Raw genomic sequence first — 57,671 nt, forward strand, 5'->3', positions numbered from 1 at the left:
AACGATTGTTCTTACAGGATGCTATTTTTTTATACAAAAAATCACAACTATGCTTTTACAGAAAACAATGCATGTTTGGGGCGTAATTAGGCTTGGGGTACTAATTTGCGTTACCTTTTGTTTACCCCTTTTTGCCAGGGCGCAGAGAAATACGGTTTCCGGAACTGTGTTAGATGAGCAGGCCCAACCCATTTCAGGAGCTTCTGTTATTGTAAAAGGCTCTTCGGTGGGAACAAACACTAACGAAGAAGGGAAGTTTACCATTACTTTAGCCCCAAACGGCATACTAGTAATATCCTCGGTAGGTTACGAAAGCCGGGAGCAAAATGTAGGAAGCCTACCCGAGATCACGGTTGTATTAAAATCAACAACAGGTGCGATGGATGAAGTGGTAGTAGTAGGGTACGGCACACAAAGGAAGGTGAACCTTACAGGTTCTGTATCTTCTATAGGCGCCGAAAAAATCGCCAACCGGCCGGTAATGAACCTTTCTTCTACGTTGGCCGGGGCTGCGCCCGGTGTGCGTGTAACACAGGGGCGTGGAAATCCTGGAGATGAAAATGTATCTATACAGGTACGCGGAACCGGATCTTTTAACAATAGCGCTCCTTTAGTATTAGTAGACGGGGTGGTTGCAGATATGGTTCCGGTGAACTCGGATGATGTGGAAAGTATTTCTATTTTGAAAGACGCTGCTTCTGCCGCTATTTATGGTTCCAGGGCGGCCAATGGTGTAATTTTGGTTACTACTAAAAAAGGAAAAAGGAACCAGTCTCCACGGGTTACTTTCAGTGCATTGTATGCCAACGAAAAAGCGATGACGGATCTGAAGTTTATGTCCAATACTGCAGACTGGATGGAGTTGCACAATATTGCAAAGACTAATGCTATCGGCGCCGCGGCCACGGATTATTTACAAACGACGATAGATGAATGGCGTGCTGCAAATGCCAACCCCAACGGAACATATACGAACCCGGTTACAGGACAGACCATTCCTAACTGGCTGGCGTATCCAAATACAGATTGGGCCCAGATTATTTTTCAACCCGACATTTATCAACGGTATGGTGTATCTGTTTCGGGAGGAAGCAAGAATTCAAATTATTTGATGTCGCTGGGCTACCAGAATAACCCCGGCACATTACCTAATACCGGTATGCAGCGCTTTAATTTAAGAGCGAACCTCGAAACAAAAATAGCCGATATCATTACTTTTGGCACACAAACCTATGCTACCAAAGAATATAAAAAGCCTGGTAGCACCGATATGACTTATTTGCTCCAGGCCTTTCCGGGAATGACTCCTGAATACAATGGTCTGTTAGGATCCAGTGAAGACCCGAATACTACATCGCAAAACAATATCCTGCAATCGTTGATTTCCAGGGGAGGATTGAACGAGTTTACCCGCATCAATACCACCTGGTACGCCAATGCCGATTTATGGAAAGGGATTGTGGCCGAGGCCCGGTTTAACTATAGTGAATATATGCGGCAAGATGAAAATTATTCTAAAAATTTTCCTTTGTATAGTTTCCGTGAAAGTTTTGAAACGCCAAAGGAGGGCGTTGGTAACTTAGATCAGGCAACCAGCTCACGTTACTCATACACATCTAACAGCTATACCGCCAACCTTTTGTTACGTTATAACCGCAGTTTTGGCAGGCACGATGTAGGCGGTTTATTGGGATATGAGCAGTACCATGCTCAAACCAGTGGCTTTCGCCTTACAGTAAGAGGGCTTCTTGACTGGAGTGTTACAGATATTAATTCTGGAAGTACAGTGGATAATTTTGGTTCTGATGATAATAAAAGAGATGCTGCAAAAAGTGAGTATGCGATGTTGTCATATTTTGGCCGTGTGAATTATGCGTTTGACCGTAAATACCTGTTTGAAGCCAATTTCCGTTCAGATGCGTCATCTAAATTTGCACCGGGTCACCGCAGCGGGCTTTTCCCCTCATTTTCAGCAGGATGGGTGGTAAGCAATGAACCTTTCTTTGCAGGAGCAAAAGATGTAGTGAATTATTTAAAATTAAGAGGATCTTATGGTACACTGGGCAATACGGTAAGCGGCAATTACGACTGGCAAACCCTGTACCAGAAAGTAAATAACGTATTTAACGAGCAGGTAGCTAACGGTGTAATACAGCAAACCATCCAGAACCTGAGCCTGTCGTGGGAAAAACTAACCACTTATAACCTGGGTCTCGAAGCTAAATTTTTAAAAAACCGCCTGAGCACGGAGGTAGATCTTTATTATCGCCATACATCGGATATCCTTGCCGATGCGATCATATACCGTACAATGGGTAATATCAGCGCACCGAAGGAGAACAAAGCTTCCCTGGCCAATAAAGGCATTGAGCTTACACTGGGCTGGAACGACCGTGTGGGGGATTTCAGGTACAGCATCAGTGGTAACGTTAGTTACAATAAAAACGAGGTTACTAAATTTAAAGGAACCTTAAATTATGCACAGGACGCCGCTACGCCTGACATCTGGAAAAACCCAACCTGGCGCTATACCAACTTGGCAGATGTGTCTACAGGTGGCGATACACGCAGGGTAGAGGGCCACATGATCGATGAATGGTTCCTGCGCAGGCCCTATGCCGGAACCGGAACATACACCAATTCAGACGGCTCTGTAAATCCGAATGGTGGCCCTAAAGACGGTATGATACGCACCAAAGCCGATCTCGAATGGGTAAAATCTATGATTGCGGCAGGATACACTTTTGGTAATGGAGCAGGAAATACTGTAGGTTTCGGAGCTGCCAACATTTGGTATGGACAGATGATTATGGCCGATATAAACGGTGATGGAAAATATGGCAACGATGATGACCGGGACTTTCTTGGCAAATCTGCCACGCCCAAATTTGTATTCGGTTTAAATATGACTGCAGCCTGGAAGGGCGTTGACCTTAGCATGCTTTGGTCCGGACGTGCGGGTTCTTATCATTATATCAATGAACGTGGAGCAAACGGATCTATCCTGGCAAATACCAGGGATGCGGTTCCGGCCGACGCCTGGACTAAATATTATTTTTATAATGCCGTAAAAGCAAATACCGACTATGCCAACTATGACCCGGCAACCGACCCGACCGCAAATGTAAACGCGAAATTTCCACGATTGTTGTCTGCAAGTTCAATTATGCCGTCTAATACCTTTTACCTCTATAATTCATCTTACCTGAAGCTGAAATCTTTACAGGTGGGCTATACCATTCCTCAAAAATGGGTAAGCAGAGCCAGGATAAGCGATCTGCGTGTTTTTTTCTCCGGGGAAAACCTGCTTACGATCCAAAATAAAAATTTCGAGGGTGTAGATCCCGAACTGGGCAGCTCTATAATTGTGTATCCTATAGCGAGAATGTACTCTGCCGGAATTACACTTTCATTTTAAAATTTTTACAGATTTATTGGAAACATAACAGCATGTGGTTATCAGCTATGTTTCATCAGAACCTTAAAACAATAAAATTAAACACATGAAAAGGATAATATATTTCTTAACAATAGCTTGTGTTGCAGGTATGTTTACGGCATGTAATAAGCTATTGGAAACGACGCCTAACAATAAAATATCTTCAGGCACCATGTGGACAACAGAAAGCCTGGTAGATCAGGGAGTAATAGGCGTTTATTATTCATTGCAAAGGCCGGTACGCAGCAACGGTATTGTAGGAGAAGGAGACGTGAATATGGGTTATTATGGCTTTGAGGCTTTTGGTATGAGTGGCCAGGGAGAGTACGCACTGGAGAACCTCTTCTCCAGTAATGTTAATCCAAATAATGCCACTTTTAACTTCATGTGGAAATGGTTTTACGATGGTATTCACCGGGCCAATGATGCTATTGCACATATTCCTAACGCCCCGATGAAAGAAGAGAAGAAAGCGCGGCTGGTAGCAGAATGTAAGGCTTTGCGCGGTTTTTTCTATATGCGTTTAAACGAATTGTTTGGCCGGGAAGGATTGGGAGTACCAGTCTATACAGAACCCATAGATCCTTCTGAAGCTACTAAAGGACAAAGTCCAGAAGCCGATGTGTGGGCACTGGTTATACAGGACCTTACGGATGCCATTAATGAGCCCAACCTGCCCAATAATCAAATACAGGGCCAAGGCCGGATGAGCAAAGGAGCTGCATACGCTTTAAGAGGGCGGGCTTATTTCCTCACTAAAAAATATGATCTGGCTGTCGCCGACTTTGCCAAAGTGGGAGAAATGGGCTACAAGCTTTTTTCTAATTACAGACAATTGTTTAAAGTGGCCAACGAGCGCTGCGAGGAAATGATCATGAGTGTGCAATATATTGAAGAACCCGATGGATACGGGTCCCGGTTACAAAAATATTGTGCTGCATGGAGCCAGGGAGCTAAAGATGGCGCCGGCTGCTGGACGGACTTACAGGTTACTCCAGCGATAGTAAACCTGTACGAAGTAATCGTTGACAATAACACGGTGAAACCATTTAACTGGACCGATTTCTTTCCGCAATGGAATACCATCAGCGCAGCCACTACAGCCAACCGGAAAGTCTTTTTTATCCGCGATCAGAAAATAAACGGAACAGATATACATTCTACCGTAACCTCACTTATTAATGGTGAATTGAATAAATTAGAGGCTTCTGTCAGAGCGCTGTATTTGCCCGAAGGAAATGAAGCCCGGCTGAAAGCCGCTTATGCCAGCAGGGACCCGCGCTTAGCGTATAATGTAGTTACACCATATTCCGATTATAAGGGCGTAAACAGTACCAGGACAGCAGATGCTACGTACACATTCCGGTTCCCTGCCAATAAATATTATGCAGATCAGGCATCTGCAGAGCCTAATTTGAGGACCGGTTTGCCCGCTACTTATTATACTTCCGGCACCTGTAACGCGCAGGCAGAATTTAAATACATCCACCGCAAATTTGTAGGCGAGGGTTTGGAGTATGCGCGCAGGCAAAACAACCCGGTGGATGAGCCAATTATTCGTTACGCTGATGTGTTATTGATGTGGGCCGAGGCATTAGTTGAAATGAATGACCTCGCCGGGGCTATGGCCAAGGTAAAACAGGTAAGGGACCGTGTGGGCATACCCACCATGGCATCGTCGTTTGCCAGTCAAACGGCTGCGCGTAATTATGTGCGCGATGAACGCCGGCGCGAGTTTGTAAATGAAGGGGTGAATTTTTTTGATGAAATGCGCTGGAAAACTTTAAAAGAAACAAAATTCAGTGAGAAAGTAGCACAGCACGCCTGGGGCGGCACCGAAAATACAGGGGGCACTACTTATGAATGGATAGGTGACTATTATTATACATGGCCGGTTCCAAAAGCAGAAATAGAATTAAACCGTAACCTGACGCCTACTCCCGGCTGGGTTTATTAAATGATTTTCAGGGGTAATCCGGATATCTTTCATCATTTTTAGAGGGAGGAATGCAACAATTACCAACAAAACGGTTAGTTTAGGCACTACCTCCCTCTATATAAACCCTGGCAATCCGTATTTTTTTAGGATATCAACATTTTGTTTATGAAAAGAATAATGTTATTGTTTTTGTTTTTCTGCACCTGTTTTTCGTTTTGTAAGAAACCGGTATGGAAAACAAATCCAGGGAACAGCATATATAGTAAATCCAATACCTACTATATAGATCCTGACGGGAACGACAATAATACAGGTCTCAGCGCTGCGGATGCATGGAGATCACTATCCAAAGTAAATTCCTTAACATTTTTCCCTGGCGACAGTATCCTGTTAAAAAGCGGAGGAGTATGGAATGAGACCCTGCAGCCCAAAGGTTCAGGAAAAGAAGGGGCGCTTATCGTTATTGATAAATATGGCGAAGAACGCAAACCTGTAATTAATGGCGGAGGAAAAACAAATGGATCAAGCACATTGCTTTTAAATAAAGTTTCTTACTGGCAGGTAAACAACCTGGAAATAACCAATACGGTTCCGGAGGGCATTAGCTATGCAGTTACCGGTATCAGGGTGAATGGCGGAGGACTCACGGATACTTTTTGTACAAATATTACTATTAAAAACTGTTACGTACATCATGTAAATGCCGCAACAGCTAAGCAAACCAATTACGTTAAGGGAACGGGGGGTATTATTGTCAGTGGCAAGCTAAGCGATGTATTGATTCAAAGCTGCCATATTGCCAACTGTTCGGTGGAAGGATTGCGCACCACAGGATTTTCGGATATGACTAACCGGTCGAAAAATATTGTATTTGATAATAATTGGATTGAAAATATTTACGGGGATGGTATTGTTATGGCCCAGGTAAGCGGGGGCGCCAAAATTACAAATAATACGGTGTATAACGCATGTATGACCAATGACATCAACTTTGCCGGGATATGGACAGTAGCAAGCACAAACACGCTTATTTCCCGTAATGAAGTATATGGAATGAAAGGCGGTGGCCCCAACGACGGCATGGCATTTGACGCTGATGGATGGGATGACCTTTCTGCTACCGAAGGCGATATTTTTGAGTATAATTATTCGCACGATAACAACGGCGGCTTTTTCCTGTTTATGTCTAAAGCCAACAATATTACCGTAAGGTATAATGTAAGTGTAAACGATGTGGGTGTTGCAGGCCGTAAGAAATTGTTCCTTATTCAAAACAGCACCAACAAAGATCGCTACGTGTATAATAATGTATTTTATATAAAGAACCCCGTAGAGATGCTGTTTTGGGAAGGGTCGGGCGCTGAGTTTTCCAATAACATATTTTATACAACAGCTGCTATAAATAAACTCGCTGATATTACGCCCGACAGCAGGGCGCGTTTTTATAATAATTGCTTCTATCCTGCAGCAACGTTTACAGCCCTCGATTGGGGCACATCGCTGCGTAACAATAATTTTTACAATAATCCTTTATTTGAAAACCCTGCACCGGGTTTGGGCCTTAAGGCAGCCTATGGATATAGGATAGGCGAAGCTTCTCCCTGTCGCAATGCCGGTATTTTTATTCGGAACAATGGAGGGAAAGACTTTTCAGGAAATAGCCTTCCTGCCGGGAATCCTGATGTAGGTGCTTTTCAGTATGCTGTTATATCGCAGGCGGGCAGTTCATTGGCAAAAGCCCAGAAACGCGAATAATGATTTGCATTGTTAAGGATTAGATGTATTATTGTTCGAATAAACTAACATCAAGTTTGTATATTTAAAAATGTATAGAAAAGACTTTTTTACCGCTATATTTTTTGCTGTAGCGTTGGTTTCCTGCACAACGGCCCAAAAAGCGGCAAGCCCGGCAGCCGGCGATTTCGTAAAAGAAAACTTTATTCATGCAACCACCATGCTAAATGGCATGTTGAAAACCGCCAATAAAAAATTTGCTGCCAAAAACGGCGCTTTTCCGCGAACTACTAATAAAAACGGAAAACTGGTTACCACTTCTATGTATGACTGGACACCCGGCTTTTTTCCCGGAAGCCTTTGGTATGTGTATGAGTATTTTAAAGAGGAATCGTTAAAAGCCGAGGCAGAGAAATGGACAGAAAAGCTGGAACCATTGCAAACCTTTACCGAACATCATGACCTGGGCTTTATGATGTACTGCAGCTATGGCAATGCATACCGGCTGGCCAATAAGCCGGAGTATAAAAATATCCTCATTAATTCGGCCAAAGCATTAAGCACCCGCTTTAATGCAACCACCGGTTGTATAAAGTCCTGGAATGTTTTTAAATCCTGGCATGGCAATGCCACCTATGATTTCCCGGTAATTATAGATAATATGATGAACCTCGAAATGTTGTTTTTTGCATCAAAGGTCTCGGGCGATGATTCATTCAGGCAAATTGCCATTAAGCATGCCGAAACTACTATGAAAAATCATTTCCGGCCCGATTACAGCTCTTATCATGTAGTTTGTTATGACAGCAATACGGGCAAAGTAATAGCTCGTGAAACAGCACAGGGGTATGCCGATAATTCTACCTGGAGCCGCGGGCAGGCATGGGCTGTTTACGGTTATACGATGGTGTACCGAGAAACCCAAGATCCCCGTTTCCTGGCATTTGCATCGGGCCTGGCCGATTATTTTATCGATAATAAAAACCTGCCGGCAGATGCGGTTCCTTACTGGGATTTCAACGCAAATGAAGCCGGGTATACGCCTGGTATAAAGTCGAATGCAAATAATATTACAATAAAATACCGGGATGCTTCTGCCGCTGCAATCACAGCGTCTGCCCTGCTGGAACTGAGCACGTATATAAAAGGGAAAGCTGCTGAAAAATATAAAAAAGCTGCCGTTAAAATGCTGCATTCGCTGGGCGCTGATGCATACAGGGCACAGGCCGGAACCAACGGGAATTTTATTTTGAAGCACTCTGTAGGTAGTATTCCGCATGATACGGAAATAGATGTTCCGCTGGTGTATGCCGATTATTATTTTTTAGAGGCTTTATTGCGATATGAAAAATTGGAGAAAGGGCAATCCCTGTTTTAATTTTCAAGAAGCCTGTAAACACATTTATGAAACCAGGTTGATCTTATTTTTAACCGGTCTGAGCAATGTTTAGCAAGCGGGCCTGCAGATATATTAAGAAAGATACGTAAGATTATATTAGACAAAAACTTCAGGGGAGGATGCCTCACGAAGTGATACCACAAATGCATGAATAAAATTATGGGTAGCGCCCTATTTAAGCGCCGAAGATGCCTATCTGTGAATTGGTGGCATTAAAAGGAAACGTAACAACCTGCAGCGAAGATTAAGTTTATGTGCCGAACTCCCTTCTGCGAGCAGGGGATCGTTCCCTTTAAGAATTTAAATAAGCGCGTTATAAAAAAGAACAAAAAATGACACATTTTATGAAATTATTTTTTATTGCATTCGTCTTCCAGTTTTTATACCTGCCTGATACTACTGCTCAAAAAAATAAGCCGGTGCTGACGCAAACAGGTGCACAGGACCGTGCGTATTGGGTAAAAGCATTGCATAAAATAGCATGGCCGGTAGTAAATAATCTTGCCAGCGGAACCCTTAAAAAGAACATGCCGCTGGAGAAAGGACCTGGTTATGGCCTGGCGCTTGAAAAAGTTACTTATTTAGAAGCCGTAGGTCGCTGCTTTGCAGGTATAGCGCCCTGGCTGGAGCTGCCCGACGATAATACAGAAGAAGGAAAGCTGCGGAAGCAATATAAAGCGCTTGCTGTTAAAGGGCTTACCAACGCGGTTGACCCACAGAGCGAAGACCGTTTAAACTTCAGGGAAGTAGGGCAGCCCATTGTAGATGCGGCTTACCTGGCGCAGGCTTTTATGCGCGCACCTAAAGCGTTATGGGAGCCATTGGATGAAACCACCAGACAACGGTTTATTACAGCATTTAAATCGCTGCGGGACAGGACAGGAGCCTATAATAACTGGCTGCTGTTTGCTGCTATGTGCGAAGGTTTTATCCGTTTGCAGGGAGAAGAGTTTGACCCGGTAAGAATTGATTACGCGCTGAATAAAATGCGTGAATGGTATGTGGGCGATAGCTGGTATAAAGACGGCGACCTGTTCAGCATGGATTACTACAACTCTTATGTAATACACCCTATGCTGGTAGACCTGCTGGGCTCGCTCAAAGTAAAGCCCAAAACAAGATACAACCAGAAAGGGTATAGTGTAAACGAAGCGTATAGCGAGGCTCTGAGAAGAATGGTGCGTTATTCGGAATATTTGGAGCGTATCATTGCGCCTGATGGTACTTATCCTGCCTATGGCCGCTCCGTTACTTATCGCACGGCTGCATTCCAGGCTTTGGCGCAAACCGCGTTAATGCACCAGTTGCCGGAATGGGTAACACCATCGCAGGTACGTTGTGCTTTAACCAAAGTGTTTTACAATATGTATGAGGGTAACCAGAACTTCGATACAAATGGCTGGCTGGTGCTGGGCTTTAACGGCCACCAGCCCATGATCGCGGATGTGTACACCTCTACCGGAAGCCTGTACATGGCAACGCTTGGTTTTCTCCCGTTAGGCCTGCCGGCTAATGATCAATTCTGGGCAGATCCTCCGGCAGACTGGACCAGCAAAAAAGCATGGAGCGGGCAGCCGGTGAAGAAGGATTATAAAGTCGAATACTAAACGATCCTGGTAATAAAAAAACCGGAAAGATAAGTTCCGGCTTTTTTATTGCTTTTAATAGCCCGCTGTGAAGCGCTGCTTCAGGTGGCTGTTTTGTTCCAGTTCATCGGCAATAACTACTGCTAAATCTTCAACAGAAAGCCGGCTCCTGTTTTGTTCATCAAAAACAGGATGATCAGAAGCTGTTCTGTACTTGCCGGTTCTTGTACCTGGCGAGGCGGGGCTCATTTCTATAGCCGGGCTGAAAAAGGTCCAGTCTAAAGTGTCGTTTTGCTTGAGCTCATTTAAGTAATCTCTTGCGGCTGTTGCTCCCTGCTTAAATGCAGCAGGGAACTCAGGACTGTCTACCAACTGGGTTCCATCAGGAAGTAACAGACTACCGGCACCGCCAACTACAATAAGCCGTTTAACTCCAGAAGCCTCAACTGCCTTTTCTATATTACGCGAACCCGATAAAAAATCTTCATAAAGATCCGGGTTGGCCCAGCCTGCATTAAAGGCACTTACTACGGCATCGGACCCTTGTAGCACATTCGTTAATTCTTTAACATCGTTTACGTTCGCATTTGCAGTTGTGACGTTATTCCCGGGGGTAATTGATGAGGTATTTCTTGCAATAGCAAGAACCTGGTGGCCCCTTCCGGCCAACTCTTTCACTATGTGTGAGCCAACAAAACCAGAGGCTCCGATTACAGCAACTTTCATACTATATGTTTTAATTGTAATAAAAAAGGTTACATTTTAAGAGAAAAAAATTATTTTAACTGTTTGCTAAACTGTTGCAGGTTCTGCTGCCCCAGGTAATTATAAACGAGCGTATCCGTTTGCGCATATAATTTTTCAAGATGTTTATTAATTACTTTACCTATGCTGCATTGTGGATTAGGGTGATTTTTTTTTCCTAAAAGCTCACTGTTTTTAACAGCCGCATAAATGTCTGATATAAAAATGTCCTCCCCCTTTTTTGCAAGCTTCACTCCTCCTTCTTTCCCAAGCCGGCTTTCGATCATACCCGCATTTTTTAAAATTCCGATCTCTTTACGAACAATAGCAGGATTGATATTGATGCTTCCGGCGATCCAGTCAGAAGTTAACCATTGTTCCCTGTATTTTTCCAGTAAAACCATAATATGTATCGCCGTAGCAAACCTTGTATTATTCATGCCTCTGCAAAGATAAAGAGAAAAATTTAATTGTAACAAAATTTATTACAATTCAATATTGAATTGTATATTTCACTTATATACACCTTTTTATTCATTCTAAAAAAATCCGGTTCGGCCAGAGTAATATTCCGCCGTTACCCAGTGATAGAAGCTGATTTTATACCCACGTGCTTATTGCTGAAATATCCGCAGAAATGCTTCTATAACGTTGCTTCTGGCTTTTCTTTTCTTGTTTCTTCGCTCCAGCTGCCAACAGTATGGATACCCCACTGGTTCTCATCAGCAAATGAATAATCTGCTTTATACTTTTCTGGTATTTCTCCCGTTAAAAAATCGCCGTATTTTACAGAGGGAAAAATCTCTTCAAAAGTAAACATAGAGGTAAGCGATACGCGCCGGTATACGTGAGAGCGTGTAATTCCGTCCATTCCATTCAGCCCGGCGGCTCCCATCAGCTCTACAAAAGTTTTTACAGTATTTTTATGATAATTGGCTACGCGATGCATTTTATCTGCTACTACCAATCCCTTTGTCAGCTTCGGATCTTGCGTTGCCACCCCGGTTGGACAACGGTTGGTATTACAGATCAATGCCTGTATGCAGCCTACGGCCAACATCATGGCCCGGGCACAGTTACAGGCATCTGCGCCTAATGCAGCGGCACGTGCAATATGAAAACCGGTGGTGATTTTTCCCGAAGCGATGATCTTTATATGATGCCGGATGTTTAATCCGCTCAATACATCATCCACAAATGCCAGCCCGTCTAAAAGCGGTGCGCCAACATAATTGGAAAACTCCTGCGGTGCGGCGCCTGTTCCGCCTTCGCCACCATCTACGGTAATAAAGTCGGGATAGGTATCGTGGCTGATCATAGCTTTGCAAATAGCGATGAACTCGCTTTTATGACCGATGCATAATTTAAAACCCACAGGCTTGCCACCAGAAAGATCTCTTAATTGTTTGATGAATTGCACCAGTTCTTTGGGGGAGTTAAAAGCTGTATGGTAAGGCGGCGACTCGATCGTTGTTCCCGGCATAATATGCCTGATCCTTGCAATTTCAGGCGTATTTTTAGCTGCTGGCAAAATACCGCCGTGGCCGGGCTTTGCACCCTGCGAGATTTTTATCTCGATCATTTTTACAGTAGGCAGCTGCGCTTTTTGGGCAAATAACCCGGGAGAAAAATTCCCGTGTTCATCCCTGCAGCCAAAGTAACCGGTGCCGATCTGCCAGATGAGGTCGCCACCCTGCTTTAAGTGGAAATCGCTTAGGCCGCCCTCTCCTGTATTATGTGCAAAGCTGCCCAGCCTGGCGCCGCCGTTCATGGCTTCCACAGCGTTAGAGCTTAAGGAGCCATAGCTCATGGCCGATATATTCAAAATGCTGCCATTATAAGGTTGCTTACAGTCTTTATTGCCGAAGATAACGCGTGGATCATGGTCCAGGGTGTTGAAGCTTTTAGGGGCAATAGAATGACAGATCCATTCGTACCCAGGCGCATAAACGTCCAGTTGTGTGCCAAAGGGCATGGTATCATTATCCTGTTTGGCGCGCTGGTATACCGTAGAGCGGTCGATCCTGTTCAGCGGTCGCCCATCAATATCCGATTCAATAAAGTATTGATAGATTTTCGGGCGCAGCTCTTCCATTACATAACGCAGCCGGCCAAACACGGGATAAATACGGCGGATGCTGTGCCGCGTTTGAACCATATCATAATATCCCAGGCAGGAAACAACCAAAACACCTGCAAAAAGCACATACCAGTTAATGCTGAAATAATATCCCAGCAAAAAAGTAATAACCAGCGCCAGCAGGGATACAACCAGGAACGTTCTTCTCATAACAAGGCAATTTATTCAACGAAAGTAGCCATTAAAAACCTTTTGGGAAAACCAGGGTATAGCAGGAAAATAAAAAAGAACAGTCCTTTTTACCAGGCTGTTCTCCTTAAAAACTATTACGCGGATGTAATAAGTTTACTTCAAATACCGGCGTAATTTCCAGGCGTTCGTTTCATGCTTACGCATGAGCCCGGTGAGCATATCTGCTGTACCGGTATCTTCATATTTATCTTCACAATCATCAATTCCTTCACGCAAAGATTTAATACAGGTTTCATGGTCCTTAAGCAGGTTGCTGATCATTGCCTGTTGGTTCGGTATAGTGCTGTCTTCTTTAAGCGAAGCGGATTTAATAAATTCTGCCATGGTGCCAGGTACTGCCTCTCCCAGTTTACTTATACGTTCAGCTACCTCATCAATGCTTTTGGCTAATTCTTCGTATTGTGCTTCGAACAGCAAGTGCAGCTCCATAAAGCTGGGGCCCGACACGTTCCAGTGGTATTTTCTTGTTTTAATATAAAGTACGTGCTGGTTTGCCAGCACATCAGACAGGAGTTTTGAAACTCCTTTCAGGTTTTTGGCGTCAATGCCGATATTAACTTTTGCCATAGATATAATTTTTAAATGCTACAGGCAAAATCTTTACCAAAATATGTTAATAAAGGAATGTAGATGAATTTTTTAGGAGATAAAGCACTGTGTGTTGTGCGCGCGGTGGAGGCAACAAGCCATTATAAAAAGCGAAGACGGACGGATAGCAGGTATGCAGTGAAGACATAGTAGAATTGCGGCAAAATGACAGTGTTTAAATATGACGGATATCTTTTTTAAAACGCTTGAGTACAAAAGAGAGCAGGACAGCAATGATTACGACAAATGCGAAATAAAATTTCAACCTAAATCTTAGCGGATAATACAGTTCCTCAATATAAACACTGAACGTTCTCGCCTGGTATATCAATTGGATATTCTCAGCAATATCCAGCAAAACGGTGCCTACATATGATCCGATTAAAATAACAATTAATGCGTATTTTAAACCCCCCTTTTTTCGATTCATATATCTCATATAAATAGAGATAGCGGATAACAAAGAATAGCCTAATAACCCATAAAAGCCAACCATAAACAAGTAATCAATTTTGTAATAATTAATGAGCTGATGAATAGCTTCGGGGTTAGCAGCATGCAAAAGCGACAAAAATGCAGCATTGGAGCTAAAGTTTTGCAGAGGAACTACTTTTGAACTTTTGAATGGAATCGAATGCAGTATACAACCAGACTTCAATGTCATCAGTAGGTATGAAATGATGGTAATGATAACCATTAGCCAGAAAAATATTTTTCCTGTTATACGATCTTTTTGCATACAGCGTATTATTTATTTTTTAGATCTGAATAAACCCGTGCTCTTTCCTTTTTATAAATATCCCAGTTAAAGTTTTCCAGGAATGCTATTGCAGCCCTTACGCCCTGAGTGAAGAGCGCCCGTTTATTTTTTTCATTCATGTTAAAATCCAGCCAGTTTGCATTCGTTTCATAAGTATTGATATCAGCAATGCTGTATTTTTCATAAAAATTATTTTTTGTAAGAAATTCCCTGTCGTAATATGTTTTCATCGTATTGACTATTTTTCCTGCATAATCTAAAAAAGTTCTTATTTCCTGCCTGGGGTTATGCTTTACGTCATTTATCCTTATGCCTAAAACGGGGAGCCTCGGAACTTCTATTTTATCATTGTGAAAGATGCTGATGGGAAAATTTGATATGGAGCCTCCATCGATAAAAATAGCTTTATCCGGGATAAGCGCTATATCTACAAAAATTTCCTTCCAGCTATTTATTATAACCTCTTTTTCCTTAGGAACTGTTACAATAAGAGGTTCAAAAAAAAGAGGAATTGCCATAGACGCCCTTACGAATTCTGCGGGATTTACTTCATTTGGCTTTTCCCAAAAAAGACCGGCCTGTTTTGGCAATTCAACTTTTCGTTCGGAAGCTATATCAGTTGTAACAAATGTATAGTCGGCCCGAAGATCTTTAAATGGCTGCCGGCTACCATTCAGGTTTTGGTTCCTTAGTTTAAATTGATAGGTTTCGCCATTCACTTCAGCCTTTCCGCTTTGGGGGTCAATGCTAAACCCTGCGATGCAGTCAAGCTTCGCTTTTGAATTATTATCACCAATGTTTTGTTTGAGAAATTTAGTAAACTCATTTCCGGGATTAATGCCATACCGCGCTTTTTTAAATCGGTAAAACAAAAAAACAATTATAGCCGTAAACAACAGGAAAGCGCCAAGAAATATCCAGTATAATATGCGCGCTATAAAAGAATAATTAATAACAACAGGAAAGTAAAACAGCAACAACAGGATGATGATCACATACGCTATTATAGTGCTTTTAAACCAGCCGTCTTTTGAAATAACGCTGCTGATCATTCCTTTGGCGATCCAATGCCCGTCTACAAATGAAAACATATCCATTTTGCTCACTATATTGAATAGTTGTGGTGTTACTGCCCTGTTTTTATTTTTCCCTAAAGCGGCCATAAACAGCGTATTGATCGCCCCTGCGCTGGTACCTGCCAGCTTTAGAAACCGGATACCCATATATTCCAAAACGAAGCAAAACCCAACCAGGGAAATGCCTAATGTGCCACCCCCCTCCTGTACAAGCTGCACATACTGCAATTCTTTTCCGCTTTCATCCACAACATAAAGGTCGGAGTATTGCTTTTCCTTTTCTCTGTGCTTTTCTAATCTTTCAATTAGCGATACTCCATCACTATCTTTTTTCAGGTAGCTGAATATATTTTCAAACTCATTCATTGCGATATGTTTTATAAAATATTATAATTTGCCGGGTCCATCCTTTTTCTTAAGCCATACTTCAAGCTGGCCCAACGGAGCTTTTAACGGAATAAAAAGGATTTTTATATCTTCATTTTTAAAAGTGCTGTTGCTCTCAATCGTTGATTTCAATGCTTCTGCCAGGATTTTATCAGAGACATTGAAATACCGTATTTGTGATGTATTGAGCACCAGATCTTTTTTTTCTATTCCTGGTGCTACCCAGCTATTGCCCTGTAAGTGTGTTTTCAAATCTTCTGCATCGCTTTTACGCTCCTGGTTATATTGTATATATACTCTTCCCGTTTGATAGGAATTGTCCGTTGATGTATTTACAATAACAGAATCTTTTGTTGGTGTAACAACAATTTCAAATCTTCTTTGTAGAGATTGTATGCTTGCAAGCAGGTTATCTCTTTCATATTCCTCTAAATCTGTGAGGTTGTCTCTAAGCAGCCCTTTGTTAAAAAAAGACCCTTTGTAGCGTATAATCAGTTTTTTTAAAGAATCCTTTTCGGCCTTTAACTGTTCGTTCTTTAAATGATAATACTGAATCCATCCTTTTCTTGATGCTTCACTTTCTGTAACACAGGAAAAGTATTTTGCCAGCTCTACCTGCTGGGCGGTATTGTCCTGGCGGGCAATGAGGTCTTTTACATATTTATCATAAAAGCCCATCTGGTTAATGGCCGTTTCCTTTTCCTTAAAATGATTGTCGCTGATAAGGTTGGAGAGGGGTATAATGCAAGTGCCTACAATGAGGCCAATTACGCCATACCAGCCGCCCATACCTGGTTTTGTACTTTCCATAATCTAATAGTGTTTGTTAGGAATTGTAACTGTAAGAATTTTTAATGTATTAATGATCCTGAGAAATTGGTGATTTTTACACGGATGGAATTTTTTGAAAGTTGCCGGATAGAGAATAATAGGGATTCTATACAAAAACGTATTCTATTGTTTGCAAATAATAATTTGCATTTTCTACTAATACGGCTTCCCGCTCTCTTCTATCCCGTAATCCTTTTACATCTGGCCACAAACGCTTCATTTCCCTAACTTCCCCGGCTATTTTGGACAGGTTTTTCTGAATCACCCATTTCTGTATGTTTTTCATCTCGGTTCTTCTTTCTCCAGCCACGGAAGCGCCTCTATTGTAAACTATTGACAACAGTGCACCCTGGGCATCTGGCGGCAGCTTTTCAATTCCCGGGTATATCCGTGCCGCACTTTTTGCATATTGAGGCATTGATTTAGTATAAAAAACCGTGAGGGCTGCTTCAAGTGGTACCTCAACCATTTTAATTTCCGGGGTTAGTGCTGCCTCAGCATTTCTGCCTTTAAGTCCCACTACAGCTTTCAGCTTTTTAATTTCAGCATCATTAATAAATTCCTGCCAGTCTGATAAAAAAACGGCTTCATTTACATATCCCAAATCGTAACCTATTCCTATTGTAATACCGCTTTCGTTTTTAGGCCAAACAGGATATTTGTATTTCAATTGATAGGCCGCCCTTGACGATACTTCACTTTCGATAATTATTTCGAGCGATCTTTTCGAAACAATCATATTGGCTCCTTTGGGCAAAGGCGGTAATTCATTATTTAAAAGGCTTTCAATGCGGGTAGTTGTATTTACTCCGAATATTCCATCGATGTCCTTTCCTGCAAAGCCCAGTTTTTTTTGAATCTCTTCTTTTTGCCTGCTGCCGTTGTATGTAGACACAGGAAGGTTGAGCACTTCCCGAATGGCATTGATAGTATTTAAATCATATACCCCGGTTTGATTGGTCCGAAGTATTGCCTGTATTTTTTTAATTCTTATTACCAGGGGATTCATTGTATTGTGCTTTAAATAGTTTATATGTACATGAACGTGCTATAACCTGCCACATCGCTGCTTACAAAATATTTGCAGACCAGCGGTATTGCCCGGCGGCAGTTTTGGGCGAAGCCAATCTTTTTAAACAAAAAGGCAGGCTATCTGTATTATAGCAAGCAGTGTGTGTATTGCAAAACTGCTGTTGATCTTTTACCGGCTTGGTCTGTGCGGAAATCCAGATGGAGGCGGGTAATGATATGACCGGCTCCGTGGTAGAAATGGCTGTTTTAAGGTTGCGCTTTTTCATATTTAAAGCCGTTTATTGCTTTAAAGGTAAAAATTTTTTCCTTTCACGAAGTTTGCACCAAAAGGCGCCTTATTCCCTTTATAACTGAGCTTTATTTCTTTTTTAGTTTCGGTATCTGTTTTTGCTTCAACAGCAACGCCTTCAGTATCAAAAGATACCCCAAGATCAACGCCCGCCTCTTTCTCAAGATAGATTTCAACACTTTCTGCGTAAAATAATGATTGAGCCAGATAATTAAATTTGATATTCTTTCTGTATGCTTTTGATTTTTTCTGTGCAAATTCAGATAACTTCCGTATGATTTCAATACCGGGACTATCAATATTAGTTATGCGCGATTTTGCTACCCGGTTAACTTTTATTGAAAGTTCCTTTGCATTTTTAATATTACCATTAAACCCGATATTGAATAAAGAAGGAATTTTAAAGCCAAGATCAATCACCTGGTCTTTGCTGAACTCAAAATCGGGAACAGAGGCTTCATATTTATGCATGGATAATAATTGTTCTTTAATTTCGGCTACTCTTTCCGAAGGGAAAATGTAACCTATTAAGTTTTTTCCGGTGGTTCTCCAATTTCGGCCATTCCAGTCGTAAATTTCACATAATAGTGTGTCTGTGGCGGAGTGGGGAAGCAAGTCAATATCCCACGTTTTAAAAACTTCGTTGGCGTAGGGCCTTCTGTTAACGATTGAGGTTCCTAATTCGAGGGCTAATAGCGCTGTCAATTCCTGATTTGTTGCCATAAGTTTAATTGTTTATTATCACAAAAGTGCATTTGACATTGAAAAAGATCAAGCGTATTAAAGCGGTAGCCCGCCCCCGTTTTTTAACGGTAATACTCTTTATCCCGCCTTCTTTACCTCCACAACAAACTGCCCCCCTGGTGCTATTACCTCTACGTATCTGTAGCCTGTAGCCGTTTTGGTAAAGGCCAAGGTGCAGACGGTGTCGTTAGGGTTGCAGTTATCAAAATTGATGGTAAAGCCATTGGTATTGCGCACCACTTTACCGGTCATTTTAATGTAAGCGGTGCCGCCGCAATCCCCGGTTTTACATTTTGACAGCATTATTACATCATTACCATGTATGGTAAAGTTCAGTATGCCGCTGTTGTTGTATTGTGGTAACTCACTATCTGTGTTACTGAATGTGCCGATATAGTTTTCCACCGCAACACTAGAGGTTACTTTAAAAACCACGGCCGTTACATCATGGCCGGGTATGGTTACAGCTACCTGCGGCACAGAGCCGTCGGCATTTACATCCATTACTACTTTTACCCCGTCTTTCTGTAAAGTATATCCGGTTACTTTTGTTCCCGGCTGTAGTGCAATCGCTGAGCTAAGCTGGTAAGTCGCATCATCAAAAACAATTGTGACGGTAGCGCCGGTCGATTTTAGCTCAATAGTGATATATCCGCTGGATCCCACCAGCACACCACTGTAGGAACCCAGGCTGTTTTTATCGTACCTTGCGGAACTGTTATCCTCTTTAGAGCAGCCTGCAATGCTTATGATAGCTAACAGCAGTAAAAGTTGTTTAATTGTATTCATTGTGCTTTATTTTAAAAGTTCAGTAAGCCTTGTTTTCCGTATTTTACCCGTGCTGCGAAGTCAACGTGCAACACAGTCGGAAGTCCGAATGTTATTTATTGTTTATCCTGCATAGAAGTATTGACTGCTAAAATCTGCTATTGCAATAGTATGCCCAGCCAGGCATAACCTTTACGAAATGGGGAAACAGTTTTTTGGCCATCAACCGGTGTAAATGGAATCAGTGAAAATAACAACAGGAATGCAAGTCTCATATATTGGCTTTTATCTATAATTCGGTGGCATTTGTATGAGCACAAAATTATTTTCTCCACCCACATTAAAAAATACCTATAGATAGGTATTTTTTAGGGTATTTATACCCATCCCTCGCCTATTGCTTTTTTTATAAGTTCCAGTGGGGTTTTAACTTTGGCTTTGGCCAATATATTTTTCCGGTGCGTATGCAGCGTATGGATGCTGACACAGAGTTCATCTGCAAGCACCTTACTCGTTTTACCCTCTACAACCCCTTTGAGCACCTCCCGTTCGCGGTGGGTAAATAAATCAAACGATTTTGAAAAATGAGTGTCCTTTATGTTATAATACGATGGCTCCCCGTCAAGACCAATAAGTGAAAAACAAGGAATGCCTTCAGGTTTTATATGAGTTATATCTGTATCAATAGATAATGTACGGTAATAGTTTTTTTTGTCATAATCCACCTGCACTGCCTGGTGCAACATTCTTACATAATTGCCATCTTTTTTCCTTATCCTGAAATCATACTGAACCTTATAAAAAGCAACTTTTTCAAAAGGCAATGATTTGAAAAACTCCACGATTTTGTATTCAAAATTTAATACATACGGTTTATCATCAGGATGTACCCTATCCATCAGGAATTTCATTGTCACTTCTTCCGGTTCATATCCTAACACCTGCCGTATTTTTTCACTTACCACATCAAATTCCGATATGTACATACTGAACACATAATGGTAATAATCTCCCGCGTGGAAAATGCTTAACAATCGCTTATACAGCTCTATTTGGCGCTGCAGCTTTTCTACATCGGGAGCGGTTTCTTTATTTACAACTGTTTTCCAGAATTTTTTAGCAGTTAAGAAAAAATCATTGCTCGCTCTCATCTTTGAATTGGATTTTAAGATTCAGGAATATCCCACTGTGTTTAAAAAACATATATAATCCGATCAATTTTTTCCTGTAGCCTTACTAATGGTTTCCGGTTTATTTGAAAAACCATGATCATTAATTTTATCTTTATTCCCCGCTTACGGTTGTTGTTGCAAAACGGCAGTTTTATATGTTGGGCAAAACCGATCGTTCTATGAAGAATACTTATTTCGGTTTTTCAAGGTGTCTTTTTATTTCAGGTATAAATTTACCTTTTAGTGGTTGTTCCCTGGTCTGTCTGCATAAGACATGCCTTTGTTTTACATTACCAAAAATGCGATTTGATTAAGAATAAAAAAAGGGTTATTTAACCCTTTTTTTAACCAAACAGCCACCTATGAGCGATATCAAAATGCTATTATCTTACCTGCTTTTTATTTAAAAATTATGACCAGAATCCGATCTATCCATCTTTGTGTTAGCTATTATCCCTCAGCCCCCCGCTCCGGCCGCATTTGCGGGAAGAACAGTACATCCTGTATAGAAGGAGAATTGGTCAGCATCATAACCAACCGGTCGATGCCAAAGCCAATGCCCGAGGTTGGCGGCATACCATATTCCAGGGCGCGCAGGAAATCATAGTCAATATACATGGCTTCTTCATCGCCACGTTCCAGCAGCTTTGCCTGCTCCTCAAAACGTTCCCGTTGTTCTATAGGGTCGTTCAGCTCGCTGTAAGCATTGGCAATTTCTTTACCATTCACCATCAGCTCAAAGCGTTCTACCAGCCCGGGTTTGCTTCGGTGTTTTTTGGTAAGCGGACTCATTTCTACGGGGTAATCAATAATAAAGGTGGGCTGTATGTAGTGATGCTCACACTTTTCACCGAAAATCTCATCAATCAGCTTGCCCTTGCCCATGGTTTTATCTACATGAATACCCAGTTTTCCGCACACTTCTTTTAATCCTTCTTCGCCCATTTCACTTACATCAAAACCTGTATGCTCTTTTATTGCATCATAAATGGATACTCTTGCATATGGCGCCTTAAACGAAATAGTTTTGTCGCCAATGATTGCATCAGTAGTGCCATTTACATCCAAAGCGGCTTTTTCCAATAGCTGCTCTGTGGTTTCCATCATCCAGAAATAATCTTTATATGCTACGTAAAATTCGAGTACGGTAAACTCTGGGTTGTGCGTGCGATCCATTCCTTCATTCCTAAAGTTGCGGCTAAACTCATATACCCAGTCAAACCCGCCAACGATCAGACGTTTCAGGTACAGCTCATTGGCAATACGCAGGTAAAATGGCACATCCAACGCATTATGATGCGTAACAAACGGTCTTGCTGCAGCACCGCCGGGGATGGCCTGCAGCACCGGAGTATCCACTTCCAAAGCACCACGTTCATTTAAAAACTCACGTACAGAGTTGATGAGTTTGGTGCGTTTAATAAAAGTTGTTCTTACGGCAGGATTAACCACCAGGTCGGCATACCGCTGGCGGTACCTGAACTCAGGATCGGTTACTTCATCAAACACATTTCCCTCTTCATCCCGCTTTACTACAGGTAAAGGTTTTAATGATTTGGAAAGCAGTGTAAGGGATTGCGTATGCAAAGAGGTTTCTCCTGTTTTGGTAACAAACACATAACCGCCGGCCCCAATGAAATCACCAAGGTCTAAGCCATGTTTCACCAACACGTCCCATTCACTTTTATCTTCACCGGGATAAAGTTCATCCCGCTTTACATATAACTGAAAAATACCCTGTTTGTCCTGGATCTTTATAAAGAAAACCTTGCCTTTATCATTAATGCTCATAATACGACCGGCTATATTGACATGGTTAAACCGGTCTTTTGCTTCTTCAGAAAAATCAGCTTTAATATCTGCCGAATAGTGGGTTACAGGAAACAATGCGGCAGGATAGGGATCAATACCCGCGTCCCGCAGTTTTTGTAATTTTTCTCTTCTGATAATTTCCTGTTCCGATAAATGTTGCACGCTCATAAAATCTAAAAAGTTCAAAATGTTTTAATCTTCTTTGGAGAGTTGCAAAGATAGTTTCTATTTGAGAATTGATCACTATCAGATTGGGATGTGGTATATGGGTGTTTTCAACGGCCTTTTGAGTTCACAGGCCAGCTTCTTTAAAACAGGGGATTACCATTATAGTGCGCTTACTGTAAAAACCACTCTGCTGTTGTAGCTTGCGGCAGGTATGGTTACCGAAACTCCTGATACTCTCAGCTGTATGGGAATATTGCTGAAAGATGCAAGAGCAAGAACTGCTTTAATCCTGTAAAGTTCTATATCTGCTAGGGTAAGTGGCAGATAAGAGAGGCCGCCTGAAATCTCGCATAATGCACAAATTGTTGATCCGCTGCCTGTTCTTTTTACAGACAGGATTAAATCATTATGCCAGGTTGGATTTGCTTCGTAATGCACGGATACCTTTCCGTTGCCTAGTAATAAGGGTATTGTGGTGTTTAATAATATCTGATTAGCAGCACTTTCATAAGTACCGTTATAATTGCTGCCCGCTTCTGTAATAGCGGGGAGGCTCACGGTCCAGTCAAAACCGTTTACCGTTAAGGTCTGTGCCGGCAGCGCACTTCGTAACAATATAAAGAATGCTACATACACGGTCTTTCTGTTTAATTTAAAGCGGTTCACGGTTTGTTTTTTAGTTTGAAAGTATAGTGCAGGTAACCACTACCTGTGTGTTATTGTGTACAGATAAATCAGCGTAATTATTGGGAGTTACGGTAATAGTAAGGCGATGGCCGTTGCCTGTTCCGCTTCCTGTGTAGGCACCGCCGATTCCGCTGATAATAGTCACCGGGGACGTTGTAAGTGTCACTTGTGCTGCTGGAGTTCCTAAAGCGCCGGCTCCGGAGCTGGAAGCCGCAGCCAGCAATTTAATATCAATTCCCGGAACGGTTTGGTTTATTGACGCGGTAATACTCCGGCTGTTTCCTCCTGGGCTAATTGCAGAGGTATAATTGATCCATTTCGTTTGATTCAAGGGTGGGTTTGTAAGCGGCCTTCCTGCTTCCGTGGGAGCGGAAAAGCTCATGTTTATCGTTCCACTAGGTTCTATGTCCAGTAATGCAACCGTTGGCAGGGTGAGGGAAACATTTTTGCTTCCTCCGGTCTGGGCATTTATTGTTCCAGTAAAAATCAGGAAGCCTGCTAACAGCGTATAGCGCATTACTTTCATCTGTTATTTTTTTGATGATATGTTACTTTTATGCTTTCGTGTTGATATTTTATTTCAGCCTGTTGTTTTACTACATCGATATTGATAATTTTTGTTTCTCCTGGTTCTAATGTAAAACGGAATGTTTCTGTTGGTATTTTATAATTTTTGTCTAACCCGTTCCGGTATATTTTTATTGTCCAGGAACCAGGGCGTAAATAAGTAAAATCAAAGAATTCAGACAAAGGACAAATTTTACGATACACCTGCTGGTTATCGGAAGCTTCTATAATGATGCTGTTATTTTTCTTTTTTACAGGTGCGGTATTATTCTTTTTTCCTGTTTCGGCAAGCTTTATAAAACCCTTTATCGTGGCGGCTGTTGTTAATCCGAAATTAAAAGTATTTTCTTTGCCGGTAAGATGTAATGTTGCCGGCAAGGAAATATTCGGAATATCACTGATATCGGTTGTAGACCGGTCTATTTCCAGGATATGATCTCCGGGCACCACGTTTTTAAAAATATAATTGCCCAACCTGTCAGTAACAGTTAACTGATTGCCGAGCATTAACCGGACTCCTTCTGTTTTTTTTACTCCCTGATTACTGATATTACCGTAAAGACTGGTATATGTTGCCGTTTTTTGAACCGGTACATTTAATCTTAAGGTATAGCGAAGCGAGAGAATGAAATCTTTCTTTCCGGTTTCGCCCCGTGCCAGGGTATAACGACCCGATAAATCGATTTCGTGACGGCCTAAGATTTGTTGATGAAAAAGAGCTTCAAAAAGATTGCGGTCGTTATAATATTCTTCAGGCTGGTAATTGTTTTGATAAAATAAGCTCAGGGATGTTTTATCCGACAACCGGCTGAATAACCTGGCGCCGTAATAAATTCGTTTTTGATTTTTGAGCAGATAGCGGGAAGTTTGTGTAAGGCTGGCATACACGTTAAAGGAGGTGCTGAATTTTTCAAAACTCACATTAGCTGTATAGTAGTTAGAATTGCCTGTAAACCGGGTTAAAAAATTTGTGGTTTTACCAAACTGGTGCTCAATGTTTAAATGAAAGATGGATACTTTTTGGTTGATGCTTATTCTTACAAAATCTTCTTTATAATCAAACTGTTTCGGCTCTAACCGGTCCTGGTATTTTTGCAAACCACCCAAAAGAGCTACAGTGCCGGTTTTTACGTATTTGTAGTTAGCGCCATACTGTATGTACTCGCGGTACGGTGCGGATAACGTTAAGGTATCTCTTTGAATATTTTTGGCGTCCTGTATATAATTAGCCATGAGGTCTGTTTTTTTAGAAACGCTGAAACGGAGGCTACCGTTCAGCATATTCGTGTTGTTAAAATATCCGGCAAAGCCCGGGCTTGTTTTAATATAACTCACATTGGCGTCCAGGTTTTTTAAATAAGCCTGCGATTGCAGCATATAACCGGCTCCCCTGTATTTTGCAGTTTGGCTATAGGAGATTTCTGTTAAAAGACGGATGTTTTTAAGCGGGTGAAAGGTTGCCTTTAAATAGGGTAAATGTGCTCTTCCTGTTATATCAACGGGGTTCAAATTATAGTGTGTGATATTTTTCTCTGGTATTTTGTATAAATATCCGGCTGTAATTTCATTTCCTTTATTCAGCAGAAGAGTGGAAAAAATATTGAACTCCTCTTTAATATCTCTAAAAAACCTGGGGCGGCTATAAAAGCCTCCCAGCATTGTTTTTTTGAATTTATACCGGACTTCGGCACCCCGGCCATACCGTGCAAACTCTGTAAGAAACGAAGAGGAAAAGGTTTTGTCGCCTAAATGAATAAAGAGGTGTTGAGTTTTGTAATCAACAAAATATTCTTCGTATTGTGTAAAAGCATTGAGCTGTACCGGGTTAGGAGATACTGCCCGAAATGTAAGCCAGTCCTTATTTTGTTGACCTAAACTGCCGCTCCCATATATTTCGCCCTGAAACCCGCCGTTATAAGTTCCCCTGTTTTGCATACCAACGTAAGAAACAGAGACAGAAACGGGAAACCGGTAGTAAATATCGTTTTCTAAAGGCTTTGCAGAAATAATATGGGTGGCGGAATAAGCCTGCCATTTTTTATGTGGTTCGCTTATTGAATACGCAGACAAAGTGAGATTAAACATCTCGTTCTTTCCCAGGTTGGGGTCTGTATTTTTTGTTACAGTAATAATTTTTGATGCCCCTGGCTGCAGTGTAATCGAATCTTCTGTATCAGTAATGTTGCTGTTACTCTCGAGGATTAAATGCTCGGTAGTGTTGCCATTGTTTTTTAATTGGAAAGAACTGCTTATTGGTTTTCCCGCCCGCACATATTCGGGTGATTCAATGGCGGTAAGTGCTATTTTTTTTAACCGGGCTACTGCAATATCTGAAGATTTTGTAAAGCTGGATCCTTCGTCTTTATCTGTAATGTGCAGCGCGATTTTATAACTGCCCTGTAAAGTTTCCGGAGCAATTCGTATAGGAACAATATATAATGCGGTGTCTCTGGCAGCAATGTTAAGCTGATTCTGTTTAATAACCGGCGTGATGGTTGAGACTGAAGTGCTGGCAACTATATCATACAACTTGTTGTAGGGGCTGTTATTTTCTATTTTGAAAGAGATAAGCGAGATGCTTCCCGGTAATAGCTGCTCTTTTTCATCGTTTAACTTATCAGAAGGAGATTGAGAAAAAACAAGCACCGGGAAAAGCATGAAAAAAAATAATGAATAACAATCAGTCATGTTTTATTTCCAGTTCCACATTGAGAGCGAAAGCATTTTCGTTTTCGTCAACAGCTATCATAGCTGCTGTATACCGGCCTGGCGGAACAGCGCTGATGTCTATAAAAAAAGATTTTGAATTATTGGGTAACAGTCCCATTGGCTGGCTTGAATAAGAGCCGTTTTTTTGACCGCTTTTATGGTCATACATTTCCAGATGTACTGTAGGCTTACAAAAGACCAGGCCATTATTGGCAATACCAATTTTTAAAATTTTCTTATTCGCCTCTTTTTCTATTGTAATATTTTCAAACTTAAGACTTGGTTGTACCTCTTCAGTATTGTAATCGGTAATGATTTGAATAGCGTATCTCACCACAGTTGATATATTTAAGCCCGGCTTATCATTTGCGGGCTTTATTTCTTCTGCCGGTTCAACAATAATTACACTCCAGTAACTGCCAGGCAATGTGATTTTTTCAGGCTTTTTTATTTCATATAATATTTCTGTTTTTTCTTTGGCTTTTAAAGTAAGGAGGTTGGTGTTTAATTGAATCCAGTCGGCATTGCTTTTTTCATTAGTACGTGCCTCGCTATAATGAATTATACCGGTTGATTGATAGCTCAGATCCTGTAAATACAGCTTTACACTTTGTGGAGTGCCGGCTGTATTTTCTAAAGTGATTTGGCCTTTATATGTCTGACCGTCCTTTATTTGATAAATGTGGGTGAGGCCGTTGTGAATAATGATACTGGCCTGTGAAAAACCATAATACAAAATAAAGGCTGCGAAAAACAGAATACGTATTATCATAGAGCAAGCAGTTGAGGGCGAACAATAAGAAATAAGAAGAATCCTGTAAAACCAGGATTCTTCTTATTCAGAATTTATAGAGAAAACTAATTATCAGAAATAGTGTAGGTAACGGTAGCTGTGGCAGAGGTTGCTTCCAGATCTGCATATGAAGCCGTAGACCCGCTGCCAAAAGCCACATCATAAGTAAGGTTATGGCCATTATTGGCGCCATCGCCTGTATACGCGCTTCCTATACCAGAAATAATTGCCTGATCAGAAAGGGATAAGGTCAGTTGTGCAGATGGAGTACCAAACGTGCCATCACCTGCGGCGGCGGCCGCCGCCGCAGTAACTTTGATATCCACTCCCGGAACCAGCGCGGTTAGTTTTACAGTAATATTACGGGTTGGGTCTCCGGATGATTTAATAGAAGAGTAATTTAGCCATAGTGTACTGTTTGCAGAAGGAGCAGTTAATGGCAATCCCGCTTCAGTCGGAGCGGTAAAGTTCATTGTGATATTTTTACTTGCACCAGGCTCAATATCAACTAACGCCACCTCCGGAATGGTAATTCCTATAGTGTGATTGTCGGTCTGTGTGTCTTGTGCTTGAATAAAAACGGGCATAGCAATACCTAAAGCTAGCAATGTAAAAGCTGGGTGTGTCATAACATAGAGGGTTTTAGTTCTTTAAAGATAAGAAAATGTGACGATTGTACAACAAAAATCTTATAAAAAACTGAATAAAGACTTTTTGATGATAAGCTGAAAAATAGCTACAGGCTATTATAATATTTATTAGGCAGGAATGGCCCGTTGAGTTGGTATGTTTTAAGAAAAAGCATCGAGAAAAAACGATGTTGATGGCTCAATTGGCCAGATCATTATTATTAATGCCTCGTTTATTTCTCTTGATATCTTCTTTTAATTTTCCGAATTTATAATTAACGCTGAAGCCAACCCTCCTGAAATATTCCTGGCTGTTATTGATCTCTGTAAAATTATAAGAACTGATTTCTGTGCGGCTGTTCCGGTATTTTGTAAACGGGTTGTTGATATAGGCGGATAAGGAGAGTTTCTTGTTTAATAAATTTTTGCTCAGGCTAAAGTTAGAGGAAACGTAGCCATTAACAGTTCCTATCTGGGCCGGGGCAAGGTTTTTACCATTTACATATACGGAGGCGCCTGCTAACCAGTCATTATTAAAAGCATAAGTGTTAGAAACAGAAGCCCTGAAAAGTATTCTTTGGGTTTCTTCGATATAATTATCAGTAACGGTCTGTATCCAGAAATTCGCCACATTACCATTAATGATCGTTCTTAATGCCTTGGTAACGGCGAGGTTGAAATTCGCGTTCAATATCAGCGCGTCAACTTTTCCTGAATTTTCATAAGTGGTATAAGTAATTTTTGAAGCAGTATCATATCTCGAATTTTTAAGGTCCATGTTATTGGTAAAAGCGTAAGTGAGCCCGATATTCACCGATTGTTTTTTATTAAAACCGTAACCCAGGTCAAGGCTATGCATGAGCGATGCTTTTAGGTTAGGATTCCCGTATTCGATAAAATTGGGGTTAGTGCGGTTTACAAACGGATTTAAGCGATTGATACCTGGTCTTTTTAACCGTTGATTATATCCCAGGTTCAAATAGCTCCCGTTTTTATTGTCCTTATTAATAACAACGGAAGGCACCAGGTTAAAATAATGGTTATTTATTGGGGTTGAAGTGCTGCTAAAATCAATGTGGTTAAAGGTTTGCTCTACCCGGACGCCTGCTTTAAACCCCCAGCTTTTTAATGTGAAGGAATAGGTATTGTAAGCAGAAAGGATGGACTGGCGATTTTCAAAACCATCCTGCTGCCCAGCATGATTCAAGAACTGATCAATAGCATCATCATATTGAGCGGTGCTGAACGCGCTGCTGTTGTTCCTGAAAATAGTTTTCATACCCGCCTCCACTTTTAGCTTCTTAATATTTTGCAGGTAGTCCACCTGTCCTGTATGCTCTATATAATCCGTATTGTTATATTGATTAAAGTCGATAGCGGGGTAATTGATCTCATCAAAGAAGCGGTTGTACATGGTATGGTGCGTTCTGTATTGCATATACCGGTACGAAACCGTTAACAGTTTTGATTTATCTTTTTTAAAGCCCAGCTGGTAATTCAGGCCGCCGTCAAACCCGTTATTATTTCCGCGGCTATTACCTGATTGCCTGAACTGCTCCCGTATTTCATTTTGTTGTTGCAGTAAAGATACCCGGTGGTTAGCCCCCCGGCTGTAAAAACCGTTGAAATTTAATTGCGCAGTGAGCAACTGAAGGGAATCTAACTCATAGCTGAATTGGGTACCGATATAACGGCCATTGCTGTTTCCTTTATTATCCCCGGAAACATCAAGCCGGGTGTTTGGTGTTGTCCGGGTGGTAGCATTACTAACCGGAGGAGTATAAGAAAAATTGCCTCCCCCGTATAATTCAACACCCAATTTTTTGTGCGCAGCCGTAAAGGAGAATCCTGCGCCGGGTCCGCCTGCGGGGGTGCTTCCGTTAAGATTGATATTCCCTTTATAGCCCTCCCCTACCTTTTTATTAGTAACGATATTAATAACACCACCCAATCCTTCTGCATCGTATTTTGAAGGAGGTGTTGTATAAACCTCGATGCTCTGGATAGTAGACGCAGGCAATGATTTTAGAAAACTTTTAGGGTCGTTATCCACAAGTCCTGACGGTTTGCCGTTAATAAGAATACGATAGCTGCTATTGCCCTTTAAGGTTAAGTTTTCCTGTCCGTCTACAGACAGGTACGGTACTTTCCGCATTATTTCCAGAACGCTGCTGAATTTGCTTTCGGGATCCGCATCTGTATTATAAACCAGCTTGTCTGTTTCCCTTTTTATTAATGGCTTTGATGCAGTAACGGTTACGTTTTCGAGCTCATTCCCCTTATTGAGTAAGAAAAATGTTCCGAAATCGGATATCGGGCTATCTGTTTCCGGCCAGTTAATATTTTTTACCAGGTCTTTGTAAGTGGTAGCTGATATATGAATAGTGGTTGCCAGCTTTTTAATAGTCGTAAACTGAAAGTATCCTTTTTCATCAGTCGCATTGGTTGCCAGCAAAGAATCGTTTTTATAGATATGCACCGTTGCCCATGCAACCGGCTGTTGTAATGAATCGGCTACCCGCCCTTTAATGATCACAGAATCGATTGTTTGTGCCCTGAGTGAAAATGCTACGAAGAAGGTGATACTGCAGTACAGGTAAAAATATTTATACATAACTTTTTTAGTGGCAGTAAACTTATAAACCGCCCGAAAAAAGGTCAAGAGGAAAAAGGCCGCCTGCTTCTTTTGCAGGGTGAACGCCGGTTTTTTGTTGACCAATGAATTTCCGGATGGATGATGTAACGAAAATTTTGTATGCATTTTTATTGATTAATGGGTATAAGGAGGCCATATAACTTTCGTTATGGGTATCAGTGCCGTATTAATAAGATTTTTATGAAAGAGATAAGGGCGAAGAGATCATTCCCTGTTAATGCGTGAAGCTATAAGGTAGTATACCAAAAAACCTGCTGCAATAAAAACCGTTTCAATGCCCCAGGGAACAGGAGATTTTTCCCAGTCAAATTGCAGATATCCTGTTATAATAAGCCCTATACCGCCAAATAATAAAAGAATACCCCATTTCAGAGAAGATAAATTACTCACTTTCTTCCTCAATAGTTGTAAATAATTATCGTCTAACTGGCCAGACCTGATGAGGCGCCTTTTGAGCAGGTAGTTCATAAATTCTATACCCACATTGGCGATAATAGCCACCACGGCAACGATCATGAAAAAAGAAAGAATATCCTGCATTGTTATATTTTTAATAAGTGATCAATGATTGTGTTGGTAAGTAGTCACGGAATGATAGCAAAAGGTTTCAGAAATTATAAAAAAATCGAGTGAAACATTTAACCGGTTATTAGTGTCTAATAGAGCTCTTATAATTTAAATAAGCAAAGCTGTTCGATGTTTAACGAAAAAGAAATTGTATCAAAAGTGTTGAATGGCAATATGCAGGCATTCGGACAAATGGTTAAACAATATGAGCAATTTGTTTTTTACATTGTAGATAAACTTACAGATAATGAAAATGACAAAGAAGATATAGCCCAGGAAGTTTTTATAAAGGTGTATAACAATCTTCGGCAGTTCTCTTTTAAATCAAAACTGTCAACCTGGATCGCGGGCATTGCATACAGAACAGCGCTTAATTATATAAGGGATTACAGAAAGTATGACAGGCGTACCGGTAATATATATGATGAAAAGTTGAGCTTTACAACTGAAACGCCGGAAGAATTATCGGAGTATAAAGATATAAAGCAATACATTAACCGGCTATTAGAAGAAATGCCGCTTGCTTACAAAAGCGTAATTGTTTTATATCATTTTAATGAGCTCACTTATAAAGAAATTGAAGCGGTTACCGGTATGCCGGAGGGAACTGTTAAAACCCATCTCTTCCGGGCAAGAAAAATATTAAAAGAAAAGATAAAGAACAATGGACTCTTTTGAAAAAGACATACAGGAACAGGTAGAAAAGCAATTTGACCCTTTGAATGAGAATTCAGCCGATCACAAATGGTATAAGATGGTTTTTGATGCCTTGAACGAAAAAAGCAGCAAAGAACCTTCATATGGTTTTTCATTTAATGTGATCCGCAGGATAAAGACAAAGGAAAATTATAAAATTGATTTTAAATGGAACCTGCTTTTATTGCTGGCAATAGCGCTGATCCTTACAGTGCTGTATATAACTGCATTTGTTTATAACAATGATATGGCTAAAAGTGTATTAGCTTTTGTTCAAAAGTTTTGGATTCAGCTTCTTTTTGTACTGTTTTTTTATTTCCTGGTTCAGTTTATTGACAAGAAAACAGTGATTGAGAAGATGGTGCGGTAGTAAAGCGATTATTTAAAGAGCCTGCGACAATTATATATTTTATAACTATAAATTGATATTAACCCTGTAATAGGAATTCTATAATTTCTGAAGATCTGGATGGCTATACAATAAACAGGTCCATTAAAGGCCGTATAAAACCAGCTTCCAGGCATAAGTACTCAACTAAAAGTGGCCGTGGCGATGTAATGGGAGTCAGCCACAAAGCTTTTTTCAATCAGCTTATCTGCACAGGTTTTGTCATTTTTATCGCTCCGGCTTATACGGTAACACAAAGCTTCAAATCTTCGGCAGCGTATATCCATTATAATATTCGGCCATCAGGTACTGTTTGTTGAGCTGTTCATCTGTAAATTTTCCGGCAGCGTTATCCCAGGTTACTTTTTGTTTGCTCCTGAAAGCAATATTACCCATCTGGCAAACGGTGGCAATATGTGCCCCGGTTTCAATCGGACAGTTCAGATCACTTTGTCTGCGCGAACGAACGGCAGTAATAAAGTTGGCAGTATGCTTATCTAACCCGTTATCTGATTTCTCTTTTCGTGGTACGGCAACTTTTCTCTCGCTTCGTTTTTCTTCTGTTACTTCCCAGCCGCCACGGTCTAATTCAAGTGTACCATTGTTACCAATAAAGGCGATGCTGTGATCGCGCCCAAAATTACCGTTATCGATGCCCATCGCGTGATCCCAGATAATATTAAAGCCGTCAAACTCGTACAACGCGGTAAGCGTATCAGGGGTTTCCTGGTACAGCTCGGGGTAAGCAAATTTGCCGCCTAGGGCCGAAACGGTCTTAGGTACAGGAGCATTCATTCCAAAGATCGCATAATCCATCAGGTGCACGCCCCAGTCGGTCATCAGACCGCCGGCATAATCCCAGAACCAGCGGAAGTTAAAGTGAAAGCGGCTGCTGTTAAAAGGCCTTGACTTAGCTGGGCCCAGCCACATTTTATAATCCACTCCGACCGGCGGTGCGCTGTCGGCAACTACGGGGGCGGGTTTCATCCAGCCCTGGTAGCAGCAAACCTTTACGGTTCTGATATTGCCTAATTGCCCGCTGTGCACAAAGTCAACCGCATCTCTAAAATGCTGCTGGCTGCGTTGCCACTGGCCGGCCTGCACAATACGGTTGTATTTTTTTTGAGCGGCTACCATGGTGCGGCACTCTTCTATCGAGTTGCCAACCGGTTTTTCAACGTACACATCTTTTCCTGCTTTTACGGCATCGATCATCATCAGCGCATGCCAGTGGTCGGGCGTGCCTATGATTACGGCATCCACCTCTTTATTGTCCAGTAAGTGCCGGTAATCTCCGTAAGTTTTTATTTTACCGGTATCCATGTTATTTTTCTTTAGCTCTGCCATACGCTGATCCAGCACATTTTTATCCACATCACAAAGTGCAGCCACCTGTACTCCCGGAATTTTAAGCATGGACATGGTATTCGCCCATCCCATCCCCTTTATTCCAATAGCACCGATGCTAATTGTATCGTTAATACCGGTTCTTGATAAGGCAAAATTTTTCTTATTAAAAGACTGAAGGGTAAAACCACCCAAAGCAAGTATTGATGATTGGGTAATAAACTTTCTACGGCTGTTCATTGTAATCGTTTTTTCAAAGATAGCGGTAAAATCCGTTAGCTGAAGGCGAGGCGGGTTGGTGTCATTTGTCACCCTATTGTCGGTTATTGTTTAAACAATGAAATATTCCGCATTTCGTAAATATACTCAGAAATGGTGCGATTACATTTGCGCCACAAATCAAAAAACAATGAGAAGAGTAATTCACAGAGCGGTGCTGGCGCTAGCGTTGACATTCGGACTAAATGCATCAGCCCAGACCGGTTTCGGAAGGATTTCGGGAACGGTACTGACAGAAGACGATAAACCGGCTGTAGGCGTTACCGTCAATATTGCAGGTACAGACCAGTCGACAACTGCCAACGAAACCGGCAGGTTCAGTTTCAGCAGGCTGAATCCGGGAACGTACACACTTGTGATTTCGCTGGTCGGGCACGATAATATTGAAGAAACGGTACCTGTAGCAGCCAACCAGGTATCAAATGTACACATAAAACTATCCATAAATGCTTTAACCCTGGGGGAGGTAATTGTTACCAGTCGCCAGAATGACATACAGCGTGCTTCGGGAAGTTTGCGCATTACAACCCCCCTATTAGAAACACCACAAAATATACAGGTTATTGATAAGAATACGCTGCTTGATCAGCAAATTATAAGTATGAGTGATGGGGTACTTAGAAATATAAGCGGTGCTATCCGGTCTGAACATTGGGGAGATTTATACACCAATATTACAGCCAGGGGTTCTCAGATCAAGGCATTCAGAAATGGCTTTAATGTAGTCGCTTCTTACTGGGGCCCGCTTACTGAAGACATGAGCTTTGTGGAGCGAATTGAGTTTGTAAAAGGCCCCGCCGGTTTTATGCTGGCCAACGGCGATCCCAGCGGCTTGTATAATGTGGTTACAAAAAAACCGACGGGAATAACCAAAGGAGAAGTGAACTTTACTTTAGGCAGCTTTGATCTGTACAGGGGTAGCCTTGATCTTGACGGAGCGTTAAGCAAGGATAAAAAGTTATTATACCGCCTGAATGTAGCTGCACAAAACAAAGGCTCGCACCGGGATTATGAATATAATAATCGTTATGTATTAGCGCCGGTGGTATCGTATCAGTTAGATGATAAATCCAGGCTTACACTGGAGTATAACGGACAGTTTGCAAGAATGACCGAAGTAGGGTCTTATTATGTTTTTTCAAGAGAAGGATATGGTACATTTCCAATAAACTTTACTTACACCAATCCGGGACTTCCACCCACTAAAATAAATGATCATAGTGGTTATTTAACATTTGAACATAATTTTGATGATAACTGGAAGATTACAGCACAGGGATCATACTTCAGGTATGATCAGGAGGGAATGAGTTCGTGGCCGCCGTACCTGGCACCAGGTGGAGACAGCCTCATAAGAAATATTGGCCTTTGGGATGCAAAAAGTATAATGGCATTGGGTCAGGTGTTCTTAAACGGGCAATTCAATACGGGCGCTGTCCGCCACAGAATTCTTGCAGGAGCAGATGCAGCCAATAAAAACTATTATGCAGATTGGGGGCAGAGTCATAATCTGGATGTTGTAGGGTCTTTGTTCGATCCCCGACATCCTTCTTATGGTGTTCCATCAAATGGATACCCCGCTTTTGACAGAAACAGACCTATTGAAGAAAGAGCCATCCGTGCCGGAGGCATTCAAAAGCAGCGTTATTCAAGTATTTATATTCAGGATGAAATAGCTTTTTTACAGGAAAGGCTTCGTTTAACGCTTGCCGGAAGGTACACAGATGTAAGCCAGGTGTATGGAGTAGGTGTTGATTTTTCTAAGGCAAAGCATTTTACACCAAGGGTCGGATTAAGCTACTCTATTAATAAATCCTTCTCTGCATATGCGTTATACGATCAGGCATTTGTTCCTCAAACCGGAAGAATTTGGGGATACAATGGAGATGTGAAGCCCACCACAGGAAATAATATGGAACTGGGATTAAAAAAGAACTGGTTTGACGACAGGTGGTCCACGACCTTGTCGGTTTACCGCATTTTAAAACAAAAAGAGCTGACTGCAGATCTTGTGCACAGCACCCCCAGCCAAAACTATAGCATGGTTTTAGGAGAAAAAGTGGCAAGGGGCGTAGAGTTTGATGCAAGAGGAAGTGTGCTTCCGGGCTTTCTGGTTACTGCAAATTATGCGTTTACAGAAAGCGTTGTTACCAAACTTGCCGAAGGTGGCGGCTCCGGATATGCGGTAGGCGATATCGTTCCCGGATATGCAAAACACACTTCTAATGCGTGGCTTTTTTACCAGTTGCAGAAAGGTGCTTTAAACGGTCTGGGCTTTTCTGGCGGATTTACTTCGCTTATTGACAGGCATACCGGCTGGTATACGAAAGGAGAGCCTCTTCCAGACTATTTTAAGTTGGATGGAGGTATCTCTTACTCCAAAGAGAAATATAAGGTAGTATTAAACATTTTCAATATACTGGATAAATATTTATTTAGCGGTTCTTACTACGACCTGCCAACAATACCGGGCGACTGGAGCTCCGGAGCCCCGGCCTTTTACTATCAGACCGAACCTCCGCGCAATGTCAGGTTATCGGTTACTTACCGGTTTTAATGAACAGAAACCATTTGCAAAGTGAATATCTCTTTGAAATGAAAGAGATATTCGCTTTTAGAAATTATATGACGCTTAAGAAATTTACAGGAAAACTACATTTGTGGCTGGGGCTCGCCTCTGGCCTTATTGTATTCTGGCTGGGCATTACCGGGTGCATTCTTGCGTTTGAAAGAGAAATTTCAAGAGCAGTAGAGCGCTTTCGTTTTGTAAAGAACCCTGGCACAAAATACCTGCCGCCAACGGTTCTGAAAGATTCGGTAGATAAATACCTGGGCGGGAAAGAAATGGTTTCTGTAGAATATCTCGGAACCAAAGATGCAGCGCTGGCCTACTATTACGATGATAGTGTGTACTACCAGATTTTTGTAAACCCCTATACGGGAAATGTGCAGAAAGTAAAAGATATGAGCAAAGATTTCTTTCGGGTGATCACAATGGGGCATTACGAGCTATGGCTGGGCCAGCCCGGCAGAATCATTATATCGTCGGCAACACTTATTTTTTTAGTGATGATGATCACCGGTATTGTTCTCTGGTGGCCTAAAAATAAAGCGGCCGCACGCCAACGGTTTAAATTTCAATGGAAATCTGCCACTAAATGGAAAAGAAAAAATTATGACCTGCATAATGTGCTGGGCTTTTATATGACATGGGTGGCAATATTTTTGGCCATTACCGGCCTGATCATGGGTTTTCAGTGGTTTGCTAATTCGGTTTATTTTATCACTTCGGGAGGCAAAACAATGCCGGATCATATTCACCCCCTTTCAGACAGTACTTTGGCCGGGACCACAGACCGGCAAAAAATGGTGAATACTGTTTGGCTGGAACTGATGAAGCAAAAGAAAAGCGATAATAAAGTGGGTATTGTTTTTCCTCATGATGATGCGGATGCGCTGGAGGGCTATGTAAATCATCACCTTGATAGCTATTTCAATGCTGATTTTTACCATTTTGACCAGTACACCGGAAAAGAGTTGCCAACAGATGGCGTATGGGCCGGCAAGTTTATGGATGCACCGTTATCTGATAAAGTTCAGCGTATGAACTACGATATTCATGTAGGCGCAGTGCTGGGCTTACCCGGGAAACTGCTGGCATTTTTTGCCAGCCTGATTGCTGCCAGCCTGCCAGTTACCGGTTTTTTAATATGGTACGGCAAAAAGAAAAAAGTGGCTGCCAAAAAGCGAACCCTTCTTTAAACCAGTAACCTGACCATAATTTTATTACGTACAGCTTTAATACTATTCCTTTTTGCTATTATATTTCTTTTCGGCCTCTTTTGCTTTTTCAAAATCAAGCACTACGCCATTTATACAATAACGCAGGCCGGTTGGTGGCGGTCCGTCGTCAAACACATGACCCAGATGGGCTTCGCAGCGGCCGCATTGTACTTCGGTACGTACCATACCGTGGCTTTTATCTTCAGCGTAAATAATGCTTTTTTTGGTGATGGGCTCATAAAAGCTGGGCCAGCCGCAGCCGCTTTCAAATTTGGTGTCGCTTTTAAATAACGGGTTGCCGCAGGCTGCACAATAGTAGGTTCCGATTTCCTTAAAGTTTTCAAACTTGCTGCTCCAGGGCCTTTCTGTACCTTTTTGACGTGCAATATAATAGATGTCTTCCGGCAATATCTTCTGCCACTGCTCGTTGCTGAGTTTTACATCGGCCGTATCGGTACGGGAGTAAACAGGATTGTTTTTGTTATTCATTGTAGTTGTGTCTTTATAGCTGGATGATTTTGTTTGAGACTGACATTGATAAAATAAACAGCAAATGCTGAATAATATTAAGAAGGAGTATTTCATATCTCTATTTAAAACAACCGGAAGCGGTAAAAAGTTGCCTCCGATACCGCGATGGCACAATTTTGCTTTTTTAGAAAAACCATATAAAAATCAGAAATATAGTTTTGCTATATTATATTTGTTAGCATATATCAAACCAATTTACATAAATGTTCAATTTAGTTTTATTTGGCCCTCCCGGTAGCGGCAAGGGTACACAGGCGGCCAGTCTTATAGAAAAATATAAACTGGTGCATCTTTCCACGGGCGATCTGCTAAGAAATGAAATTGCTAATAAAACCCCTCTTGGTTTGGAAGCAAAAAAGATAATGGATGCCGGCCAATTGGTTCCTGATGAAGTGGTGATAGGCATTATAGACAATTGCCTTGAAAAAAATGCGGATGCAAACGGCTTTTTATTTGATGGATTTCCCCGTACGCTAAACCAGGCAAAAGCGCTGGATAAATTATTGGATCTTAAAAAAAACCAGATAAACCTGGTTCTGGCATTGCAGGTAAATGAGGAAGAGCTCGTAAGGCGGCTGCTGGAGCGTGGAAAAACTTCTGGCCGCTCTGACGATACCAGCGAGGATGTGATCCGCAAAAGGTTCCAGGTTTATATAAATGATACGGAACCTGTAGCCCAGCATTACAAAGAGCAGGACAAATTTAAAGCTATTCCCGGTGAGGGCTCTGTTGAAGACATTTTTGGAAGCCTGAGTAAAGAAATAGATGAGTATATGAGAGGATAAGAAGACCGGGCAGCACCTTTTCCTGCTTTGGACCCCATAATTCATAATTCTGCCAGCCCTGTTGGTGACGCGCCACCTCACAGACCAAGGGAAAAGGGGATGTGCCCGAAAGGCGGTATTGTATTAAGAGCAAGGGGTTCCCGTGCAACTCCTTAATATAAATGCTTGTATACCCAATTATTTAGCCAGTACGGAATCTGCCTTTTCAATGCTTGAAAGAACAATATCTTTCATTGTGCCTACCTGTTCTAACTGAATTTTCAGGTAATCAATTCTTGCCGGCTCATTGTTTTTTAATGAATCGTACCGGAAACCTTCCATCCACTCGTTCATGGCCACATCTGCATAAGCCAGGTTTTTAATCGTACTGTCCAGCAACGCAATCCGGGCTTTATGGGCGTTGCCGGGTAATTTTTTAAGAGAGTCCATCTCCGCAGCGGCTTCTTTTTGCAGCCTTTGCAATTTCATCATTTTAGGCATCACCACATCATGCCCTTCCAATACCTGCTGCAGCAGGCTGTCTGATAAAGTTTTTGCCCGTTCATTGTTTTCGCTTCCTGAATTATTACAGGCCATTATAACGCAGCAAACCGCGGTAACAGCTATTAAACGCATCATAAAATTTTTTTACAAAAATAAGCACTTGCTGCGCAATCCACGGATTGTAGTTGGATAGGCAGTGAGCCTGGAGTTTTTTTAAGGTATGATCATTTTAACAGGTGATAGGCAATAAAACTTACTATATAGGCCAGACCGGTCATATACACCAGTTGTATCATCGGCCATTTCCAGCTTCCGGTTTCCCGCTTTACAATAGCAAGGGTGCTCATACACTGCATCGCAAAAACGTAAAATAGCATCAGCGAAACGCCCGTAGCCAGGGTAAATACTTTGGTTCCGTCGCTAAAGGTAGCTTGTTGCATTTTTTGCTGTAAAGCCATGTTCTCTTCTCCATCGTCTTCCACACTATATAATGTAGCCATGGTGCCTACAAAAACCTCGCGGGCAGCAAAGGAGGTAATAAGGGCAATACCTATTTTCCAGTCGAAGCCCAGCGGCCGAATAACGGGCTCTATTGCTTTGCCCATAATTCCGGCATAAGAGCTTTCGAGCTTTGCCGTACCGTATTGTTCTTCAATAAGGGCGGTATCAGCACCTGGCAGGGACAGCTGCTGCTCATAATTCAGGTGTGCCTGGTGCATTCTTTTTGCCGGGCCAAAAGAACTTAAAAACCAAAGCACAAGGCTAATCATTAAAATGATTTTACCTGCCTGAAGTACAAAGATTTTTGCCTTTTCAACCATTGTTTGAATGGCATTTTTCCACCGGGGGGCACGGTACACCGGTAGCTCCAGAATAAAGTAGCTTTTTTCTTTTATTTTTATAAACCATTTGGCCACATAGGAAACAGCCATCGCAAAAACGATCCCGATCAGGTAGAGGCCTGTCATCACCAACCCCTGCAGGCTGATAAAACCCGCGATATACGTTTTGGGAATAACAATTGCCGTTAGAATGATGTATACCGGAAGTCTTGCCGAACAGCTCATTAAAGGAGTAACCAAAATAGTAAGCAGCCGCTCTTTCCGGTTTTCAATGTTCCGGGCGCTCATAATAGCCGGCACGGCACATGCAAAGCCGCTGATCATCGGCATTACACTTTTCCCGTTCAGCCCAACCGATCTCATAATTTTATCGGTAAGAAAGCTGATCCGTGCCATGTATCCGGTATCTTCGAGCAGGGAGATCAAACCAAACAGTATCATTATCTGCGGAATAAAAATGATAATTCCGCCCAGGCCAGCAACAAGGCCATTGATCAGCAGATCAGAAAAATTGTTTTCGGGAAGCACATTACCCAGCCAGTTGCTGAACGCCGCCGTTCCGGAATCGATCCAATCCATGGGGTAAGAAGCCAGGAGAAATACACACTGAAACAGGAGAAACAATACCGTTAATAAGATAATATATCCCCATAACGGGTGTAAGAAAACATTGTCCAGTTTTTCTGTCAGCCTTGATTGTTTTTGCGGGTCGGGGAAAGTAACCGCCAGGTTCAGTATATGATTAATACGTTTATAGCGCTGAAGAATTTCTTCGGCCTGCGTGCGTGTGGAATTAAAGTGGTTTTTTACTTCAGCCTGCTCTATCTGCTCCTGCATATCACCAGGCAGGGCAAATGTTTCGTGATTGATCAGGTAATGTACCGCTTCATACTCACCAATACCGGGAACAATATGCTGTACCTCTTTTATTGCATCCGGAGCAAGAGCCGTAACATCAATAAAGCTTCTGGCTGCGGGCTTGTATAAATTGCCTGAAACGAGCTCTATGGCTTTTTTTAATGCATCAATGCCTTTATTTTTGCGGGGGTTTACCACTACCACCGGTACACCCAGCTCCCGTTCCATTTCATTGATATCGATCTGTATGCCCTTTTTACGGGCAATATCGGCCATGGTTAGTGCTATCACAACGGGACGTTTTAGGTCTATGATCTGCGTGCAAAAAAGAAGATTTCTTTTAAGGCTGCTGGCGTCTGCTACAGCCACAATTACATCAGTATGTATTTGAGGGTCCTGGTCGATGATCACTTTATACGCCACATCTTCATCCAGCCGACGCGGATAAAGACTGTAAGTGCCCGGCAAATCAATAATAGCGGCCTTTTTATTACCGATAGATGAGATTCCGGTTTTTTTATCAACAGTAACACCAGGAAAATTTCCTACTTTCTGGTTCAACCCTGTAAGCGCATTAAACAAAGATGTTTTACCGCTATTGGGGTTTCCTGCTAAAGCAATATGTAACATTAAATCTTTCAAAAGTGTAAAATCGCAAAATTAACGGCCTTATGGATAAATATGTTTACGAATTGCGGAGTTTTATGACAGGTTTAAATAATTAGCCCTGTTCTTTTATCTACCTTTACTCCGGTTATTACCTGTTGGCAACAAATAAGGAAAAATAATGGCAGTTCTGAAATTAGAATTAGACACGCAGGAAATTATTGATCATTTTTTTGATGATACCAAGCTGTTAGGGATTGTTACAACGGTTAAAGATTATCGTTTCTGCTGGAATCTCAACAATATGCTGGGTATCAATTTCCGGATCAATCACGACATTGAAATTAACCTGAAGCGCAAGAAGCGGCAATATTTTTTTTCTGTTTATGAATATCATGAGCCTTACAGCGCGCTCTGCCACTACCTGTACAATAATCTTTACGACGGAGAATACCTGCTTCCCGAGTTTAAAAACCTCGATTTCCTGTGGCTGATGAAGAACGATACCGTTACAAAGGAATACCTGGACCAGATAAAAGTAATGCTGCTGAATATACCCGAGGTGCAACTGGTGACCGAGCTTACCAACGAAAAAATAAAAAATAAAGAATACCTGATCTTTTAAATTTTACGCTATGTGGCAGGAGGAAAACAATAAATTATACAGGAAAATAGTTTTCAAAAACTTCAGCGAAGCATTCGCTTTTATGTTTCGTGTAGCAATAGAAGCAGAGAAAATGGACCATCATCCCGAGTGGAAGAATGTTTATAATACGGTCGAAATATGGTTAAGTACCCACGAAGCGGGCGATATCATTACTGAAAAAGATAAAAAAATGGCAAGAATAATTGACGGGTTATTCCCATAAGATTTTAGGCCGCATTGCAGCTATCGGAGCGTGCCGGGCATTATTCCGGGAGGTAATGAATGTGCTTAATTATACTTTTTGAACCCTTCTGCCCTGTTTTTTACGGCAAATATCCTGCAGTCATTATTTTTCCACAATTTGTTGATATTTTCAAATACCCTATTTTTGCCGTCCTTTAATTTAATGTATATATTATATTATGTCGGTTATTCAGAAAATCCAGGACAAATACGGCAAAGTAATGGCCATCATTATTGCTTTGGCGTTAGTGGTATTTGTAATAATGCTTGCTTTTGAGAACGGTGGCAGTTTATTCAGGGGCGATGTAACTACCGTTGGTAAAGTAAACGGAGAAACCATTGATTATGACCATTTCAGGACAATGGTAGAGCAGCAAACGCAAATGATGCAGCAAAGAGGCATGGGAGCCAGTAGTGAGATGCTTGCGCAGCAGGCAAACGAAGGCGCCTGGAATTCAGAAATTGCCAGGATACTTTTAACGCAGGAAGCAGAAAAAACAGGTATTGATATCGGTAAAAAAGAATTGAACGATTTACTATTCGGCCAAAACCCTCCGCAGCAGCTCAGGCAGGCTTTCACCGATCCTCAAACCGGTGTTTACAACCCCACCCTGGCGCAGCAGCAGATCAACCAGATAAAAAGCAAGGGAACAGCTGAGCAGAAAGCAGAGATCAATGCGTTTTTAGATCAGCTGTTATTTCAGCGTCTTGCGGAAAAATACGATGCGCTTTTAACAGAAAGCATCAATTTTCCTAAATGGATGATTGAAAAGGAAAATGCCCAAAACAGCCTGCTTTCCAAAATTTCTTTTGTAAGGGCTCCTTACACAAGCGTAACGGATTCTTCGGTTAAAGTAACAGATGCTGAAATTCAGAACTATATAGATAAGCATAAAAAAGATTTTAAGCAACAGGAAAGCCGCAGCATTTCTTATGTGGCTTTTAATGCTGAACCTAATGCTGCTGACAGCGCACTCGCCAGGCAAAATATTTTAGCGCTTAAACCGGCTTTTGACAGTGCTAAAAACGTAAAGGATTATTTAATGACCCAGGGCATTAATAACTACTACGATGGATATATCAGCGCTAACCGTATACAGGTGCCCATGAAGGATTCTATTTTCAGAGTAGGTACCGGCAACATCTATGGTCCTTATCTGGACGGAGGCAGCTATGCCCTTGCTAAGGTTATTTCAGCTAAAGCCATTCCCGATACTGTTTCTATCAGACATATACTGATTGGTACTGTTCAGATGGATCCCCAATCAGGGCAGCAGATTCCGATAAGAGATACAGCTACAGCAAAAAAGCTGGCAGACAGTGTTGCTCTTGCTATCAGGAACGGGGCCAGCTTTGATTCAATGGTAGTAAAATTTTCCACAGATCAGGGTAGCGTTAATAACGGCGGTAAATATGAGCATGTTCCTTCCGGCCAAATGGTTCCGGCGTTTAACGACTTTATTTTCGGCAATCCTGTGGGCACAAAAGGGGTGGTGAAAACAGAGTTCGGCTATCATTATATTGAGATCCTTTCTCAGAAAGGGAGCGCTACCGGTTATAAAATTGCTTATATCACTAAACCTATTGAAGCAAGTGCAGAAACGGATATGGCTGCCAGCAACCTTGCCAGCAAGTTTGCGGGCGAAGCAACCAATCAGAAATCGTTTAATGCTGCCGCAGAAAAGCTGCAGAAAGAAAAAGGCATTTTTAAATCTGTTGCACAGGATATTCAGCCTACAGGGTCTATGATCCAGGGATTAGGTGCATCACGCTCTTTTGTAAAAAATATTTATAGTGCAGATCTGGGCGATGTATTGCAGCCAGAGCGCGTAGGAGATTTTTATGTAGTAGCGTTGGTAACTGAAGTAAATAAGGAGGGTACCATGAGCCCGGCCAAGGCAAGGATGATGGTAGAACCCTTACTGGTCAATCAGAAAAAAGCAGAAATTATTACCGCTAAAATAGGTAAAATAACCACACTAGATGCGGCGGCCAATATTTTGAAACAGCCCATTGAGGTTGCAGATAGTCTTCGTTTTGGGGGTCAACCCGCTATGTCTTTAGGGTTTGAACCCAAAATAATAGGGGCTGCTTTTAATAAAGCGAACATCAGTAAAGTGGTAAGCGAGCCGATCGCCGGCACTCAAGGTGTATATGTGATGCGGGTAGATAACCTCTCCAATACCCCTGTTCAATCTGCCAATGTTGAAGAAACAAGGCAAATGCGTTTTATGCAGGCCCGGCAGCAGGCGCAGTTCCAATCCTTACAGGCGCTTAGAGAGGCGGCAACAGTTAAAGATTACCGCAGCAAGTTTTACTAATCAGTAAGTGTAAAATAGTTTTTGGATCCCGGCCTGGCCGGGATTTTTGCTTTTATTCAGCATAAACAAGTTGCGTGATTATATGTTATTTTAGTGTATGGATGAAATCAGAAACAAAGTGGCCGAAAGCGGAATTATAACCTTAAACCTTGAGGATTTTTATCCGGAGGAAGAAATAATTCTTTTTGATATCAAAGATTATTTATTTATGGAAATGATATTGAAGGAGAAAGATTTTCGAGAAGCGCTGAAGCAACACGACTGGCAGCAATATTCCGGCAAAAATGTAGGCATTACCTGCTCTGCCGATGCTATTGTGCCGCTTTGGGCCTATATGCTTATCACTTCTTATTTACAGCCGGTGGCAGGATTTGTGGCATCCGGCGATGCGGAGGAACTTCGCAAAAGAGTATTGCTGAAAAATATTGATGCCATTGATGCCGGGGCATACAGAGACAAGCGTGTGGTGATAAAAGGCTGTGGAGATGTAGCCATCGGCGAATTTGCTTACGCGGAAATTACGCGTGTACTGCTGCCTGTGGTAAAAAGCCTGATGTACGGCGAACCGTGCAGCACCGTGCCGGTGTATAAAAGGAGATAACAGCGTATGATATAAGTTTATAGCCATTAAGTCGCTGTCATCTGGTTAACCGTATGCTATTATCCTCATAGCTAAAACCATCCTCGTTTCTTAAACATAATCAGCATCCATACAGGAATAACGAACATGGCGCCTACAGCGATCCAAAATCCCCAGTGATGCCCGCTTAACGGTATTACCTGGAAGTTCATACCAAAGACCCCTCCGATAACCGTAGCCGGCGCCAGCACGCAGGTAACAATGGCCATTACTTTCATTACCTCGTTCATTTTCAGGTTTACATTGCTGATATAGAGGTCCTGCATGCCCATGATCATGTCGCGGTAGTTTTCTACCAGGTCGATAGCCTGTACCACGTGGTCGTACACGTCTTTGTAAAACCGTTCATTAAATTCAGTAAGCAGATCACTGTCGCTTTTAAGGATGCCTCCGATAACTTCTCTTACCGGATAGATGCTTCTTTTTAAAACGATCAGCTCTTTGCGCAATACGTTAATCTGGCCTAAAGAGCGTTTGGTGGTTCCCCTTATGATCTCTTCTTCCACATCTTCGATCCTGTCGCGCAGTTTATCCATTACCACAAAATAATGGTCTACGATGGTATCAATTAATGTATAGTACAGGTAATCTGCTTCTTTTCCACGGGTTTTACTGGTGGGGAGCTTCAGCCGCTCGCGCAGCGCATGGTACAGGTCTTTGGAAGGATCGTCCTGGAACGTGATCACGAAATTCTTACCCAGCACCAGGCTTATCTGCTCATGCGATACGCTCTGTTTTTCCTCATTATAGTAAAGAATATTCATGAGGCTAAAGAGGATTTCGTCTATTTCATCCATCTTGGGCCGCTGGTTAATGCTTAAAATATCTTCGCGCAGCAGCAGGTGGATACCATATTGCTCACCCAGTCTATCCACATCATCCTTCCTTAACCCGTCTACATTGATCCATACAATATGGCCGTTGCTCTTAAGCGAAAGCGCCTCATCAATAGAAATATCCTTGTATTCGCTGACCTCTGCCTTATTATACACATAAGCAGTAATGAGAACGGTAGCCGCCTCTTCCCTAACAGGTATAATCGTTGGGTTAACCGACAGTATTTCTTTAGTGCGCTCGGTTCCGAAAAGCTCCAGCAGGTTGGGCAGAAAGAGATAACGCAAATATTTTTCAGGGCGAACTTTCATAACGGGAAGATAGATTTTTTTTGGAAAAGTCCGGAGGTCGGAATAGGCTGACCTGCTAAGCTGAAACCAGGAATTTGTAACCTGTGACTTCGGGAGATCAGGATTTGTCAATTAACGCCAAGGCCTTTTCCAGGTCTTCGGGAGTATCAATGGCAATATTTTTATAAGTGGTTTCGGCCATATAAATATCAATGCCGTTATATAAAAAACGCAACTGTTCCAGCTTTTCTATCTGCTCCAATGGCGCCAGCGGTAAAGCCGTGAATGCTAATAAGGCTTCTTTCCGGAAAGCATACACGCCAATGTGCAGGTAATAATCAACCGGCGTGCCCGCCTCTCTTTGGTAAGGAATAATGCTGCGGCTGAAGTATAATGCTTTACCGTTTTTATTGGTAACCACCTTCACCATGTTGGGATTGGCTGCATCTGCCGCAATATCCATTTTTCGCTTTAAAGAAGCCACCTGCACCTCTGGCCGGTCAAATAAACGCACGATTTTTTCCAGGGGCTCTTTTTGTATAAAAGGCTCATCGCCCTGAACATTTACAATTACATCAGCATCTATATCACGTGCCGCTTCTGCTATACGGTCGGTACCACTTTCATGCGCGGCAATGCTCATAATAGCGTTACCGCCCCGGTTTGTTATTTCATTATAAATGATATCGCTGTCGGTAATCACAAACACCTCGTTAAACAGCCTGCTGTTAACCGCCGCTTCATATGTATGAACGATCACAGGTTTATCCCCCAGCATTTTCATCAGTTTGGCATGAAAACGGGAGGCCGCATAGCGCGCGGGTATCATGGCGATAATTTTACTCATATATCAAAAATAATAAGAAATAGCAGATGGCTTAAACTATATCTGCTATGATTTTACCGGTTCCACGGTACTAAGTAATGCCAAACCCAACCAGTAAGCGGGCGCTAAAGCAATGGCGGGAATCATAAACGGGAAATAGAACTGCTGGTTTAAAAAGTTGAAAAGAAAAAAGAATATCAATCCGGCAAAACCAAAGGCAGGCAGCACTAACGCTACCCAATTACGTAATAATTTTTTTTGTAACAGGATAATGCTTTGCCATGCAATGATTATGTAAACGAGGCTACGCCCTAAGGTCCGGAGCAGTTCATGAAAGTCATATTGGGAAAAGAACATATCGGCGGTTTTACCGGTTGACAACCAGTAAGCCAGTTCGCTGCTAAGCCGATAAGAGGTAAAATTGTCCCACAGCATTATTATTACAGAAGATATAAAGGGAATAATAATAAGTTTATTAAATGCAGATAATTCTTTCCACTCCTGCCTGAGTATAAGAAAAAAGCCGGTAGCAAAAAAAATAGTTGCTACCCCAAGCATCCCAAATCTGAAATGCTCTTCAGCAGTATGCTGAATCAGAGTGGGTGACCAATCCGGAGGGCCCATCATTAAAGGGGGTGCAACTATTGAGCCCAGCAAAGACAGGAGCCAGCCAGCTGTATTAAAAGCTGCAATCTTCTTTTTCTTGTAAATAATGAGTAATAATATTACAGAGAAACCCGCAAAACCAACTGAGCCTAATATATAATCGGCCAGGCGGTGCCCGCTCAAATACGGGGCAATGCCTGATAAAATATTGCTATAAGGAAGTAAAATCAAAATGAGGGTAGTAAAGCCTCTAAAAACTTTTTGTGCCATATTGTGCTTTTTAGTCAGCACAAATTTATTTTGGAACGAGAGTAGTTTGCTGGTACAAATCGGACGAATTGTAAAGCCTAATATTCATAATAGCCGAAGGTTCGTTCCGGAGCTGCTTGCTCCAGGCAGTAAAATTCTGTGGGAGAATAACCGGTATATTTTTTATAGTTTTTGTATAAATGCTGATAATCGTAAAAACCACTTTCAATTGCAATAGAGAACCAGTCTTTTTGCGAAAAGCGGTTTTTTAAAAGATAAGCAAGATCCAGCCGGACCAGGTTCCTGTAATCTTTGGGGGCAATACCAGTATGTGTAATAAACATCCTGTTGAACTGCCTTACGGATAAATTAGATTGATATGCATACCATTCTATTTTTTGATAGTTGTATGGGTTTAGCATTTCTTTGGCTATGGCGCAAACAGGATGTGTTCGATCCATTTTTGCTTTAAATAGTTTTTCTAAAAAAAATTCCACAACCCGTATCATTTGCTCATAACCGATGCAATGAGCTAATTGCTCATTCACTGTTTTAACCTGTTCTTTAAAAACAAGATTCGCATCAATATATTCATTGGTAAGCAACTGTACAGGTTCCTTACACAGGTTGAATAATACGCCGGGTTGAAAAACCACCTGAAAGTTTAGAAAAATGATACCCACATTGCGTTGTGTAAGGACCGTATGTTGGCCAAAAAGAGCTGTTTGATAACAAGCGCTCTTCCCGTTATCGTAGTGTACCATTTCGTGGTCGAAGGGCGTAAACTGTAAACAATGTTCAATTCTTGGCCTGTATGCTTTTATATTGTTTATTTTTTGATTGGACTCTTTAAAATTGAAATGTATGATCCGATAGAATCGTACTACACTACTTAACTCCGGACGGGGTAAAATATTCGTGATAAGCATGGTGCATTTTTTAGTTCCAGTTATAAATATAAATATTATTTACTCCTGCTTTTCTCCCAATCGTTCTGTTTTTTCAAGCCAGCGTTGGCGGAAAGATGCTTTCGATAGCCGTATAGGTCCAATAGTGGTGGCTTTCACAGGCGCAATGCCACAAAAATTCAGTATATTTTTCTTCATGGCCCAATAGCTGGGCCGTTTATTGATCAGCCAGTAATACCATACGGGCTGGTCGAGCGTAGAAATGATCCGGGCAGATTTACCTTTGAGGTATTTGTCCCAAAGTAAAGAACCTTCCCGCTTTTTAAAAGCAAAGCCGGGAAGGAAAACCCTGTCAATGAACCCTTTTAAAATGGCAGGAAAGGTGGCCCACCATACCGGGTATACCCACACCAGGTGATTGGCCCATTTGATCATCTCCCGTGCTTCAAGCAAGTCTGGTTCAAGCTCTGTTCTTTTCCGGTAACCGAATTGCAAATTTGGGTTAAATTGTAAGTCGGCCACAATAATTTCCTTTACTTCTGCTCCGGAACTTAGTGCTCCTTTTTTATAGGCCCCGGCAAGAGCAAAGCAAAAGCTCTCTTTGTCGGGGTGACCGTTAATGATGAGGATCTTTTTCATTTTATGTTCTGTTACGATTCCATTTTCCAGTAGCCACCGGTTTTGCGGGCGCCACGAAACTCTATTTTATTTTCGTTTCTCAGGATAGTAAGCCAACGCTCTATTGTTCTTTGTGGTGCTTTGATTTGTTCCACAAAAAAGGATACTTTCTTCCCGGGGGTACTTTTCTATCAGCTCCAGCAGGTCATATACTCCGCCATCATTCTGGGTGGCATGCGCTATAACCCTGAAGCCATGCTGAAAATGCTCAAAGACAGGCGCTTTTAGCCAATAGGAAGCAAAACCATCTTTAATTCTTTTAATGCCTGAACCATACTTTTCTATCAGCTGTGCTTCTTTAAAAGTAGCAGCAATTTTTTTATTGCGGGCCCACGACGAATAATCTCCACTCAGCAACTGCTCAACGGTAATATCATCCGGCAGCTTACCGGGGTTAAAAAATTCAATATAATCCATAGAGAGAACAGGAAAGATTAGTTTGGAACGGAACCGGAGATACGGCAACTACTTTTCCGTGAATTTCCATCAATAATACGGGCTTATCAGCACATATACCAAAACACCGGTTATGGCAACGTACAACCACAGCGGCCAGGTAATTTTTGCGATTTTTTTATGACGGGCGTATTCGCCGGTTAAACCACGATACGCTGTAAATAAAATGAACGGGAGAATGATGCCGGCCAAAGGAATATGCGTAAACAGTATAACGTAATAAAATGTTTTTAACCCTCCTGTTCCGCCAAACCGGGTTTCGCCTGCAAAAAGGTGATGACAGATATAGCTTACCAGGAACAAGATGGACAAAACCATTGCTAACAGCATCAGCTTTTTATGTAGCTCATATTTGCCTTTTTTTACAACGACCAATGCCCCCACCAGCAAAACAGCAACCGCAGAGTTAATAACAGCGTTCAATAAAGCGAAAATATGTACATCAAAGCCCAGGTCTACTTTCAAATGTACCCTGCCAAGCGCCGCAACCACTAAAAATACAATTACCGAAAATGATACAATCAGCCAGTTGGCACGTTTATCATTTTTTTTCCAGATCGTTTTCAGCATCTCTTTTCTTTTTAAACAGAATCATAAATAAGCCCACGGCTACTGTAGCAATCAGAAATACGATAGCCAGCAGTTTTACCGGTAGGCCGCTTTTTTTGCTTTTATCCTTTTCGAGCGTAAGCAAAATAGCATCTCTTGAAATTCTTTTAAGGTCGGCAGAATCCAGCCCGTGGTAGTATCCCCTTATATTGCGCCGGCCATCTATCAATATAAAATGATCTGTATGTATAAAAGAGGTATCAATGCCTTTTCCATCTACCAGCCCCAGTTTTAAATCATTGATCGCTAAATCGTATATCACCTTTTTATCGCCGGTCAGCAAATCCCATTGTTCGGGATTGATCTGAAAGCGATCAGCCCATTTTTTCAACTGGGCAACAGAGTCTCTTTCAGGATCAACCGAAAAAGACATATACCGGATGTCCTGATTGGTTTTATCGCCTACCCGCCGTGCATTGGTTATAGATTGCATTACCGTTCTCATATTGCTGGTGAGGGCAGGGCAAATAGTTGGGCAATGGGTAAAAAAGAAATCGGCAATAATTATTTTTCCATCATAATGGCTCAAGCTAACAGCGTCTCCTGCCTGGTTGATCAGCCTGAAATCGGGCACTTTATGCCATTGCGTATCTGTTACCTGTTTGCCGTTCTCCAGCCGGGTGCTGATGCTGTCCGGTAAATAATGGCCCGGCATTGATACGGCTTCATCACTATAATGACGAATTATAAAATAACAGGTAAGAGGCAATAAAAACGCCATTAAAACAGCATATAAACCTTTTTTATTCAATGTAATATTCTACTTTAGTGAACAGGTATCCCCATGCGCTCCGCTGGGGGAGAAATTTTTCGCGAAATTCGTAAAATAATGCTATAGGCTGGCATGATTTCTTCTATTTATTTATGCCCGTTGATCTATACGCTTTTATTGAATTATTATCCGATCATAAAAAATAAATACTATGCTGTTAAAACTTTTTCTGGCCACATCTGTAACCGCAATTATTGCCTGCTATAGCTGCAGCAACAACAAGCCCTCAGTACCCGACTCCGGCTCCGGCCCTAACCCTGACCCGGAAATGCCAGCCCTACCGCCCGTAGATACACAGGCGGCCAATACTACTTATAAACCCGCGTTTGAAGGGCAAACAAGGATCGCTGGCATGAAAACAGCTACGGCATTAGACATAAAGGTTTTGTCTGAAGGACTGGTGAACCCCTGGGGAATTGCAGTACTGCCAGATGGGCGGTTACTGATAACAGAAAAAGGAGGTACCCTGCGTATTGCAAAAACAACAGGAGAACTGTCGGCTCCTATTATTGGGCTCCCCGCAGTAAATGCGAGCGGCCAGGGTGGGTTGCTGGGCATAACGGTCGATCCCGGGTTTAGTGATAACCGTATGGTATACTGGGTTTTTTCTGAAAAAGTAAGTGAAGGTAATATTACAGCTGTAGCAAAAGGCCGGCTTGCCAATGATGAAACAACCGTAGAAAATCCTGCCGTTATTTACAGGGCCATCCCGGCCTACTCCGGAACATTGCATTATGGTGGCCGGATCGTTTTTGATAAGAAGGGGAACCTTTTTGTCAGCACCGGCGAACGCTCTGATCTGTCCACCAGGCCCAAAGCCCAGGATTTAAGCACCGGTCTCGGAAAAATAGTACATATTACCAAAGACGGAAAGGAAGTAGCCGGTAACCCGTTTACAGGAACATCAGGTGCGATGCCTGAAAATTATACCTATGGCCATCGCAATGTACAGGGGCTCGCTTTTCATCCTCAAACAGGAGATTTGTGGGAGTGTGAGTTTGGACCGCGCGGCGGAGACGAAGTAAACCGGATCGAAGCCGGGAAAAACTATGGTTGGCCAACGATCACTTATGGAATAGAATATTCCGGCGGGGCTATTAATAACGGGCTTACACAAAAAGAAGGATTAGAACAGCCGGTATATTACTGGGACCCCGTGGTTTCTCCAAGCGGTATGACCTTTTATAGCGGCGACCTGATCCCCGAGTGGAAAAATGACCTGTTTATTGGCTGCTTAAGCGGATCACATATTGTACGGCTGAAAATTAAAGATAATAAAGTGATTGGCGAAGAACGGTTACTGGCAGATCAGCAACAGCGCTTTAGAGATGTACAGCAGGGAAAAGACGGTGCATTGTATGCTGTTTGTGATGGCGTGCATGGCAGGTTGTACAGGATCGGGAAGAAATAGCTTACTATTGTGGTGGCGGTGCTGATAGGAGCTAACACCGCCAGCAGTGGGAAAATGGCTGCAGTAGCATTTCTCGGGAAAAGCGGCGTCAAGTTGTTTGGCCTTCCTTCTGCTGGCCACACAACAGCCAATAATATTTTATTTATCCGATGGAGCCATGCTGGCATGAGCAATATCTGCAATAGCTGACAGAAACAAAAGAATCTATTTGATAAAATTATTCCCGATAAAATTATCCCCGAAGCGTGTATAAAGACTGATAGGGATGTTGTTATAGGTGCTGCTGTAAAATGGATCAATAAAAAAGCATCAACTGATTTTAATTATCCAAATAACTCCTGTAGCTCATATGCCATACTTCTTTAATCGCTATTTTCGTGAAAAATTAATAGTATCAATTTTCACTCCAACATACTGGTTACGGGCGGTACTGGTTTCTTGGGAGCCTATATTCTCAAAGAATTAGTCCTGCAGGGGTTTGCTGTGAGAGCGATTAAGCGATCATCGGCAAAACTCCCGGCTTTTATTGATCCCGGCATTTTACAAAAAGTAGAATGGGTAGAAGGAGATATACTGGATGTTGTATCGCTGGCTGATGCCATGCAAGGCGTTGATACTGTAATACACAGTGCCGCTATTGTTTCTTTCCATAAAAGGGAAAGAGCCAAAATGTATCATGTAAATATAGAAGGAACTAAAAATGTTGTGAACGCCGCTCTTGAAAATAATGTAAAAAGATTGGTTTACATAAGTTCCGTTGCCGCTATCGGACGTAAGCTTACCGGCTCCACAGTAAATGAAAAAGCACAATGGGAAGACAGCAGGGCCAATACCCATTATGCTACCAGCAAGTTCAAGGCGGAACTGGAAGTATGGCGCGGATTTGCCGAAGGACTGGAAGGTGTGGTGCTCAATCCTGCCACGATACTGGGTTTTGGCAACTGGGATCAAAGCAGCTGCGGACTCTTTAAAACCGCTTATAACGAATTTAAGTGGTATTCGAACGGGGTTAATGGTTTTGCAGATGTTGAGGACGTGGCCAAAATAACTGTTGCGTTAATGAACAGCGCCATAACCCGGGAGCGCTTTATTGTTTGTAACGACAACTGGCCATTTAGAAAGCTGTTTGATACTATGGCCGATGCATTTGGGAAAAAGCGCCCTTCAAAGCAGGTTACCCCGTTTTTATCGGGCATTGCATGGAGAATGGAAAAACTGAAATCGATCTTCAGCGGCAAAAAACCACTGCTTACAAAAGAAAGCGCTAAAGTAGCCAACAGTTTCACCCGTTTTGATAATTCAAAGCTGTTGAATGCCCTGCCAGGCTTTAGTTATACACCATTGGAACAAACCATACAAAAAGGCTGCACAAAATATCTTGCCAACCTGTAACTAATGAGATACGGCTTTAAGCCCAACGATGGAAGCGATCAATGTAAATAAAAAGAACACCCTCCAGAAATTAACCGGGTCTTTAAAAATAAATATACCCATCAGTGCGGTGCCAACGGCCCCAATCCCCGTCCATACCGCATAAGCGGTACCTATAGGAAGCGTTTGCGCCGCTTTTACCAGCAGTATCATGCTGATGGTAAGGGAAACAAAAAAGCCGCCGTACCATGCATACATTTCCGTTCCGGTGGCTTCCTTTGCTTTACCCAGGCAGGAGGCAAATGCCACTTCAAACAATCCTGCAATGATCAGAATAATCCAACTCATCATTTAGTTTTTTGTAACGGCCTGCAACAGGCACAATAAAAAAGCGGCTATTTGCCACTTTAAAAATGTTTAAATTTCTTCCGGCCTGCCCTTAGCCTTATAATCCTCCAAAGCTCAGGCCAACAGTAACAGGCTTTAACTGCGGACCCATACCGGTTTTTAACAGGCTAGTGAACTGATAGGTTCCAAAAAGGGTAAAGTGTCCCAACCCAATTCTTGCAGTACCAACAATACGCGTAGTATTAAAGTAGTTTTTACTCGATTCTTTTAAAAGATAATTAGGACTTGAAGTAGGCTCTGTAATACGGCTGCGCGTACCTCCTTTCAGCATAGTACCTACTTTTACGCCCAAAGCCATTTTAAAACTTTTATCACTTTGTTCCGGGTTGGCCACATAACGCAGCTCAACGGGCAACTCGGCATAAGTAGTCACAACCTTGCATTTTTTAATACCTACTGTTGATGTATCAAGGCCGTTAAATCTCAGCGTAGCCGTTTTGCCTTTTACATCAGCAAATTGACCATCAAGAAAAACATGATCAGAGCCGATCCCTAATCCTACCGCTGCACTCAGGTGTTGATTGGTTTTAAAGGGAAAGTCGAGCATAAAATAGGCATTAATACTTCTTGAAAAGCCTTTTGTCTGAATACTATCGGGAGCATCCAGCCAGCTGGTATATCCGAGCTGCAGTAAAAAATGATCGTTTGCCCTATTGGATAAGTTGTATTTTTTCTTTGGTTTCTTAACCGGTTCGCTTACTACAAGTGCCGGAGAAGAGGCAGTATCAACCTGTGCAAATAAGCTGCCTGCAATGAATAAAGCACATGCGGCGAATAAAAATTTCTTCATAAATAAATTTAGATTGCCGCAAATATATTTTTATTTCGGTTAAAAATAGGTTAATGAAGTAAGAGACAGCGAAATTTACAGCATAAAAGACTATCAATGTCTGTAAAAGGGGCTATGACCTCTTTATTTCTATCGCATTATTTCTCAGGCCATCCTCACCGGAAAACCGTAAAAAGATCTGTGTCAGCGTAATAACATCCTTTTGACAATAAGTAACAATGCGTTCCAGATTTCTTTCTTCATAATATACTTTACATACCATGCTGCCGTCAATATCATCCTTAGGTGTTGGAACGCCCAAACTATGTGCTAAAAGATTGAGCGATGTATAACTTTTATAATCGCCAAACTTCCATAACTCCATGGTGTCCAGGTGATTCACTTCCCAGGGTTTTTTGCCGGCGATATTAAGAAGCGCTGGTATGGGTAAATTATTAATAATTAACCTGCGGCAGATATACGGAAAATCGAACTCTTTCCCATTATGCGCACAAAGATATTTCTGGTCATTATTACCTGCTCGTCCGGGTGGCGGGCTCCACTTGATGAGCATATCGCAAAAAGCCCGGAGTATTTGCTTTTCATCATCACCGGAAAACGATTTCAGCGTGAGCTTCCGGTTATTTTCTATGCCCTGGATCACGCCACAACTGATGCAGATTATTTTTCCGAATTCAGCATAAATACCCGCTCTTTCGTAAAGCGTTTCAGCTGTTTCCCCCTCCCGGCTTTTTAAAAGTATACCGGCTTTGGACTCCCATAAACCTTTCCAGTCTTCGGATAACAAATGAAAGCCCGGATGCTGCGGCACTGTTTCTATATCAAGAAACAAAATGTTGGGTATAGGATAGCTGCTTAGCATAGATGATTTTACAGGTATTTATCGCCCTTGGTTCGTTTTATTTCAGATACATAATCCTTTATTTCCTGCTCTTTTTCTTTTTTGCAGATCATCAGCACATCATCCGTATCTACAATAATATAATCTTCCAGTCCCTGAACAAGCACCAGCTTTTTATCGGGAGTGTGGATCATACAGTTATGTGAATCAAATACCATTACATTGTTTCCCACAACAGCGTTTCCAAAATAGTCTTTTTCCATATTAGCCTGGGCGCTGTTCCATGTTCCCAGGTCGCTCCATGAAAAAGAGGCCGGTATCGTATAAACGTTACTGGCTTTTTCCATGATGCCAAAATCAATGGAAATACTGGGACACTGGGAGTACACTTCCTCTATCATTTTTTGCTCTTCACTCGTGTTGAGCTTGTCTCTGTCTGTATAAAACAGTTCATATACCTCCGGTAAATGCTGTTCAAAAGCATGGAGGATGGTTTCACATTTCCATGTAAAGATACCGCTGTTCCATAAAAAATCCCCGCTTTCTATAAAAGCCTTTGCCAGCTCAAGATTAGGCTTTTCTGTAAATGTTTTTACCTTATAAATACCAGGCGCCGCTTCGGGCCCATCGTGCTGAATGTAGCCATAGCCGGTGTTGGGATGGGTAGGCATAACACCAATAGTGGTAAGGGCATTGATGTGCGACACAAAATCCAGCGCTTTTTTCATCACTCCCGCAAAGTTTTCTTCGTCCAGGATATGATTAT

General features: G+C 41.9%; 52 protein-coding genes (1 of these 52 cut by a window edge). 16 read left to right on the top strand and 36 right to left on the bottom strand.

The features are described 5' to 3' along the window. The first annotated feature begins 49 nt into the window (after positions 1–49). From ACYVBM_RS08220 to ACYVBM_RS08240, 5 genes are all read left to right on the top strand, one after another. A complete protein-coding gene (locus ACYVBM_RS08220) occupies positions 50–3,418 on the top strand; it encodes a SusC/RagA family TonB-linked outer membrane protein (protein ID WP_460685159.1) in 3,369 nt (1,122 codons plus the stop codon). Positions 3,419–3,503: 85 nt separating this feature from the next. Next, positions 3,504–5,396, top strand: a complete 1,893-nt coding sequence (locus ACYVBM_RS08225; protein ID WP_460685160.1) for a RagB/SusD family nutrient uptake outer membrane protein — start codon at positions 3,504–3,506, stop codon at positions 5,394–5,396. A 147-nt stretch (positions 5,397–5,543) separates the two neighbouring features. After that, on the top strand, positions 5,544–7,133 hold the full coding sequence (locus ACYVBM_RS08230) for a right-handed parallel beta-helix repeat-containing protein (RefSeq protein WP_460685161.1): 1,590 nt from the start codon (positions 5,544–5,546) through the stop codon (positions 7,131–7,133). Between the two features lie 70 nt (positions 7,134–7,203). Next, complete coding sequence (locus tag ACYVBM_RS08235) at positions 7,204–8,490, top strand: glycoside hydrolase family 88 protein (RefSeq protein WP_460685162.1); 1,287 nt, start codon at positions 7,204–7,206, stop codon at positions 8,488–8,490. Positions 8,491–8,855: 365 nt separating this feature from the next. Further along, positions 8,856–10,118, top strand: a complete 1,263-nt coding sequence (locus ACYVBM_RS08240; RefSeq protein ID WP_460685163.1) for a DUF2264 domain-containing protein — start codon at positions 8,856–8,858, stop codon at positions 10,116–10,118. 54 nt (positions 10,119–10,172) lie between these two features. Here the strand turns inward: ACYVBM_RS08240 and ACYVBM_RS08245 are convergent, their stop codons facing one another. The 20 genes from ACYVBM_RS08245 to ACYVBM_RS08340 all read right to left on the bottom strand — a co-directional run bounded on the left by ACYVBM_RS08245 (position 10,173) and on the right by ACYVBM_RS08340 (position 31,381). Continuing rightward, positions 10,173–10,823, bottom strand: a complete 651-nt coding sequence (locus ACYVBM_RS08245) for an NAD(P)-dependent oxidoreductase (RefSeq protein WP_460685164.1) — start codon at positions 10,821–10,823, stop codon at positions 10,173–10,175. Positions 10,824–10,873: 50 nt separating this feature from the next. Further along, a complete protein-coding gene (locus ACYVBM_RS08250) occupies positions 10,874–11,281 on the bottom strand; it encodes an Rrf2 family transcriptional regulator (protein ID WP_460685165.1) in 408 nt (135 codons plus the stop codon). A gap of 203 nt (positions 11,282–11,484) precedes the next feature. Then, a complete protein-coding gene (locus tag ACYVBM_RS08255) occupies positions 11,485–13,131 on the bottom strand; it encodes an FMN-binding glutamate synthase family protein (RefSeq protein WP_460685166.1) in 1,647 nt (548 codons plus the stop codon). A gap of 135 nt (positions 13,132–13,266) precedes the next feature. Next, positions 13,267–13,740, bottom strand: coding sequence for a Dps family protein (locus tag ACYVBM_RS08260; RefSeq protein WP_460685167.1), 474 nt, complete (start codon positions 13,738–13,740; stop codon positions 13,267–13,269). Positions 13,741–13,936: 196 nt separating this feature from the next. Further along, positions 13,937–14,500 carry a hypothetical protein gene (locus ACYVBM_RS08265; protein WP_460685168.1) on the bottom strand — a complete coding sequence of 188 codons (564 nt, stop codon included), beginning with the start codon at positions 14,498–14,500 and terminating at the stop codon, positions 13,937–13,939. An 8-nt stretch (positions 14,501–14,508) separates the two neighbouring features. Then, positions 14,509–15,963, bottom strand: a complete 1,455-nt coding sequence (locus ACYVBM_RS08270; protein WP_460685169.1) for a patatin-like phospholipase family protein — start codon at positions 15,961–15,963, stop codon at positions 14,509–14,511. Positions 15,964–15,984: 21 nt separating this feature from the next. Beyond that, positions 15,985–16,794: a hypothetical protein gene (locus ACYVBM_RS08275; protein WP_460685170.1), complete on the bottom strand. Its 810-nt coding sequence runs from the start codon at positions 16,792–16,794 to the stop codon at positions 15,985–15,987. A 127-nt stretch (positions 16,795–16,921) separates the two neighbouring features. Further along, entirely contained in the window at positions 16,922–17,824 is a 903-nt protein-coding gene (locus ACYVBM_RS08280; protein ID WP_460685171.1) for a hypothetical protein, read from the bottom strand. A gap of 61 nt (positions 17,825–17,885) precedes the next feature. Further along, positions 17,886–18,113, bottom strand: coding sequence for a hypothetical protein (locus tag ACYVBM_RS08285; RefSeq protein ID WP_460685172.1), 228 nt, complete (start codon positions 18,111–18,113; stop codon positions 17,886–17,888). A gap of 20 nt (positions 18,114–18,133) precedes the next feature. Further along, positions 18,134–18,859, bottom strand: a complete 726-nt coding sequence (locus ACYVBM_RS08290; protein WP_460685173.1) for a hypothetical protein — start codon at positions 18,857–18,859, stop codon at positions 18,134–18,136. Positions 18,860–18,958: 99 nt separating this feature from the next. Further along, entirely contained in the window at positions 18,959–19,669 is a 711-nt protein-coding gene (locus tag ACYVBM_RS08295) for a hypothetical protein (RefSeq protein ID WP_460685174.1), read from the bottom strand. A 356-nt stretch (positions 19,670–20,025) separates the two neighbouring features. Continuing rightward, complete coding sequence (locus ACYVBM_RS08300) at positions 20,026–20,799, bottom strand: LuxR C-terminal-related transcriptional regulator (RefSeq protein ID WP_460685175.1); 774 nt, start codon at positions 20,797–20,799, stop codon at positions 20,026–20,028. Positions 20,800–21,270: 471 nt separating this feature from the next. Next, positions 21,271–22,800, bottom strand: a complete 1,530-nt coding sequence (gene lysS, locus ACYVBM_RS08305) for a lysine--tRNA ligase (RefSeq protein ID WP_460685176.1) — start codon at positions 22,798–22,800, stop codon at positions 21,271–21,273. Positions 22,801–22,959: 159 nt separating this feature from the next. Beyond that, positions 22,960–23,466 carry a hypothetical protein gene (locus tag ACYVBM_RS08310; protein ID WP_460685177.1) on the bottom strand — a complete coding sequence of 169 codons (507 nt, stop codon included), beginning with the start codon at positions 23,464–23,466 and terminating at the stop codon, positions 22,960–22,962. 10 nt (positions 23,467–23,476) lie between these two features. Beyond that, entirely contained in the window at positions 23,477–24,013 is a 537-nt protein-coding gene (locus ACYVBM_RS08315) for a hypothetical protein (protein ID WP_460685178.1), read from the bottom strand. Then, positions 24,010–26,742, bottom strand: a complete 2,733-nt coding sequence (locus ACYVBM_RS08320; protein ID WP_460685179.1) for a COG1470 family protein — start codon at positions 26,740–26,742, stop codon at positions 24,010–24,012. Before ACYVBM_RS08320 ends, ACYVBM_RS08315 begins: the two co-directional genes overlap by 4 nt. Further along, on the bottom strand, positions 26,735–27,535 hold the full coding sequence (locus ACYVBM_RS08325) for a WxL protein host-binding domain-containing protein (RefSeq protein ID WP_460685180.1): 801 nt from the start codon (positions 27,533–27,535) through the stop codon (positions 26,735–26,737). The genes ACYVBM_RS08320 and ACYVBM_RS08325 overlap by 8 nt, the downstream gene beginning before the upstream one ends. 86 nt (positions 27,536–27,621) lie before the next feature. Next, positions 27,622–28,185, bottom strand: coding sequence for a hypothetical protein (locus ACYVBM_RS08330; RefSeq protein ID WP_460685181.1), 564 nt, complete (start codon positions 28,183–28,185; stop codon positions 27,622–27,624). A gap of 199 nt (positions 28,186–28,384) precedes the next feature. Then, positions 28,385–30,799, bottom strand: coding sequence for a TonB-dependent receptor (locus ACYVBM_RS08335; protein WP_460685182.1), 2,415 nt, complete (start codon positions 30,797–30,799; stop codon positions 28,385–28,387). Positions 30,800–31,045: 246 nt separating this feature from the next. Further along, positions 31,046–31,381, bottom strand: a complete 336-nt coding sequence (locus ACYVBM_RS08340; protein WP_460685183.1) for a hypothetical protein — start codon at positions 31,379–31,381, stop codon at positions 31,046–31,048. Positions 31,382–31,537: 156 nt separating this feature from the next. Between ACYVBM_RS08340 and ACYVBM_RS08345 the strand changes: the two genes are divergently transcribed. Together ACYVBM_RS08345 and ACYVBM_RS08350 are read left to right on the top strand one after the other, a co-directional pair. Continuing rightward, the gene (locus ACYVBM_RS08345; RefSeq protein ID WP_460685184.1) at positions 31,538–32,086 is read left to right on the top strand and encodes an RNA polymerase sigma factor; all 549 of its coding nucleotides are present in this window, start codon (positions 31,538–31,540) and stop codon (positions 32,084–32,086) included. Next, positions 32,073–32,474: a hypothetical protein gene (locus ACYVBM_RS08350; protein WP_460685185.1), complete on the top strand. Its 402-nt coding sequence runs from the start codon at positions 32,073–32,075 to the stop codon at positions 32,472–32,474. The genes ACYVBM_RS08345 and ACYVBM_RS08350 overlap by 14 nt, the downstream gene beginning before the upstream one ends. Before the next feature lie 279 nt (positions 32,475–32,753). Here the strand turns inward: ACYVBM_RS08350 and ACYVBM_RS08355 are convergent, their stop codons facing one another. Further along, complete coding sequence (locus ACYVBM_RS08355) at positions 32,754–34,079, bottom strand: Gfo/Idh/MocA family protein (protein ID WP_460685186.1); 1,326 nt, start codon at positions 34,077–34,079, stop codon at positions 32,754–32,756. 169 nt (positions 34,080–34,248) lie between these two features. Between ACYVBM_RS08355 and ACYVBM_RS08360 the strand changes: the two genes are divergently transcribed. Both ACYVBM_RS08360 and ACYVBM_RS08365 read left to right on the top strand, forming a co-directional pair. Further along, the gene (locus ACYVBM_RS08360; protein WP_460685187.1) at positions 34,249–36,675 is read left to right on the top strand and encodes a TonB-dependent siderophore receptor; all 2,427 of its coding nucleotides are present in this window, start codon (positions 34,249–34,251) and stop codon (positions 36,673–36,675) included. Next, positions 36,675–37,880, top strand: a complete 1,206-nt coding sequence (locus tag ACYVBM_RS08365; RefSeq protein WP_460685188.1) for a PepSY-associated TM helix domain-containing protein — start codon at positions 36,675–36,677, stop codon at positions 37,878–37,880. The genes ACYVBM_RS08360 and ACYVBM_RS08365 overlap by 1 nt, the downstream gene beginning before the upstream one ends. Positions 37,881–37,922: 42 nt before the next feature. On the opposite strand, the gene msrB is transcribed toward ACYVBM_RS08365, so the two are convergent. After that, positions 37,923–38,390, bottom strand: coding sequence for a peptide-methionine (R)-S-oxide reductase MsrB (gene msrB, locus ACYVBM_RS08370; protein WP_460685189.1), 468 nt, complete (start codon positions 38,388–38,390; stop codon positions 37,923–37,925). Positions 38,391–38,635: 245 nt separating this feature from the next. Here msrB and ACYVBM_RS08375 point away from each other — a divergent pair, with 245 nt between their 5' ends. Continuing rightward, complete coding sequence (locus tag ACYVBM_RS08375; RefSeq protein ID WP_460685190.1) at positions 38,636–39,217, top strand: adenylate kinase; 582 nt, start codon at positions 38,636–38,638, stop codon at positions 39,215–39,217. A 177-nt stretch (positions 39,218–39,394) separates the two neighbouring features. Here ACYVBM_RS08375 and ACYVBM_RS08380 read toward each other — a convergent pair whose 3' ends face one another. Further along, positions 39,395–39,835 carry a viral A-type inclusion protein gene (locus tag ACYVBM_RS08380; protein ID WP_460685191.1) on the bottom strand — a complete coding sequence of 147 codons (441 nt, stop codon included), beginning with the start codon at positions 39,833–39,835 and terminating at the stop codon, positions 39,395–39,397. A gap of 89 nt (positions 39,836–39,924) precedes the next feature. Then, positions 39,925–42,030 carry a ferrous iron transport protein B gene (gene feoB / locus ACYVBM_RS08385; protein ID WP_460685192.1) on the bottom strand — a complete coding sequence of 702 codons (2,106 nt, stop codon included), beginning with the start codon at positions 42,028–42,030 and terminating at the stop codon, positions 39,925–39,927. 157 nt (positions 42,031–42,187) lie between these two features. On the opposite strand from feoB, the gene ACYVBM_RS08390 reads away from it, so the two are divergent. The 4 genes from ACYVBM_RS08390 to ACYVBM_RS08405 all read left to right on the top strand — a co-directional run bounded on the left by ACYVBM_RS08390 (position 42,188) and on the right by ACYVBM_RS08405 (position 45,817). Next, positions 42,188–42,631: an IPExxxVDY family protein gene (locus ACYVBM_RS08390; protein WP_460685193.1), complete on the top strand. Its 444-nt coding sequence runs from the start codon at positions 42,188–42,190 to the stop codon at positions 42,629–42,631. A 10-nt stretch (positions 42,632–42,641) separates the two neighbouring features. Continuing rightward, positions 42,642–42,875: a 4a-hydroxytetrahydrobiopterin dehydratase gene (locus ACYVBM_RS08395; RefSeq protein ID WP_460685194.1), complete on the top strand. Its 234-nt coding sequence runs from the start codon at positions 42,642–42,644 to the stop codon at positions 42,873–42,875. Positions 42,876–43,074: 199 nt separating this feature from the next. After that, positions 43,075–45,216 (top strand): peptidylprolyl isomerase, encoded by a 2,142-nt coding sequence (locus tag ACYVBM_RS08400; protein WP_460685195.1) that lies wholly within the window; start codon positions 43,075–43,077, stop codon positions 45,214–45,216. 97 nt (positions 45,217–45,313) lie between these two features. Next, entirely contained in the window at positions 45,314–45,817 is a 504-nt protein-coding gene (locus tag ACYVBM_RS08405; RefSeq protein WP_460685196.1) for a DUF2480 family protein, read from the top strand. Between the two features lie 71 nt (positions 45,818–45,888). Here the strand turns inward: ACYVBM_RS08405 and corA are convergent, their stop codons facing one another. The 8 genes from corA to ACYVBM_RS08445 form a co-directional block, all read right to left on the bottom strand. After that, a complete protein-coding gene (gene corA / locus ACYVBM_RS08410) occupies positions 45,889–47,001 on the bottom strand; it encodes a magnesium/cobalt transporter CorA (RefSeq protein ID WP_460685197.1) in 1,113 nt (370 codons plus the stop codon). Positions 47,002–47,098: 97 nt separating this feature from the next. After that, positions 47,099–47,827, bottom strand: coding sequence for a 3-deoxy-manno-octulosonate cytidylyltransferase (kdsB, locus tag ACYVBM_RS08415; RefSeq protein WP_460685198.1), 729 nt, complete (start codon positions 47,825–47,827; stop codon positions 47,099–47,101). 45 nt (positions 47,828–47,872) lie between these two features. Continuing rightward, complete coding sequence (locus tag ACYVBM_RS08420; protein ID WP_460685199.1) at positions 47,873–48,682, bottom strand: hypothetical protein; 810 nt, start codon at positions 48,680–48,682, stop codon at positions 47,873–47,875. A 77-nt stretch (positions 48,683–48,759) separates the two neighbouring features. Continuing rightward, positions 48,760–49,590 carry a helix-turn-helix domain-containing protein gene (locus ACYVBM_RS08425; RefSeq protein WP_460685200.1) on the bottom strand — a complete coding sequence of 277 codons (831 nt, stop codon included), beginning with the start codon at positions 49,588–49,590 and terminating at the stop codon, positions 48,760–48,762. Between the two features lie 39 nt (positions 49,591–49,629). Beyond that, entirely contained in the window at positions 49,630–50,208 is a 579-nt protein-coding gene (locus tag ACYVBM_RS08430) for an NAD(P)H-dependent oxidoreductase (protein ID WP_460685201.1), read from the bottom strand. Positions 50,209–50,274: 66 nt separating this feature from the next. After that, positions 50,275–50,664 carry an ATP-binding protein gene (locus ACYVBM_RS08435; RefSeq protein ID WP_460685202.1) on the bottom strand — a complete coding sequence of 130 codons (390 nt, stop codon included), beginning with the start codon at positions 50,662–50,664 and terminating at the stop codon, positions 50,275–50,277. 69 nt (positions 50,665–50,733) lie between these two features. Then, positions 50,734–51,273 carry a DUF420 domain-containing protein gene (locus tag ACYVBM_RS08440; protein ID WP_460685203.1) on the bottom strand — a complete coding sequence of 180 codons (540 nt, stop codon included), beginning with the start codon at positions 51,271–51,273 and terminating at the stop codon, positions 50,734–50,736. Next, entirely contained in the window at positions 51,245–52,033 is a 789-nt protein-coding gene (locus ACYVBM_RS08445; protein WP_460685204.1) for an SCO family protein, read from the bottom strand. The genes ACYVBM_RS08440 and ACYVBM_RS08445 overlap by 29 nt, the downstream gene beginning before the upstream one ends. A 202-nt stretch (positions 52,034–52,235) precedes the next feature. On the opposite strand from ACYVBM_RS08445, the gene ACYVBM_RS08450 reads away from it, so the two are divergent. Both ACYVBM_RS08450 and ACYVBM_RS08455 read left to right on the top strand, forming a co-directional pair. Further along, on the top strand, positions 52,236–53,495 hold the full coding sequence (locus tag ACYVBM_RS08450) for a PQQ-dependent sugar dehydrogenase (RefSeq protein ID WP_460685205.1): 1,260 nt from the start codon (positions 52,236–52,238) through the stop codon (positions 53,493–53,495). A 414-nt stretch (positions 53,496–53,909) separates the two neighbouring features. Continuing rightward, complete coding sequence (locus tag ACYVBM_RS08455; protein ID WP_460685359.1) at positions 53,910–54,887, top strand: NAD-dependent epimerase/dehydratase family protein; 978 nt, start codon at positions 53,910–53,912, stop codon at positions 54,885–54,887. On the opposite strand, the gene ACYVBM_RS08460 is transcribed toward ACYVBM_RS08455, so the two are convergent. The 4 genes from ACYVBM_RS08460 to ACYVBM_RS08475 all read right to left on the bottom strand — a co-directional run. Then, positions 54,888–55,214, bottom strand: coding sequence for a DMT family transporter (locus ACYVBM_RS08460; RefSeq protein WP_460685206.1), 327 nt, complete (start codon positions 55,212–55,214; stop codon positions 54,888–54,890). Between the two features lie 97 nt (positions 55,215–55,311). Further along, entirely contained in the window at positions 55,312–56,064 is a 753-nt protein-coding gene (locus tag ACYVBM_RS08465; protein WP_460685207.1) for a porin family protein, read from the bottom strand. A gap of 112 nt (positions 56,065–56,176) precedes the next feature. Beyond that, positions 56,177–56,926 (bottom strand): 3'-5' exonuclease, encoded by a 750-nt coding sequence (locus ACYVBM_RS08470; protein ID WP_460685208.1) that lies wholly within the window; start codon positions 56,924–56,926, stop codon positions 56,177–56,179. 8 nt (positions 56,927–56,934) lie between these two features. Then, a protein-coding gene (locus ACYVBM_RS08475; RefSeq protein ID WP_460685209.1) for a mannose-1-phosphate guanylyltransferase crosses the window boundary here: on the bottom strand, positions 56,935–57,671 show its 3' portion. 346 nt of this gene lie beyond the right edge of the window; 737 of the gene's 1,083 nt are visible here — the last part of the coding sequence; its start codon lies beyond the right edge, outside the window; its stop codon occupies positions 56,935–56,937.

The organism is Niabella aquatica, from assembly GCF_054779315.1.

Coding starts and splice junctions, on each gene's coding strand:
- ACYVBM_RS08220 (WP_460685159.1), top strand. CDS start 50: ATGCTTTTACAGAAAACAATGCATGTTTGGGGCGTAATTAGGCTTGGG.
- ACYVBM_RS08225 (WP_460685160.1), top strand. CDS start 3,504: ATGAAAAGGATAATATATTTCTTAACAATAGCTTGTGTTGCAGGTATG.
- ACYVBM_RS08230 (WP_460685161.1), top strand. CDS start 5,544: ATGAAAAGAATAATGTTATTGTTTTTGTTTTTCTGCACCTGTTTTTCG.
- ACYVBM_RS08235 (WP_460685162.1), top strand. CDS start 7,204: ATGTATAGAAAAGACTTTTTTACCGCTATATTTTTTGCTGTAGCGTTG.
- ACYVBM_RS08240 (WP_460685163.1), top strand. CDS start 8,856: ATGAAATTATTTTTTATTGCATTCGTCTTCCAGTTTTTATACCTGCCT.
- ACYVBM_RS08245 (WP_460685164.1), bottom strand. CDS start 10,823: ATGAAAGTTGCTGTAATCGGAGCCTCTGGTTTTGTTGGCTCACACATA.
- ACYVBM_RS08250 (WP_460685165.1), bottom strand. CDS start 11,281: ATGAATAATACAAGGTTTGCTACGGCGATACATATTATGGTTTTACTG.
- ACYVBM_RS08255 (WP_460685166.1), bottom strand. CDS start 13,131: ATGAGAAGAACGTTCCTGGTTGTATCCCTGCTGGCGCTGGTTATTACT.
- ACYVBM_RS08260 (WP_460685167.1), bottom strand. CDS start 13,740: ATGGCAAAAGTTAATATCGGCATTGACGCCAAAAACCTGAAAGGAGTT.
- ACYVBM_RS08265 (WP_460685168.1), bottom strand. CDS start 14,500: ATGCAAAAAGATCGTATAACAGGAAAAATATTTTTCTGGCTAATGGTT.
- ACYVBM_RS08270 (WP_460685169.1), bottom strand. CDS start 15,963: ATGAATGAGTTTGAAAATATATTCAGCTACCTGAAAAAAGATAGTGAT.
- ACYVBM_RS08275 (WP_460685170.1), bottom strand. CDS start 16,794: ATGGAAAGTACAAAACCAGGTATGGGCGGCTGGTATGGCGTAATTGGC.
- ACYVBM_RS08280 (WP_460685171.1), bottom strand. CDS start 17,824: ATGAATCCCCTGGTAATAAGAATTAAAAAAATACAGGCAATACTTCGG.
- ACYVBM_RS08285 (WP_460685172.1), bottom strand. CDS start 18,113: ATGAAAAAGCGCAACCTTAAAACAGCCATTTCTACCACGGAGCCGGTC.
- ACYVBM_RS08290 (WP_460685173.1), bottom strand. CDS start 18,859: ATGGCAACAAATCAGGAATTGACAGCGCTATTAGCCCTCGAATTAGGA.
- ACYVBM_RS08295 (WP_460685174.1), bottom strand. CDS start 19,669: ATGAATACAATTAAACAACTTTTACTGCTGTTAGCTATCATAAGCATT.
- ACYVBM_RS08300 (WP_460685175.1), bottom strand. CDS start 20,799: ATGAGAGCGAGCAATGATTTTTTCTTAACTGCTAAAAAATTCTGGAAA.
- lysS (WP_460685176.1), bottom strand. CDS start 22,800: ATGAGCGTGCAACATTTATCGGAACAGGAAATTATCAGAAGAGAAAAA.
- ACYVBM_RS08315 (WP_460685178.1), bottom strand. CDS start 24,013: ATGAAAGTAATGCGCTATACGCTGTTAGCAGGCTTCCTGATTTTTACT.
- ACYVBM_RS08320 (WP_460685179.1), bottom strand. CDS start 26,742: ATGACTGATTGTTATTCATTATTTTTTTTCATGCTTTTCCCGGTGCTT.
- ACYVBM_RS08325 (WP_460685180.1), bottom strand. CDS start 27,535: ATGATAATACGTATTCTGTTTTTCGCAGCCTTTATTTTGTATTATGGT.
- ACYVBM_RS08330 (WP_460685181.1), bottom strand. CDS start 28,185: ATGACACACCCAGCTTTTACATTGCTAGCTTTAGGTATTGCTATGCCC.
- ACYVBM_RS08335 (WP_460685182.1), bottom strand. CDS start 30,799: ATGTATAAATATTTTTACCTGTACTGCAGTATCACCTTCTTCGTAGCA.
- ACYVBM_RS08340 (WP_460685183.1), bottom strand. CDS start 31,381: ATGCAGGATATTCTTTCTTTTTTCATGATCGTTGCCGTGGTGGCTATT.
- ACYVBM_RS08345 (WP_460685184.1), top strand. CDS start 31,538: ATGTTTAACGAAAAAGAAATTGTATCAAAAGTGTTGAATGGCAATATG.
- ACYVBM_RS08350 (WP_460685185.1), top strand. CDS start 32,073: ATGGACTCTTTTGAAAAAGACATACAGGAACAGGTAGAAAAGCAATTT.
- ACYVBM_RS08355 (WP_460685186.1), bottom strand. CDS start 34,079: ATGAACAGCCGTAGAAAGTTTATTACCCAATCATCAATACTTGCTTTG.
- ACYVBM_RS08360 (WP_460685187.1), top strand. CDS start 34,249: ATGAGAAGAGTAATTCACAGAGCGGTGCTGGCGCTAGCGTTGACATTC.
- ACYVBM_RS08365 (WP_460685188.1), top strand. CDS start 36,675: ATGAACAGAAACCATTTGCAAAGTGAATATCTCTTTGAAATGAAAGAG.
- msrB (WP_460685189.1), bottom strand. CDS start 38,390: ATGAATAACAAAAACAATCCTGTTTACTCCCGTACCGATACGGCCGAT.
- ACYVBM_RS08375 (WP_460685190.1), top strand. CDS start 38,636: ATGTTCAATTTAGTTTTATTTGGCCCTCCCGGTAGCGGCAAGGGTACA.
- ACYVBM_RS08380 (WP_460685191.1), bottom strand. CDS start 39,835: ATGATGCGTTTAATAGCTGTTACCGCGGTTTGCTGCGTTATAATGGCC.
- feoB (WP_460685192.1), bottom strand. CDS start 42,030: ATGTTACATATTGCTTTAGCAGGAAACCCCAATAGCGGTAAAACATCT.
- ACYVBM_RS08390 (WP_460685193.1), top strand. CDS start 42,188: ATGGCAGTTCTGAAATTAGAATTAGACACGCAGGAAATTATTGATCAT.
- ACYVBM_RS08395 (WP_460685194.1), top strand. CDS start 42,642: ATGTGGCAGGAGGAAAACAATAAATTATACAGGAAAATAGTTTTCAAA.
- ACYVBM_RS08400 (WP_460685195.1), top strand. CDS start 43,075: ATGTCGGTTATTCAGAAAATCCAGGACAAATACGGCAAAGTAATGGCC.
- ACYVBM_RS08405 (WP_460685196.1), top strand. CDS start 45,314: ATGGATGAAATCAGAAACAAAGTGGCCGAAAGCGGAATTATAACCTTA.
- corA (WP_460685197.1), bottom strand. CDS start 47,001: ATGAAAGTTCGCCCTGAAAAATATTTGCGTTATCTCTTTCTGCCCAAC.
- kdsB (WP_460685198.1), bottom strand. CDS start 47,827: ATGAGTAAAATTATCGCCATGATACCCGCGCGCTATGCGGCCTCCCGT.
- ACYVBM_RS08420 (WP_460685199.1), bottom strand. CDS start 48,682: ATGGCACAAAAAGTTTTTAGAGGCTTTACTACCCTCATTTTGATTTTA.
- ACYVBM_RS08425 (WP_460685200.1), bottom strand. CDS start 49,590: ATGCTTATCACGAATATTTTACCCCGTCCGGAGTTAAGTAGTGTAGTA.
- ACYVBM_RS08430 (WP_460685201.1), bottom strand. CDS start 50,208: ATGAAAAAGATCCTCATCATTAACGGTCACCCCGACAAAGAGAGCTTT.
- ACYVBM_RS08435 (WP_460685202.1), bottom strand. CDS start 50,664: ATGGATTATATTGAATTTTTTAACCCCGGTAAGCTGCCGGATGATATT.
- ACYVBM_RS08440 (WP_460685203.1), bottom strand. CDS start 51,273: ATGCTGAAAACGATCTGGAAAAAAAATGATAAACGTGCCAACTGGCTG.
- ACYVBM_RS08445 (WP_460685204.1), bottom strand. CDS start 52,033: ATGGCGTTTTTATTGCCTCTTACCTGTTATTTTATAATTCGTCATTAT.
- ACYVBM_RS08450 (WP_460685205.1), top strand. CDS start 52,236: ATGCTGTTAAAACTTTTTCTGGCCACATCTGTAACCGCAATTATTGCC.
- ACYVBM_RS08460 (WP_460685206.1), bottom strand. CDS start 55,214: ATGAGTTGGATTATTCTGATCATTGCAGGATTGTTTGAAGTGGCATTT.
- ACYVBM_RS08465 (WP_460685207.1), bottom strand. CDS start 56,064: ATGAAGAAATTTTTATTCGCCGCATGTGCTTTATTCATTGCAGGCAGC.
- ACYVBM_RS08470 (WP_460685208.1), bottom strand. CDS start 56,926: ATGCTAAGCAGCTATCCTATACCCAACATTTTGTTTCTTGATATAGAA.